A 57,671-nucleotide genomic window follows, 5' to 3' on the forward strand; every position below is an offset into this window, starting at 1 on the left:
AAAAATATCAAGAAAGGCTAGGGTATATTCATTTTCATAAAAAACCTTAGATGCCATTTCCTTATTAATAATTTTACAAAAAATACAATCCATATTTTAACTCCTCGTTTCTTAAATATTTTATAAAAAAAATAAACCTAATGGCGGTTTATTTTTAATTTTATTCGTCTTTATCATCTTCACTTTTAATATATGTTCCAATTTTATCTCATAGACCAGCATAGTAAACATCATCTTTGTCCAAATATTTTGAATATATGATTGTTTTAGCTAAATCACTTGAATTAGAATCTTTTGAAATTCCAAACATAATTTGATTTAATAAAGCTTCTTGTTTTATCTTGTCTTTTGCTAATTCGGCAACATCTTTTGAATGTAATGTTGAATTATTTTTACTATTTCATCTATCCTTATAAATAGATTCGTTTCCTATAGTATTACTAAATTTTATAGCACTTTCTTCGTTTTCACCTTTACCAGTAATTTTATAAGTTGATTCTTCACTATTAGATGCTCCTAATAATTCAATCATATAAATTGGCAATACAATTACTAAATCTGCATAATTATTATTTTCAGTATCAATAGTTAAGAAGTTTTCTGAACTTGATTTAATAATACCAGGACCATTATTTCATGACTTAACTTTTGCTTCATAACCTTTTCCTGTTATTGGACTTTCTCCAAGCGCAGTATCTCCATCATAAATAGTTAAACCTTGATAACCTTGTAATCCAAAGTATGAGTCATAAGCAGTTCTATTATCATTAACAGGTTTAATTGTAGCATCATCAAACATCTTTACAATTTCTTTAATTTCTTTTCCTTCTTTTAAAGCACCACTACTGATATTTAAAAGATCAGTTTTATCATTAATTATTTTATTTATTTCATCTATTGCTTGAGCTTTAGTAACATCAAATTTTAAAGTTCAAACCATTTTAATATTTGATTTTCAATATTCATTAATTGAAGTTTCATTCAATGTTTGTGTTTTTGAAAACATTGCTGAAGAAGGGTTAATGAAAGGTGCTTTTTCTTCTTCAATTGTTTTAATATTAAACATTGTTGATTTTAAATAGGCATTTGTTAGAAGATTATCGTTCATGTCTTCTAACAATTTAGATTCAAAATAATCTTGAAATCTTAAATATAATGCAGATTTTGCACTTATATTTACAAAATCATCTTTATTTTTTACTCAAAACATTGATGATCCATTCTTTTGATACTCATTTGTTAAGTCTTTAATAGTAGGCAGTTTACTTTTACCTGCAATAGTACCATGACTTCCTTGTTCATTTGAGAATTTTCAAATGCTATCTTGTGCATCACCAGTAGGTTTAGAATCAGAAATATAAATATATGGATTAGAACTATTAACTTCTACTTGTTCACCATCCATAGAATTTACTTTTGTTTCATCATTTTGAATGTTTAAATTATAATTATTTCTTATTGCTCAGTAATCAAGTCTTGTTGTGCCAATTGATTTTGTATAATCTTCAAAAAGTTTATTTTCAGCAATTGTTCTAGATTCAAGACTGTATTTAGTTTTAAATGATTCTTCAATTCCTTTATCTTTATCAGAAGTGTAAAACTCTTTAAAATCTAAATTTTTAAACATAGTATTTGTTGAATCAAAACTATATTGTAATGATAATAATTCATTTATCATGTTAACAATTACAGATTCAATTTCAGCATCTGTAAATAATGAACCAAAATCAATGTTTGCAAGGTCTTTATTACCAGATATTTGTACTAATAATTTTTTAGCTAATTCTTTATTTAATTTTGGTTTAGTTATTCTTGTACTTGTACAAGCTACAACAAGAGAAGGGGTAGATACAGTTAATGAAACTGCACTAAGTATTCCTAATAATTTTTTCATTGTTTACTACCTCCTTTTTTGAAAGAAAGATATGATGTTTCAATATTTTTAATGATTGAATTATAATCAAAGACCACTGATTTTAAATTATTATCTAAAATCATATCACCTGTAGTTTCAGAACTAGTTTTTGGTTTTCAGAACATTTCAATAGTTTTTGAAACAATATCTTCTTTATATGCACTGTTATCTAAAAGTAATTTTGGATAACCACTTGCATCAGTTTTTGTTTTTATTTCATCAGTTCATTTTTCACTAGCTTCAATAAATAAAATAGCTGGATTAATTGCTGTTAAACTTTGTTTTGAATTAACTGCAGCATAGAATCAAGATTGAGTTTTTGCAATAACTTCTTCTTCTTGACTCTTTTCTTCACTTATATTGAAAGTAATATAATTATTTATAAAATCTTCTTGACTAAATGATGAGTCTTCTTGTTTTGATTTTGAAATAGTTTTAAAATAATCAAATACTGATGTCATTCAATATGATGCAGAACCATCTGTTGAAGATGAAACTTGTGCTCAAGTTTTAACTTCTGACATAATATCAAAACTAGTTGCAGAACCTGTAACTCCTTTTAACATTGAAGAGTTTGTTAGATAATGTAAGTATGGATTAACTACTGTTTTATTTAACTTAGCATAAGTATCACTTCTGCTTGTTTGTAAAACAGCTACTTTTTCAGTATCTTGTAAAGCATTATATTTTTTAAACTCATTTAATTCTGCTAATGTTTCTTTATTAATTTTATTTTCTATAATTCCTTCTTGACGCATTCCTACTTTTTCAGCTGATTCTGACTCTTTTAAGAATTCATATCCATCAATTTGAACTATATGCAATCCAGTTGAATCCACATAATAGACTCTTCCTTGATTTTCATTAAAAACATAAAATTTGTTATTAGCTTTATTTTCTCTTGAAATATCTTTAATTAATGTAGCAAGTCCTTGGTCAACACTAGGTGCAGTAGTAATTGCTTTACCATTGTTACCTTCAAAAATAAAGTCATATACAACTGCTCGCATGTCTTGAGAAAAATCTGATGAATTGCTTAAAGTCATAAGTTTATCATATTTTTTTACAGTTGCTTTTGGATGTTTGTCTGTTTTACCTTCAACCATTCATCTTCTTCAAGTATTAATTGAATCATCTGTTGAAATTTGAGCTAGTAATTCGTTAGTGTTTTTTTGATCATTTCCATCTAATGATTCAAAATCTGATACTGTAACTCCATTATCAAATGATCCATTTTCAGAAAATGGAACTACAACTTCGCTTATAGCAAGAGGAGCTTGAGTATTATAGAAACGATCTAAGAAAAATTTCTGTGAATTACTTAAAAAACCTGCTCTTGAGTTATTTGAATCACTTATTGTGAATTTATTTAAATTAACTGGAGTATCATTCAATATTTTAGATATATCAATATCACTTACTTCTTTAGCAGCAGCCACTATATCAGCATCACTTGACTCATTAGTCAATTTAGTTTCTTCTCATTTGTTTGTATCATTTTGTGTTGAATTTTTAATTTGAGCTATTTGATCTAAATCAGCTCTTAAATAACTTGCAATTGTTGCTTCGTTATCTTTATTGTCATTAATTACTTTTTTAAGTGCATTATATTTTTTAATAATATCATTTGAACTTATTCAAGTAACTCCTGTTTGATCAGTGTTAATTAAAACATCTAATAACGTTTTTGAAGCATTATTATTTGTATCTGTTAACAGAAGATCTGCTTTATATTTGTTTTCTAGGAAGTTTTTATCCATTGATTTGACATCATCTTGATAAACGCTGTATTTATCTACAAGCATTTTATTTCATTCTTTTTCTCATTTTTTACCGTTTTTCTTTTTATATACATCTTTTTCATTAACTATTTGTCTATCAACAATTGAAATAAGATTTGTTCATCTTTCTTTTAAAGTGTTTTTTAAATCATAGTTTGTATATAAGTTATCTTCATCTATTGTAAATTCATTTTCTTCTGAATCTATATTAGCTAGAATAGATAAATTAATCATTTTCAATAAGTCTAAAGTTAGTTTTTCTCTATTCTTTGGACCATTTGATGAATTAATTAATTTTCATAGAATATCAGTAGATGTAATTTTTGCTTTTCCATCTATTGATTGTAAAAATTGAATAAGAACTGAGTTTCCGTCTTCTTTAATGTCATAGTCAGTACCACAAGCAACAGCCATTGTTGCTGTTGTTGCTGTTAAGCTAACACTTCCTAACAGTGTTAATAATTTTTTCACACCATTCACTCCTTGGTTTGTATCAAAATAATTATAATGAAAAATAACATAAAATAACATTAAATTGCAATTAAAAATAAAATATTTGTCTTTTTTGCTCTTTTAAACTTAGTTTAACATTTACTATAATAATAACTATAATAATAGAGCAAGGAGCTTAGAAATGCATAAATTAGAAATTAAAGATCTATATGTAAATATAGAGTGCAAAGAAATATTAAAGGGAATTAGTTTAACAGTTAAATCAGGAGAAATTCATGCTTTAATGGGGCCAAATGGTAATGGTAAATCGACTTTATTAATGGCAATTATGGGTCATCCAAAGTATGAAATCATTTCAGGAGATATCTTAGTTGATGGTGAATCAATATTAGAGATGAATGTTAATGAACGAAGTAAAGCTGGTTTATTTTTGGCAATGCAAAACCCACAAACAATTCCAGGAGTTTCAAACTTAGAGTTTTTAAAATATATAGTAAACGCTCACAGTGATGAAAAGAAAAAATTACAAGAAATCTTTAAAGATATTAAACAAGGAGCAAAAGAGTTAGACTTTGATTTAAATATGTTAAAGAGATTCGTTAATGATGGTTTTAGTGGTGGAGAGAAAAAGAAAAATGAAATTTTACAATTAAAAATGTTGAATCCAATTTTTAGTTTAATTGATGAAATTGATTCAGGATTAGATGTTGATGCTTTGGAAGTTGTTTCAAAAAACTTAAATCAAGTAGATTTATCAAGAAATGCAATGGTAATTGTTTCTCACTATGATAGATTCTTCAAAAAGGTTAAACCAACTCATGCTCACGTTATTATTGAGGGAAAAATAATAACAAGTGGGGGAAAAGAAATTATTGAAAGAATTAATGCAGAAGGTTATACATGAGTAAAGGAATTATCTAAATAATGACTAATTTAAAATTAAATGAATCATATATAGATTTTAGAAACAAATTACCTAAAACTTTTAACTTTGAAGATAATGAAAGCAAAATTATACTATTAGAGAATAAATTTGGAACAATTGATTTAAACATCAAAGAAAATGTTGAAATAAATATTATTGTGTTATTTTTACCTTCAACTGAAGTTAGTCAAAAAGACTTTAATATAAATTTTAATTTAAATAAAAATTCTTCATTAAATTTAAAAATATCAAATATTGCAAATTATGATTGTAACGATAATTTTACTATTAACTTAAATGAAGAAAATACGGCAGTGGAATTTTATAATGCCACAATAATAAATAAAAGTTTTAAAAAAAACTCAGTTATAAATTCAGTACATAAAGCTAGAAACTCGTATTCAAATATTAGAACTTATGAAGTACTAAAAGATACATCAAAAGGTTTTATTAGATGTATTAGTGATATTAAAAAGGGTTCAAATCAATCAGAAGCACATCAGGAATTAAGATTATTGGTTTTAGATAAAATGGCAAAAGCAGATTCGGATCCAGTTTTATTAATTGATGAAAATGATATTGTAGCAAGTCATGCTAATGCAATTGGTATGCTTGACCCTGATCAAGTATTTTACTTACTTTCAAGAGGTTTAAATGAAACTCAGGCACAAGAATTAATTATAAATGGTTATTTTGAGCCAATATTTCAAGAAATTGAAGATGAAAAGCTACTAAAATACTTAAAAGAACAACTAAAGGGAATGATTTAATGAATTTTAAAGATAACTTTTCATATTTTAAAAACAATAGTAAGGAAATTTATTTTGATTCAGCTGCAACAGCAATTAAATTTGATAAAGTTATAAAAGCTCAAAGTGACTATGATTTAAAGATTGGAGCTAATACGCACAATAATCTATTTGATAATGCTTATAAAGCAAATCAAATGGTTAGTGAAACTAGGTCTAAAATAGCAAAGTTTATTGGTATTGATGATAAAAATGAAATTATTTTTACAAGTGGAACAACGCACTCATTAAATCAACTAGTTTTTGGTATGAGAAATTATCTTAAAAAAAATGATGAGATTTTATTAACTAAGTTGGAGCATTCATCTAATTTATTGCCTTGAATGGTATTATCACAAGAAGAAAGTTTGAAAATTGATTATTTAGATTTGGATGAAAAGTTTTTAATTGACATCTCAAAACTTAAAAATAAAATAACTACTAAAACTAAAATTATTTCTTTTGCAATGAATTCAAATACAACTGCGGGTTTAAATGATGTTGTTGCCATAGTTAAAGAAATTAGAAAACTTAATAAAAAAATTATAATCATTTTAGATTTAGCACAATCAATCAAACAAAATAAAATTAATATTAAACAATTAGATGTTGATTGCGTTGCTTTTTCAACACATAAGATTTATGGTCCTTTTGGATTAGGTATCTTATGGGCGAGAAAAGAAATTTTAGAGTTTTTAAAACCAATTTTTTATGGTGGGGGTAATAATGTAAGTATTAGTACAAATACTTACAAATTAGCACCAATTCCTGATAAATTTGAAGCAGGAACTCTTAACTTGTCAGCTATTTATGCTTTTAATGTCTGTTTAGATATATTAGAAGAGTTAAAACTTGAAAAAATGATTGCTTATGAAGAAGAATTAAAAAAATATTTTAGAGCTAAAGTTAAAGATATTGATCGTAAGAAATTTGAATTCTATAATCTAGAAAATGATCAACCAATTGTGCTATTTAATATGAAAAATGTAAACTCACAAGACTTTGGATCCTTTTTAAATAAAAAATATAATATCTCTGTAAGAGTTGGAAAACATTGCTCAAGATTGGCAAATGAACTTTTTAAAGTAAGTTCAACTATTAGAGCTAGTTTTTCAATTTATAATAGTAAAGAAGATATTGATAAATTTATTGAAGCATTAAAAGATTGTGATAATTGAATTAATGAGATTTTATAAAGGAGTGATTATGTAATGTTTGATAAAAATGATAAGATTCAATTAAGGCAAATAATTATGGAGCACTATACGCAACCAGATTTTAAAGGTCTTATTGAAAATGAAAAATCAATTATTAAATTTCAAGATTCACCAACTTGTGCAGATGAAATTAATGTTCAATTACTAATAGAAGGTGAAAAAATTGTAGATGCAAGATTTGATGGTAATGCTTGTGCAATATCAACTGCTTCAACTGACATATTATGTTCAAAATTAATAAATTTGACTCGTCAAGAAGCTCAAAAACAGCTTTTTAATTACTTTAATATGATAGCTGGCAATGATTATGATGAAGAAATATTAGATGAATTAATTGCTTTTTGAGAAATTAATAAGCAAGGAAATAGAATTAATTGTGCTCTTTTAGGAGCTGATGGTTTAAAGTGAATTGTAAATAAGGAGGTGTAGGATATGAAAAAATTAAAACAAGAAGAAGAAATTAAACAAATATCTGATTATAAGTATGGGTTTAATGAAGGTGAAGTTTCAACATATAAAGTTCAAAAAGGTTTAAATGAAAATGTTGTAAGAGAAATATCAAAACATAAAAATGAACCACAATGAATGCTTGATTATAGATTAGAAAGCTTAAAGGTTTTTGAGAAAAAAACTCAACCAACTTTTGGTCCAGATTTAAATTGAATTGATTTTAATGATTATTATTATTATACTGAAGGAGCAGGAAAAACGGCAAGGTCTTGAGATGATATTCCAGATAACATCAAAAGAACTTTTGATCGTCTTGGAATTCCAGAAGCAGAGAAAAACTTTTTAGCAGGAATTAATGCACAATGAGATGCACGTCCAGTTTATGAAAAAATGAATGAAGAATTGGTAAAGCAAGGAATTCTTTTTACTGACTGTGATACAGCTTTAAGAAAATATCCTGAAATCTTTAAAAAGTATTTTGGTAAATTAGTTAAAAATGATGATAATAAATATGCTTCTTTAAATGCAGCTGTTTGATCAGGGGGGACTTTTATTTATATCCCAAAAGGAGTTAAATTAGAAAAACCTTTACAAGCTTATTTCAGAATTAATTATCAATCTTCAGGACAATTTGAAAGAACTTTGATTATTGTAGAAGATGATGCAGAGTTACATTACATTGAAGGATGTACTGCGCCAGTTTATTCAGAAAATAATTTACATGCTGCTATTGTTGAAATATTTGTTGGAAAAAGATCAAGTGTAAGATATACAACAGTACAAAACTGAAGTGACAATGTTTTAAATTTGGTTACCAAAAGAAGCATTGTTGAAGAAGACGGAAGAATGGAATGAATTGATGGAAATATTGGTTCAAAAGTTAATATGAAATATCCATCATGTATTTTAAAAGGTGACAGAGCACAAGGAGATACTATTTCGATTGCTGTTGCTAAAAAAGGAGTATATCAAGATGCAGGAAGTAAAATGATTCATTTAGGTAAAGAAACTAAATCAAAAATAATATCAAAATCAATTACTTTCCAGGGAGGAACTGCAAATTATAGAGGACTTGCATATATTGGTCCAGAAGCTATAAATTCAAAGGCAAGAGTTGAATGTGATACATTAATTTTAGATAATCAATCACACTCAGATACAATTCCTCAAAATAAAGTTCATAATAATCAATCTCAAATTGAACATGAAGCAACTGTTTCAAAAGTTAGTGAAGAGCAATTATTCTATTTAATGAGTAGAGGACTTGATGAGCAACAAGCTTTAGAAATAATTGTTATGGGGTTTTTAGAACCTTTTACAAAAGAATTACCTCTAGAATATGCAGTTGAACTAAATCAACTTATAAAAATGGATATGGAAGGTTCTGTAGGTTAAAAACACTTAGTGAGGAGATAACTCTATGCTTAAAAAAGATAAGATTAAAAAATGGTTTAACTATTTTTTTTATGTATGGTGTACATTAGCTTTAGCATTAGCACTTTTATTGGATCTTATTTGTGGAACACTATATGATCCAAAGAAAAGTGATTTTAATGTTGCTATTATAGAACAAACAATTTATTTTTCAGTTTGAGTTGCAGTTATAACTTCAATTTTTGGTTTGATAAATTGAATTCATTTACATAATAAAAGCATGGCAAGATGAATGGTTGGCAAAAATATTCATACTTCAATTACAACATTAAATGTCTTAATTTTTATATTATTTAATGTTACATTTATAGCTCAAAAAGGAGACATAATTGGTTTTGATACTTGATATGGAAAAACTAAATCAATAATTGAGCACTTTATGACTCCAATTATGGTATTAACTTTTTATTTTATTTATCAAAATGAAAAAGTGGAAGATAAAATATTTATTAAAAAATATTGTTGATTTAATTTAATTTTTATAACTATTTATTCCTTTTATATTATTTTAAGAATGATTATGCTATTAAAATTAGAGATTGAAACAACTGAAACATTGCCATTAATTCCATATCCGCAAATTGATCCAACAATTGTGGGTTATCCTATATTTATAACTGGTACATTATGTGGTATTTTTGGAACTGTTTTTATCTCAGTCTTTTTTAATAAGATGTCAAATCTTAATTATTCAGCAATCCAAAAGAATTTGCTGGCAAATGAAGCAAAGAAAAAGATTAGTTAAAAAAATGTTGGTTTAACCAACGTTTTTTTTGACTTTAAATATATCACTTATTCAAATAATCTTATGTATTTAGTGCTTTTTTTGTTACTTTTTTATTAGTACATTTATAGCAAAATAGGGCAGTTAATTCAATTTTGAAACTCATTTTTCCAGTTTTAAAAGAAAAATTATTTATTTCAGGAATTGTTTTGTCTACTGTTTCAAATCATTCCATATATTTTTTTGAGTTACATTTTTTCTTACAATTTGTACATAAAATTGAATTTACTTCATAACGCTTTAAAACAGCCCTTATTTCTGCTAGATATCATTCAAAATCATTTTTTGAATATTCATCTGAGAAGTATTTATTAAAGGCATCTAATAATGCTCTCTCAGCTGCATCAAATTTTTGCTTCTTATCATTATATTTCTTTACTAAAAAAGGTATCAATAGAGAAGCTGTAAATACAGTTATTGTTGAAATTGCAGTTAAAATAGTATTTATTATTTCTGTTTCATATGTTAAAAAAATCATTAAATTAGTCTCCTAGTTTCAATTTACATTACAAGTTCTACACCATCAATATCATAGGGAAATTCTTCAATTAAAACTCCCTCAACACCTTCTTTAAAAGTTAATTCAGTAAGTCCACATCCAACACAATTACCCTTAAGGCGGATATAAACAAGTCTATCTTTTATAGCAACAAATTCCATATCTCCACCATCTTGTGTAATATACATTCTTAATTGCTCAAGTGTAGCCTTTACTTTCTCTTCTAAATTATTTTTTTCCAAAAAATCACCTACTTTTAAAAATTTTTTTTTAAATAATTATTTCTATTACAATTTAAGTTTATAATTATTTTGTAAGGAGAGCAAGAGTATGTTGAATAAAGGACAAAAAGTAGAAGCAAAGATTACAGCAATTGTTAACTACGGTGCTTTTTGTGAAATTAACGATGACAATGAATTAGTTAAAGGACTAATTCATATTTCTGAAATATCGGATTTTTTTGTTAAAAATATTGACGAATTCTTAATGATAAATGAATCATATGAAGTTGAAGTTATTGAGTATTTAGAAGACAAAAAACAAGTTAAATTGAGTTACAAAGCAAATAGACCGCATTTATTAAAGTCATCAGAAACCAAAATACCAGAAACAAAAAGTGGTTTTGATAATTTAAAAAATAGCGTAGAATCAAAGTAGTCATAAGGAGAGTATTAGCAATATGATAAAAGTAAGTTTTAAAGACTCAAAAATTAAAAGTGAAATTAATAAATTTAGGGAAGCAAAAATTAAAGAAGTACATGATATGATTGAAAATAAAACTGGTATAGGTAGTGATTTTTTAGGGTGAAATAACTGACCAGTGGAGTTTGATAAAGATGAATTAAAAAAAATGAAAAAAGTAGCACAAGAGCTTAGAAATAAAATTGACATTCTTCTAGTTGTAGGAATTGGGGGAAGTTATTTAGGAGCGCGTGCAGCCGATGAAATGATCAGAGGTTTATACACAAAAGATAAAGTAGAATTAATCTATATAGGAAATACTATATCATCTACATATACTCAACAGGTAGTTGACTATATTAAAGATAAAGAATTTGGTATTGTAAATATATCAAAATCAGGAACTACAACAGAACCTGGAATAGCATTTAGAGTATTTGAAAAACTTTTAGTTGATCTAAAAGGAAAGCAAATTGCAAAAGAAAGAATTGTTGCAGTAACTGATAAAGCCAAGGGAGCTTTAAAAGAACTTGCAACAGCTGAAGGCTATGAAAAGTTTACAATTCCAGATGATATCGGTGGAAGGTTTTCAGTATTTACACCAGTAGGAATTTTTCCTTTATTAGTAGCGGGAGTTAATGTTGATGAAATCTTTAAGGGAGCTAAAAAAGCTATGGAAGATACAAAAAACATTAATAATGATGCTTATAAGTATGCAATAGCAAGATATATTTTGCATATTGAAAAAGGTTATAAAGCCGAAACTTTAGTAGGTTATGAACTTCAAATGCAAACATTTACAGAATGATGAAAACAATTATTTGGAGAATCAGAAGGTAAAGATGGCAAAGGTTTATTTCCTACAAGTTGTATTTTTTCAACTGATTTACATTCATTAGGACAATTTATTCAAGAGGGTACAAAAAACATATTATTTGAAACAATAATAGATGTTAAGAAACCTAATTTTGATTTAAAAGTTCCAAAAAATAGTGACGATTTAGATGGTTTAAACTATTTAACAACTAAATCATTTCATGAAATTAATAAGATAGCACTTGAAGGTGTTATTGATGCCCATGCAAATACTGGAGAAGTTCCAAATATTGTATTAGAATTTGATAAGATGGATGCCGAAATGTTTGGCTATGCAGCTTATTGATTTATGAAAGCATGTGCAATGAGCGGATATTTATTAGGTATTAATCCTTTTAATCAACCAGGAGTTGAAGTCTATAAAGCAAATATGTTTAAATTGCTAAAAAAACCAGGATTTTAAAAAAATAAAAAAATGATAGGGCTACTATCATTTTTTTAAACTAAAATTACTTTATATAGGAGTGAAAAAAATGCTAACAAAAGAAAATTTAATTTATTTAAAAGAGAAACAAATAATCTTGGATAAATATATAATCGATACAAAAAAAATAGTTGTAAATGAGAAAATAATTAAAAAGAAAATAATTGCATTTCTTGTTGAGGTGTCAGAATTTATTAATGAATATAGAGCCTTTAAATATTGATCAAACAAGCCAGCAAGCGAAAGAACAATAATATTAGAAGAATTAATTGATTGTGTACATTTTATTATAAGTTTAGGAATTGATATAAATTTTGACTTTTTAAAATTTAATAATAAAATTATAAAGGCTAGTGATGTTGATTTATGAAGTATTAATGTTTATAGAAAAGCTTTAATATTTGAAGAAAAATTTAATAGTGAATCTTATAGTGAACTATTAGATGAGTTCTTATCAGTTATGTACATTTTACAGATTACAACTGATGAAATTATTAATATTTATAACAAAAAAAATCAAATAAATTTTAATAGACAAGATACTGGTTATTAGTTTTAAAGAAAAAAGAAGAGGGATTAATAATGTCAAATAAAGATCTTAAAAATATATATAATTACCAGCCTTTAGACCCACATGACCCAAAAATGCCTTCTTTAACAAAAACTGAATCAGTTAATGATAATTATGAAACTATTAATATTGAAGAGAAAGATATAGTTAGTAAAGATCGAACACAAGAACTTATTTTTGAATCAGAAAGACCAAAAAAAGTAAAAGTGGAAAGTGAAGCTATCATTGAAGGGTTAGAAGATAATAAGAAAAGTGCTTCAAACATTATTTCAAAACTAAAAAGACAAAATGAAATTACTAAAACAACTGAATTAGATGAAGAATTAGTTACTCATGATTTTGTCTTTCCTGACCCCAAATCAGATTTAAATATTCTTAATTCTTTTGCACATAAAAGAATGACATCTTATAACCAATTAAATGAAACAAAAGCAAGAATAAAAATGTCTCGTGGTGAAGTTAGATTGAAATTAACTGAAAATGAAATACAGTTAATATTAAATAAATTTAAAGCTAAAGTTATTAAAGTTACTTCAAAAGAAGTTGTTTTAAAAAACAGTAAATATGGGTTTGAAATTTATCGAAATTCTTCTGATAAACGTTATTGAGTAGCTGCAACAAATTTTGAAGAAATATGAGATCCAAAATCAAATAATTATATGAATGTTTGAACTGGAAATGCTTTTACTGGTTATGGGTTTCATGACTTCAATGAAACCTTGAAGCAAACCGATACTATGATGACAAAGGGAAAAACTGGTTGAATAATGTGAAGAGATCATGTAATTGATTGAAATAAAGACACTAATCGTTTTTATTCTGGTAGTGAACCAAAAAAATTTACTTATGATGAATATAAAAAAATCGTTAAGTGATATAAAGAAAATAAAATTTGAATTTTAGTAAAACAAGAAAAAGTTAAAGATATTGAAGATTTAATGGAAGAGAATAAAGATAAAAGAAGAAAGGGCGAAGCAATTGCTCCAATTGCAACAATTCAAGCCAAATTATTACAACCACCACGTAGAGCCTCATTAGTTTATGGTTATCCAGTTGATAATCCAAGTTATAAAGGAAAGGACTATGTAAAACCAGAAAATAAATTATATCAAATTGGTTTTGCTTTTAGTGAATAAAAAATGAAGATAACATCTGTAAATAATTCTTTAATTGAAGAAGTCTTATCTTATAAAGAAACTAAAGTTCAAAAAGAACAAAAAAAATACATCATTGAAGGAATCAAAATGGTTGATTTGGCTATTCAAAAAGAGGTAGTTGAATTAATCTTAGTTGAAAGCAAACTATTTGATAAATATAAAAATTTTAAAAACATTGTAGAAATTTCAGATAATGTTTCAAAAAAATTAAGTGATCTAAAAACTAGTCAAGGAATTTATGCAATTTGTCGTATTGAAAAAAAACAAGAGCTTGATGGTAATTATCTTATTATTGATGGTATACAAGATCCAGGAAATTTAGGAACTCTAATTAGAAGTGCTTTTGCTTTTGACTTTAAAAACATTATCTGTTCAAATGATTGTGTTAGTTTTTATCACCCTAAAGTCTTAAGAGCAACTCAATCAAATCACTTTGATTTAAATCTTTTAAATGAAGATTTAAATAATTATATAGATAATTTAAAGCAAAAGAATATAATAGTTTTAGGAACTTTATTAAAGCAAAAAAGTGACTTACTAGAAAATATGAAGAATAAAAGAGTAGCTTTAATTCTTGGCAATGAAGGCCAGGGAATCTCAAAAGAGATTTCCCAAAAGATTGATAAGAATATAATAATTAAAACTAATAAAGAACTTGAAAGTTTAAATGTAGGTGTTGCAGGTTCAATATTAATGAATATTATTTATTCACTTTAGAAAAGGAAAGATATTTAAATGAGACAATATAATGCATTAATTAATAATAAGTTAATTGATAATGGACAATGACTAGAAGTAATGAATCCTGCAACTTTAAAAGTCGCAGGTAAAGTAAGTGCGTTGAATGCTGAAGATATAAATGAAGCATTTTCAGCTGCAAGAAAATCACAAAAAAATTGAGAAGAGACGAAATTATTAGAAAGAATAAGTGTTTTAAAGAAATTTAGAGACCTAATTGACCAAAACAAGCAAGAAATTTCTAAAATAATATCTGAAGAAATTGCAAAAAACTTAAAAGAATCATTAGCAGAAGTTGTTAGAACAATTGAAATTATTGATTATACTTTTGAAGAGGCAAAAAGAATAGAGCCTTCAGCTTTTACAGGTGAAGGTATGGGTGCTCAAAATAAACTTGGAATATTTTCAAGGGTTGCGAAGGGAGTAGTTTTAGCTATTTCACCTTTTAATTATCCTTTCAATTTAGCACTTGCTAAAATAATTCCAGCTTTAGTAATGGGAAATACTGTTGTTTTTAAACCAGCAACAGCAGGAAGTTTAGTAGGAACATTCTTATCTAAATTAGTCATTGAAGCTAATCTACCAAAAGGTATCTTTAATATTGTTACAGGGCGAGGGAGAGAAATTGGAGATATCATAACTTCAAATCCTGAAATTGATATGATTTCTTTTACTGGAAGTGTTGGCGTAGGAAATCAAATTAGAAAAAATGGTAGTACAACTGATTTAGTTTTAGAATTAGGTGGCAAAGATCCAGCCTTAGTTTTAGATGATTTACAACTTGATAAATATTGTGAAGAAATAATTAATGGAGCTTTTGGTTACTCTGGTCAAAGATGTACTGCAGTAAAAAGAGTTTTAGTAAGTAATAAAATTGCAGATAAGTTAGTTCCGCTATTAAAAACTAAATTAGAATCACTAAGTGTTGGTATGCCAAAAGACAATGCATTTATTACACCTGTAATTGATGAAAAATCAGCAGATTTTATTCAAACACTAATTGATGATGCAAAACAAAAAGGGGCAAAAATAATTACAGGAGATAAAAGAAATAAAAATCTTATGTGACCGACATTAATAGATAAAGTTTCATTGGATATGAAAGTTGCTTGAGAAGAACCTTTTGGACCAATTCTACCAATTATAAGAATAGATTCAATTGAAGAAATGATTGAAGTTTCAAATAATTCACAATTTGGTTTACAAGCAAGTATCTTTTGTCAAGATATTTCAAAAGCTATTAGTACTGCAAAAAAAATAAAAACAGGAACAGTTAACATTAATTCAAGACCTCAAAGAGGACCAGATAGTTTTCCTTTTTTAGGAATTAAAGACTCTGGTGAAGGGGTTCAAGGAATTAGAGAATCATTGTTGAGTATGACAAGATATATGGGATTAGTTATTAACTATTAATATTTAATTAAAGAAAAGAACATTTGCTGTTCTTTTTTTATTTCTAATGTTATGAGTAGAAATAAAAAAAGACCTCAAAAATTGCTGATGGAATTATTGTGAAATATTTTAATAACTGATATTTAGTTTTTTAGAAAATATTTACAAAATAACTTTTAATATTTTTATTTTTTTAATACTTGTCTTTACAATTTAATGGTGCTAAAATAAAGGTATATTTTAGGGCTATATAAGATAGGGGTATCTATTATGAAAAGTATATTTTTAAGCTTGTTTATTTGGTTAACAGCTTTACTAACAAGTTTTTTGGGCATTTTTTTAATGCAATGAACAAATTTTGTAACGTTTGCATTTGAAGCAGAATTTGCAATTTTTAATACAATACAAATTTTGGGATTATTATCAATAGGAGCATTCCTTGCAATTGGAATAGTTAACTTTATTACAAAGCCAAATAAAATAACACCAATTATATATGCAATTTCAGCAGTTATTTTAAGTGTAGTTAATGTTGCTTATTTATCAGTTTTAATGTCAAAAATAGCTACACCAATTACTATAATAAATAGTGACGTACAAATTACAAGTGTTGTTTCAAATGCAATCTTGCTTACAATAGCTGCATTTTGTGCACTGAGCTCTATAATAACTATGTTTATGTTCAAATTACAAATAGTTAATAAAGCAAAACCAAACCAAACAGTAAATTCAAGTTATTCTCAGGTTTCTTCACCTGCAAATAGAGCAGAAACTATAATTTCAAAAGAAAGTCCATCAGCAATTAAAGAATTTAATTCTGAATTTACTTCTACACCAAATGAAAAAACTTATAATATGTCAGATAAATTGGCACGTTTGAAAGAAGATATTAGCAATAATAATTTTAGACATACTTTAACTGAAACTCCTTTAGAAGAAGTAAATAATCAACCTATTAAAAGAGAAGAACAAATAAATGTTCAAAAGGAAGAATCAGTTGACAATATTTATCCAATGGAAAGAGAAGAAATTCCATTTGAAAATAGTCAACCTAAATTAGTTGAAAATGAGCAATTTGTAGAACAAATTCAAGACCCAAATGACTCATTTAATAAGCTATTAAAGCGACCAAATCAAAAAATAGCACCAGTTAATAATCTACCTAAGGTTGAGGATTTACCACCAATTGGTGAACCTAAGGACCCTTATAAACAAACAATTGTTCCTAGAAGATCTGCAAAAAGAGAAAAAGAATTTAATAATCCTATTGGAAATGTGGCAAAACCATTATATGTTGATAGAAATGTTAGAAGAAAACCAAAATTGGATGAAAATTACCAAGGGAAAGTATTCTTAGGAGACTCAGATAAAATATGAGAGGCTATGAAAAATCAAGAACGTAGATTACCTCAAAAGGTATCTAAAACAGCTCCTTTAAGCACTAAGTGAAATACAACAAGTGTTCCAAAAAAAAGCAAATCAAAGAGTATGGAAGTAGATCTTGATAAGATTTTAGACCCAGTTAATGAACAAAATAGTGTTGATTTAAGACCCACAATTGATTGAGATGAGTAAAATAAAAAAGTTAAAACTTTTTTATTTTTTTTATGCTTTTTAAAATTTAATATGTTATTATCTTTCTTGTCAATGAGAGTGCCTATTTTAAAGGGTTTATTGAGAAATTCTGAGATTTTATTCATAAAAATATTTTATTGAAATAAAAATAATTAATTTTGAAATAATTTTTAAAAAGTATTGCTTATTGGTTTCAAATCATATATATTCTTATATGTCGTTGGTTTTTAAAAACTGACGTGAAACGATCTTTGAAAACTAGATAGAACAACAACAACCAATTAATTTGTACAATTTATACAAGTTCAATTATTTGAGAATAAAGATATAGTCATGAATCAAAATTTTCACATTAATTAAATTTAATGAGAGTTTGATCCTGGCTCAGGATGAACGCTGGCGGCATGCCTAATACATGCAAGTCGAACGGGGTGCTTGCACCCAGTGGCGAACGGGTGAGTAACACGTATCTAATCTACCTTTTAGTGGGGGATAACAGTTGGAAACGACTGCTAATACCGCATACGACATCATTATCGCATGAGAAGATGTTAAAAGGCCCGTCTGGGTCGCTAGAAGATGAGGATGCGGCGTATTAGCTAGTAGGTGGGGTAAAGGCCCACCTAGGCGATGATACGTAGCCGAACTGAGAGGTTGATCGGCCACATTGGGACTGAGATACGGCCCAGACTCCTACGGGAGGCAGCAGTAGGGAATTTTTCACAATGGACGAAAGTCTGATGAAGCAATGCCGCGTGAGTGATGACGGTCTTCGGATTGTAAAGCTCTGTTGTAAGGGAAGAACAGCTAGAAGAGGAAATGCTTTTAGTTTGACGGTACCTTACCAGAAAGCCACGGCTAACTATGTGCCAGCAGCCGCGGTAATACATAGGTGGCAAGCGTTATCCGGATTTATTGGGCGTATAGGGTGCGTAGGAGGTTAGTTAAGTTTGAGGTTAAAGCCCGGAGCTCAACTCCGGTTCGCCTTGAAAACTGGCTAACTAGAATGCAGGAGAGGTAGATGGAATTTCATGTGTAGCGGTGGAATGCGTAGATATATGAAGGAACACCAGTGGCGAAGGCGGTCTACTGGCCTGTGATTGACTCTGAGGCACGAAAGCGTGGGGAGCAAATAGGATTAGATACCCTAGTAGTCCACGCCGTAAACGTTGAGTACTAAGTGTCGGCTTTAAGTCGGTGCTGCAGCTAACGCATTAAGTACTCCGCCTGAGTAGTATGCTCGCAAGAGTGAAACTCAAAGGAATTGACGGGGACCCGCACAAGTGGTGGAGCATGTGGTTTAATTCGAAGCAACGCGAAGAACCTTACCAGGGCTTGACATCCAGTGCAAAGCTACAGAGATGTAGTGGAGGCTAACATTGAGACAGGTGGTGCATGGTTGTCGTCAGCTCGTGCCGTGAGGTGTTGGGTTAAGTCCCGCAACGAGCGCAACCCCTATTATTAGTTACTAACATTAAGTTGAGGACTCTAATGAGACTGCTAGTGTAAGCTAGAGGAAGGTGGGGATGACGTCAAATCATCATGCCCCTTATGTCCTGGGCTACACACGTGCTACAATGGCTGATACAAAGAGTCGCAATCCTGCGAGGGGGAGCTAATCTCAAAAAGTCAGTCTCAGTTCGGATTGAAGTCTGCAACTCGACTTCATGAAGCCGGAATCACTAGTAATCGCGAATCAGCAATGTCGCGGTGAATACGTTCTCGGGTCTTGTACACACCGCCCGTCACACCATGAGAGTTGGTAATACCAGAAGCACGTATCCTAACCGTAAGGAGGGAGCGTACCAAGGTAGGATTAGCGATTAGGGTGAAGTCGTAACAAGGTATCCGTACGGGAACGTGCGGATGGATCACCTCCTTTCTATGGAGTATTCGTAGATTAAGAAAAAATAAGCTGAGTGAAACGATAAAACAGCTTTTGATTATATCTCGTTCTATCTAGTTTTCAGAGATTGTTTTTTAGGGTCATTTAGGCCCGGAAGCAATTTCTGAAAAGAAAATCGTTCTTTGAAAACTGAATATTAGATGAAAATAGACATTTTATTTTTCTTACGTTTATATACAATATAAAACGTATTTAGTAACTTAATTTAGATTAATACTAAGAAAACTAAAATTTCATTAATTTTATAGATTATCTATATATGCAATAGGTTTTTCTTTAGAAAGTATAGTAAGGGCGTATGGTGAATGCCTTGGAAAATGGAGCCGATGAAGGACGTGACTACCTGCGAAAAGCGCCGGGGAGCTGGAAGTAAGCTTTGATCCGACGATGTCCGAATGGGGAAACCCAGCACGATTAATCTCGTGTTATCCATAACTGAATACATAGGTTATGTGAAGGGAACCTTGGGAACTGAAACATCTTAGTACCAAGAGGAAAAGAAAACGAATGTGATTCTGTCAGTAGCGGCGAGCGAAAGCGGAACAGGCCAAACCGGTCTACGGGCCGGGGTTGTAGGACTCTTGTTAGAGTTACAAAGTTAGTGTATAGCAGAAGCTGTTGGGAAGCAGCACCGCAGAGGGTGATAGTCCCGTATGCGAAATGCACTAACCTCGAGAGAGTATCCTGAGTACGGCGGGGCACGAGAAACCCTGTCGGAATCTACCCAGACCACTGGGTAAGCCTAAATACTACCATTTTACCGATAGTGAACCAGTACCGTGAGGGAAAGGTGAAAAGTACCCCGTGAGGGGAGTGAAATAGTACCTGAAACCATATGCTTACAAGAAGTCAGAGCCCGTTAATGGGTGATGGCGTGCTTTTTGTAGAAAGAGCCGGCGAGTTACGATATCGTGCAAGGTTAAGTGGAATACACGGAGCCGTAGTGAAAGCGAGCCTTAATAGGGCGTTTAGTACGATGTCGTAGACACGAAACCAGGTGATCTAGCCATGAGCAGGTTGAAGTTAGGGTAAAACCTAATGGAGGACCGAACCAACGTTCGTTGAAAAGACCGTGGATGACTTGTGGCTAGGGGTGAAATTCCAATCGAACCTGGAGATAGCTAGTTCTCCCCGATATAGCTTTAAGGCTAGCGTCGAGGTAAAGGATTATGGAGGTAGAGCTCTGAATGTGTGATGGCCCCACCTAGGGGTACTGATCACAATTAAACTTCGAATGCCATAATTTCATACTCGGCAGTCAGAACATGGGTGATAAGGTCCATGCTCGTGAGGGAAACAGCCCAGATCAACAACTAAGGTCCCTAAATTTACGCTAAGTGTGTAAGGATGTGGAAGTGCACAGACAGCTAGGATGTTGGCTTAGAAGCAGCCATCATTTAAAGAGTGCGTAACAGCTCACTAGTCGAGTGCTTCTGCGCCGAAAATGTACCGGGGCTTAAGCGTAGTACCGAAGTTTTGGATTTGCAGCAATGCAAGTGGTAGGGGAGCGTTCTAATTGCTATGAAGTTCGACCGTGAGGACGGGTGGAGCGATTAGAAGTGATTATGCCGGCATGAGTAACGTTTGGGAGTGAGAATCTCCCATGCCGTTTGACCAAGGTTTCCTGGGCAAGGTTCGTCCACCCAGGGTTAGTCAGGACCTAAGGCGAGGCCGAAAGGCGTAGTCGATGGACAACAGGTTGATATTCCTGTACCACCTAATAAAGTGATGGAGTGACGGAGAAGGATAGTGGATGCCGGCTGTTGGTTATGCCGGTCTAAGCACAAAGAGGTGTACGTTGGCAAATCCGCGTACTATAACCTTGAAGTGTTATGGGGAGTGAACGCTTCGGCAAGTAGCGAAGTCCATGACTCCACGCTTCCAAGAAAAGCTTCTAGCGTTAATTTATTAGGTGCCTGTACCTAGAACGAACACACGTGGTCAAGGAGAGAATCCTAAGGCAAGCGAGATAACTATAGCTAAGGAACTCTGCAAAATCACCCCGTAAGTTAGCGAGAAGGGGTGCTCACTTTACGTGAGCCGCAGTGAAGAGGAAGGGGCAACTGTTTAGCAAAAACACAGCTCTCTGCAAAGTCGTAAGACGAAGTATAGGGGGTGACGCCTGCCCAGTGCCGGAAGGTTAAGAGGAGATGTTAGCTTCGGTGAAGCATTGAATTGAAGCCCCGGTGAACGGCGGCCGTAACTATAACGGTCCTAAGGTAGCGAAATTCCTTGTCAGGTAAGTTCTGACCCGCACGAAAGGCGTAATGATCCCTTCGCTGTCTCGGCTATAGACTCGGTGAAATTTTAGTACCAGTGAAGATGCTGGTTACCCGCAACTAGACGGAAAGACCCCGTGGAGCTTTACTATAACTTAATATTGAATTTTGGTGTAACATGTAGAGGATAGGTGGGAGACTTTGAAGCGGTCACGCTAGTGATCGTGGAGTCATCCTTGGAATACCACCCTTGTTACATTGAGGTTCTAACCTAGACCCGTTATCCGGGCCAGGGACAGTGTTTGGTGGGTAGTTTGACTGGGGCGGTCGCCTCCTAAAATGTAACGGAGGCGCTCAAAGGTACCCTCAGTACGGTTGGAAATCGTACGAAGAGCGCAAAGGTATAAGGGTGCTTAACTGCGAGACTTACAAGTCGAACAGATGCGAAAGCAGGACTTAGTGATCCGGCGGTCCCGTGTGGAAGGGCCGTCGCTCAACGGATAAAAGTTACCCCGGGGATAACAGGCTGATCTCCCCCAAGAGTTCACATCGACGGGGAGGTTTGGCACCTCGATGTCGGCTCATCGCATCCTGGAGCTGTAGTCGGTTCCAAGGGTTGGGCTGTTCGCCCATTAAAGCGGTACGCGAGCTGGGTTCAGAACGTCGTGAGACAGTTTGGTCCCTATCTGTTGTGGGCGTAGGAAAATTGAGAAGAGCTGTTCCTAGTACGAGAGGACCGGAATGGACGCACCCCTGGTGCTCCTGTTGTCACGCCAGTGGCACAGCAGGGTAGCTATGTGCGGAAAGGATAATCGCTGAAGGCATCTAAGCGAGAAGCCTCCTTCAAGATGAGTTTTCCCATTCTTCGGAAGTAAGATCCCATGTAGACCACATGGTTGATAGGTTGGGTGTGTAAGCACGGTGACGTGTTTAGCTTACCAATACTAATAGATCGAGGACTTTCAAAGAAAAACCTAACAAAATTGCTTGTATAGATATATAAAATCATCTAGTATTCAGTTTTGAGAGTACGATTTAGTTTTTGAAAAAAAACTTTGTCTCTCAGACACAATAAAACTTAAGATCTGGTGGTCATAGCGCTGAGGTCACACCTGTTCCCATGTCGAACACAGAAGTTAAGATCAGCAACGCCGACGATAGTATAATGCAAAAATAGGACGCTGCCAGTTTAAAGTTTAAAACCCACTCAAAAGAGTGGGTTTTTTTTGTAAAATATAGTTAAAAGAGGTAGTTATGATAGTTGAACAAATTTCTAAAAGATTTAAAAAGAAAATTATGCAAACAACTTTAGAAGAAATTAATTTTAAGTGAGAATTTGAGGACTTTTTTCAGATTTTAAATATTAATAATTTCCTAACAATGATGCAACATCAGTTGAAAGTTACTTATAACTTTCAACAAGAAGAAGATATCAAACAAAAAATAATGAGTATTAGAGAATTTCTTGCAAAAATGGTTGAAGAAATTGAAGATTTTAAAATAAACTTAAATCAAATAACAATATTGGACAATCTTATCCATATGATTTATATGGAAATTAAAAATATTATTAATGATGGTTTAATTAAATATCTCTTTTATGAAAAAATTCATTGTTCTATTGAATATAATCAAAAAGTCTATGATACAGATGATTACTTTAAATTAAAAATTTTGGAGTTTATGGAAAATACTGATAATCATTTTGAAATTTTTACTATATCATTCAAAAATAGAGTAAATAAGGATAATTTTTCTTTTTAATTATATTATTTTTTGCAAATAATTATTAAAAATAGGAATATCTTAAACAAAATTTCATCAAATAATAATTTAATTAATTAATTTAGTATAATTAAATTGCTTTAAATTTAGAAAAGGTGTATTTATGTTAAAAAAAATAGATGAAATATTAAATAGTTTTAATAAGCAATTTAATAAAATTAAAACAAAAGAAGAATTGGAAATTTTGAAGAAGGAATTTGCAGGTAAAGAATCTCCATTAACAGATATTCTTAAGAAGTTGAAATCAGCTTCACCTGAGGAAAAAAAAGAAGCAGGAATGAAAGCTAACGAAATTAAGATTTTAATTTTTGATAAATTAAATAATCTAAGTGAAAAATTTGAAAATGAAATATTAAAAAAAACATTACAGAATGAAAAAATAGATTTATCCTTATCTGGAGTTAATTTAAAAATTGGAACGAAACATCCACTTAATTTAGTTATAGATGAGGTATCTTCAATTTTTACTGAGCTAGGTTATGAAATGATTGATGGAACTGAGTTTGAAACAGATGAATATTGTTTTCAAAAACTAAATATGCCTATTGGTCATCCAGCAAGAGATATGCAAGATACATTTTATATAGATAAACATACTGTTTTAAGAACACATGCAACTAACATGACAGCTAGAATGCTTACACAAGCATCTAAAATAGGAAATATTAATATGGCAGCTGTAAGTTATGGTAATGTTTATCGTCGTGACGATGATGATGCTACACATTCACATCAGTTTATGCAAATGGACGTATTTGCAATTGGAGAAAAAATTAGTTTTGCAAATTTAAAATGAGTTCTAGAATATATGTGTAAACGTTTATTTTCTGAAGATACCATAATTAGAATGCGACCAAGTTTTTTTCCTTTTACCGAGCCTTCTGCTGAAGTAGATGTTAGATGTATTAATTGCAGTGGTAAAGGTTGTGCAATTTGTAAATATACTGGCTTTATTGAAATTTTGGGCTCAGGGATGTTAGCACCAGAAGTATTAGAATCAAATGGATTAGATCCAGAAAAAGTTACTGGGTTAGCTTTTGGAGTAGGGATTGAAAGATTAGCAATGTTAAAATATGGTTTAAAAAACATAAGAGATTTATATGAAAATGATATTAGATTTTTAGATCAATTTAAATTTTTTGGAGATTAGAAAGTGAGATTAATATGTATTTAACAAGAAAATGATTAGAAAAGTTAATTGATTTAAAAGGTGTTAAAAATGAACAAATAACAGTTGCATTAAACTCACTTGGATTTGAAGTAGATTCATTTAAAGATTATTCAACTTTAAATGACAAACTAAAAATAGCACATTTAGGAAATGTAGCGCCTATTGATGGAACCCATTTAAATTTTTGTTTTGTAGATAAGGGCGAGGATTTAGTCTCTCCAATTGTTTGTGGGGCAAGTAATGTTAAAGAAGGCCAATATGTTATTTTAGCTGAAGCTGGTAAAAAACTTGCAAATGGAATTACATTAACAAATAAAGAAATTAAGGGTAAAATGTCTGAAGGAATGCTGTGCGCATTACCGGAGATAGGTTTAAACCCTAAGAGTCTTTCAGATAAGGAAAAAGATTGAATTTATCCAATTGTTACAAGAGAAGACACTTATTCAATGATAGGTAGTGAAAATGCATTAGATGAAATAGGTTTTTTAGATGCTGTATGAGAAGTTGATTTAACTCTTAATCGAAGTGATGCCCTTGGTGCAATGCAATTAGCTAAGGAAATAGCTAATTATTTTGATAAGAAATTAGAAGATATATCAAAGGAGTATAAGTTAAAAATAAATAGTTTAAAAGCACCTGTATCAATAAAAATTCATAAAGAAGTAGATAAATTTGTGAGAAGTGCTGTAGTACAAACAGTAAAAGTAAAAGATGTTATTAGTATTGGAGATAAAGAATATAAAATTTATTCTAATCAAGACTTGTGACTTAAATTTAATGATTCAAAAACTACTCATAATTTTTGATTAGATTTAGCAAATGCCATTGCTATTGAAACAGGTCAACCAGTGATGTTTTTGGATCCAAAAAAATTGAATTCACAATTAGAAATTAAAAATAATAAGAATAGCGAGCACGAAGTTAATTTACAGTTATCATGTGATAACAAATTTATTTCAACTCTTGGAGTAGAAACTAATTTAGATTTTTTACCAAATGTTGATTCAAAAGAAATTTTAGTAGTCTATTTATCTTTAGACCCAATTTTTATGAGAAAGCAACAAAAGGAATTTAATACTTCAACTGTTGATTTGCAAAGATATATGAAACCTGTAAGTTCTAAGTTATATACATTGGCTCAAAATAGGGTAATGTATTGATTAGATCAATATAATATTTATGAATCAAATAGCCAATTTGAAATTATAAAAGAATCAAATGAAAAACAAACTCAGGTTAGTGTTAAATTAGAATATATTCATAAGTTAATGGGTATTAAATTATCTGTAAAAGAAATTAAAGCCTTATTTAGAGTTTTAGATTTTGAAGTAATTGATAATAAAGATGAAATATTATTTATAATTGATCAGTTTAGAACAGATATTGTTCATAAAGCAGATATTGTTGAAGAAATTACAAGAATTTATGGTTATAATAATGTAACTTCAATTGCTCCTAAAATTCTTTCAGATAATAAATCTAAAAAATTAGATCTACGTTTACAAAAGCAAAGCGAAAACTATTTATTGGGTTTAGGGTTTACAAATATTAAGACTTATTCATTATTATCTAATGAAGAAGTACAAAAATGAAATTTATTTAATATTGAAAATCCAATAAATCTAATGAGCCCTTTAAGTAAACTTAGAGAGACATTTAGATTAAGTTTATCAAGATCAATTATAGAAACTGCAGCATTTAACTATTCAAAAGGTAATAAAAATGTCAAATTATATGAATTTGGTGATATTTACAATATGAACAATTTAAGACAAAGGCACTTATCTGTTCTTATTAGTGGAGACATTTTAAATCAAAAAGGTTATGACATTTCAATAAAAGCAAGTTATGCATATATTAAAGGGATTTGTGACTCAATTATAGAAGCTTATAATATTGATTTAAATGATGTATCATTTGACTTAAATGAAGATATTATTAATGAGATTCATCCTTACATTAATGCCAAAATTAGTTTAAAAGGCAAAATACTAGGTTTTATTTATAAACTAAACCCTAGATTTGAACAATCTCAAAAACTGGATGCAACTTTTATTTTAGAATTGAATATTAGTGAAATACAAAATACTAAAAACTCTATAATTAGAGCTCAAGAAATATCAAAATTTCAAAAAACTACAAGAGATGTTTCAATTATATTAAAGGCATCAGATAAATACTCAGAAGTTATTAATAAAATTATTAAAAAAGTTAATTATTTAGTAAAAATTGAACTGATTGATATCTATCAAGATAATAAAATGAAAGAAAATAACTCTAAATCGGTTTCAATTTCGTTTGAATTTAATAGTGCCTCAAATCAATTAACAGATCAAGAAGTTCAAAATGAATGGAATAAGGTGCTAAATAATCTTTCAAAACTTAAAATAGAGGTAAGATAATGCTTAAAAAGGATATTGAACTAAAGGGAATTGTAAATTTAGATAATGATTTTGAAATTAGCAAAGAATTAAAATTAAGTCACGACTTAATAAAATCAATTGATAAAGTTCATATTAAGGGGATTTTAAACTATCAAGATGCAATGAAATCTGTAATAGTTTATGCCAAAATCACAGCGTCATTGACAGCAATTGATGCAAGGGATGGAACAATAATTAATTTGGAGGATCAAATTTACGATTGAAGTGAAGAGTATTACTTTGAAGATATCAATGATGATCAACATAATATTGTTTTTGGTGATAAATTTAATATATTAGAATATGCAATAGAGCAAATTGTTTTAAATATTCCTATGAATTTAAGTAATAATTATGATAAAATTTCATTTGTCGGTAAAGATTACATACTTATGTCTGAAGATGAATACCAACAAGAACAAGAAAATCAAGTAGATTCAAGATGAGATAAACTAAAAGAATTTAACTTTGAAAAATAAAACAACGGAGGTGTCAACATGGCTGTACCATTTAGAAAGACCAGTAAAGCTGCTAAAAACAAAAGAAGAAGTCACTTGGCTTTAGTTAGCTCAGCAATTATTTCATGTCCAAACTGTGGAAGTATGATTAAACCACATAGAGTTTGTCGTGAATGTGGTTTTTACAAAAATAAAGAAGTTAAAAAAGTTGATTAATAAATAGGGTGCTTTATAAGCACTTTTTTTTGTATTTTTTTGTATTTCTGTAAAAAAAATAAAAAAGGTATCGATTAATGTATGTATGGAGGAACTTTTATGTTAAATAATATTAATGAAATTTCTAAGAATATAATACCTTTATCGGCTTTAAATTCCTTAAATGAAAATGGTTATCACTTTTTTATCAATGAAGTTGATGAAAAGACTTTTTATGAAATTGTAGAAAAATCAGACCCTTTAACTTCAGTGAATTTATTAAGAAGCTTTTATATGTATTATAGAATATACTTAAATAAATACTTTATAAAACCTTTAAAACTAAGCAATAGTCCGTCTTTAAATGAAGTTTTAACAAACGAAATAAACTTAAAACAAAAACTTGATCGAATTATTAAGTCTTTGGAAAGAAAAATAACTCATTAAATGTGCTTTTATGAATATACTTTGTCAAGTATACAAAATGTTTTTTTATAAAGTAATTGCATTTAATGCAATTACTTTTATTTTGTTTCAATTATTAAAGTATTCATAAGATGGAGGGTTAGAAGTTTTAACTCGTATTCTTTCATAATTATAGAAGTGAATATATTTACTAATAGAGCTTTCCAATTTTTCAAAAGAGTTTACTTTTAACTCTTTTTTTCATTCCTCTTTTAATGAAGAAAAAAATGTTTCACACATTGCATTATCTATTGAATTTCCAGGTCTTGATAAAGAAATAATTATATTATTCTTTTTTGAATAGTTTTTTGCAAAAAATGATGTATATTGAGAACCATTATCAGAGTGAATTATAAGCGATTTACTTATGTCATTTCTATATTTTGTTGAATTAATAAGAGTATCTCTATAAATTTTTATATCATTTATTTTAGACAATTTATAACCAACTATAAATCCTGTCTTAACATCCTTTAAAATACTAAGATAAGCAAATTTATTATTTAATGGTAAATAAGTAATGTCAGTCACTCAGCATTCATTCTTCTCATAAATTTCTCATTTTCTATTAACAATATTGGGTCCATGAGTAATACTTTTCTTTTCCTTAGGTTTTCTAATCATCTTTTTAACTCTAATTACTGAATACATCTTATATATTCTCATTATTCTTGCTACTTTATTTTGACTAATCTTTATTCCCTTATTTTTTAAACATATTGTTATTCTTGGACTACCATAAATACCTTTATATTTAAAAAAGTGAAACTTTATTTCTTTTGCAATATTAATGTCTATTTTTATAATATAATCCTTTTTACCATTGCTAACTCACCTATAGTAACTTGATCTAGTAATTTTTAAAAGCTTACATAAATCCGAAATACGATATTTGTATTTAAATTCTTCTATGATTTTATAAATATAATTTATTTTTTCTTTTGATTTTCCATCATTTCATTGAACTTTTTTATAACTTCATTTTCCATTTCTAATCATTTAATTTTCTTTTTAAGAATTGCTAGTTCCTTATCTTTTGGGTCTAAAGAATTTGGTCTAACACTAGAATGCTTGTTGTGCTTTCCTGTTTTTGAAATTAAACATTCAGCTCCATATATTTTATAATTTATGCAAAGGTTTCTTGCTGTTGAATAAGATACACCATATTCAATTGAAAGCTCTCTAAAAGTTCTATTTTCATTATAGTGTCTATTTACTAACTCTTGCTTTTGTTTGATACTTAAAATATTTGATTTATTACCTGTAACATTTGACATATAAAAAATTCTCCTTGTATACATTCTATGTTTTTTTTAACATTATGTATACTTAGAGAATTATATTCAAAATGTGCTTTTATAAGCATTTTTTTATTATCAAAAAGTGGGTAAAAAACTTAAAAAATAGTTGATTATGTAAGAAAGTGGTATATAATTGTTTATGTGTGGGAGAAAGTGGGTGACTTTGTGTTATTTGGGACATTTGAACATAATTTAGATGATAAATTTAGATTAACAATTCCTTCAAAATTACGAAACAAATTGGGTGAATTAGTTTATGTAACAAGAAGTATTGATGGTTTATGTTTAGAAATAAGAACTCCAGAGAACTTTAAAGAATGATATAACGAGTTAAAGTCACAAAGTGCACTTTCCTCATCTACACGTACTGTTGTTAGAACCATTTTTTCAAATACAGATGAAATTTCAATTGATGGATCAGGAAGAATTAAACTACCTTCAAATTTATTAGAAGAAGTAGGAATTTCTAAAACTGTGCAAATCACCGGGGCTGGTGAATGAGTTGAAATTTGAGATAAAAATAAACATCAAGTATATGATAAAGATGCAAAAAATAAGCTTGTAGAAGCTGCAGAAAAATTGGGCGGAGTAAATTAAAATGGCACATGAACATACATCTGTTTTGCTTAATGAATCAATAGATTTATTAAATATAAAAGGCAACGGAATATATGTTGACTGTACTCTTGGGCGAGCAGGTCATAGTGTTGAAATTTTAAAAAAAATTGATAACGGACATTTATATGCAATTGACCAAGATCAAGAAGCAATTGCTATAAGTAGAAAAAAACTTGAAGATATTTCAAGTAATTTTACTATTTTAGAAGGTAATTTTGCAAATATAAAAGTTCTACTTTCATTAAATAATATTAAAAAAGTGGATGGCATCTTATATGATTTAGGAGTTTCAAGTCCACAATTTGATAAAGCAGATAGGGGATTTAGTTATCGTTTTGATTCTGAATTAGATATGAGAATGGATCAAAAAAATAATAAAATCAATGCAAAAGAAGTTATAAATACATTTAATGAAAAACAATTGGCAGATATTTTTTATCAATATGGAGATGAAAAATTTTCATGAGAAATTGCTAAAAAAATAATTGCAAAAAGACAAATAAAAAGTATTTCTACGACTTTTGAGTTAGTAGATATTATCAAAGAATGTTTACCACAAAAAATTTTAAAGCAAAAAAAACACCCAGCAAAGAAAGTATTTCAGGCTTTAAGAATATATGTAAACAATGAACTTGAAGTTTTAAAAAGGTCTTTAAGTAACTCACTTGACCTATTAAATATTGGGGGAGTTATTGTAGTTATATCTTTTCATTCATTAGAAGAAAAGATAATTAAGGATATTTTTAAATCTAAAACTACATCAAAAGAAGATAAATTTTTAAGTAAATTACCTATTTTAGTTGAAAATAAAAAAGATTATGAATTGGTAGTTAAAAGACCTGTAGTAGCAGGTGAAGAAGAACTTGAAAAAAATAGAAGAGCTCATAGTGCAAAACTATGAGCTATTAGAAAGGTTGGTGGTTAAATGCAAAATGAAACTTATGCAGTTATTGAAATAACTAAAAAGTATATAAAATTTGCTGTTGGAAAATATAAAAAAAGTATTGGTTTAAAAGTTGTCTTTAAAGAAAGAGAAAAATCTAAAAGTAACTGATTAACTGATAAAAATGATATTGTGGATACAAATATTGTTGCTCATCGATTAATAAAAATGATTAATCGATATGAATCAATTTTTAAAGAAAAAATTAGAAGAGCAGCAATTGTCTATCCAACAGCAACACTTCAAATAAAAGATGCTAATCCAAGTATTTTTATTGACAGTGCTGACAAAATTGTTAGAGAAGAACATATAAAAAATTTATATAAAGATGCAAAAAGAGTTGTTTATGAAGATAACTTAATTGTTACAAATATAAAACCGTATGCTTTTAAATTAAATGGTATGCAAAGTTTTGCAAAACCACCAATAAACTCTAAGGCAAATATGGTAGCAATGAGTGCTAAGGTATATACTGCTGAAAAACATGTTGTTGATTCTTTTGAAGGTGTATTAAAAATACTAAAAATTGAGAGATTATCAGCAACAAGTCAATTATTCTCATTGGCAAAACAATGCAGTGAAGGATTGAATTTTAGAGAAACATTTGCTCTAATTAACTGAGATTGAGAAAGTATAGATATTGGTTATTTTTCACGAGAGACACTTGTAAAAAAAGATGTAATTAAATTTGGTTTAAAAGATATTATTGAAAATTTAGCTAAAAAAATGAGTGCTAAATTTGATATAGCTAATAAATATATATTTAAACTATTAGATTTTTCATCTAATACATTAGATAACACTGTAATGTATAGAAAATATATAGCATCTGAAAAAAGATCTTATGAACTAAAAGCAATTGATATTAAATATATGTTATTGGAAGAAATAAATGGTGTAATTGATAAGGCAGATATCTTAATTTCAAGAGAAATGGGAAGCATAAAAAACTTTAAAATTTATCACACCGGAAAAAGCACTGAGATTGCAGGTTTTGAAAAGCTATTGTTAAGAAGTACTTACAAAAATATTTCAGAAATATATTATTCATTAATTACTGGAGCAAGTGAAATTTGAACTAATTCATTATGCGGAATGATGAGACAATCTCATCTAACAAATAAAAATCTAAGAGAAGTAAAAACAAGTACAGAAACTTATGAGAATCCAAATATGTTAGCTTTAGCTCAAATGCAACATGCACAACAAATTTTGGGTCAAAAAGCATTTGACCAACAGTTACGTGCTCAGCAAGCTCAAATGCAAGCACAACAAGCACAAAAAGCACAGTTAGCATTTACTCAACAGTTACGTGCTCAACAGTTACGAACAGAACAATTGCGTTCACAACATGGAGAATTCATTCCACCTTTGATGAATGCGCAATTAATTCAACAAAATAATCAAATTCCACAAAATTTTGTGGGACAACAAAATAATGAAAACTATTTAAAAAATGGTATTATAAATACGCAAAGAAATAAATATTAAAAGTGAGGGAAATAACATGTCTACAAAATTAGATTTAAATCAAAATGCCAAAATTAAGGTAATTGGAGTTGGTGGTGGTGGCTGTAACGCTGTTAACAGGATGGTTGACGATAATGTTCAAGGAGTTGAATTTATTGTTGCAAATACTGATGCACAAGTTTTAGCTGCAAGTTCTGCTACAACAAAAATTGTTTTAGGGCAAGAAGTATCAAAAGGCCTGGGAGCTGGAGCAAATCCAGAAATAGGTAAACAAGCAGCTATAGAATCAGAAGAAGAAATTAGAAAATCATTAAAAGGATCAGATTTAATTTTTGTTGCTGCTGGAATGGGTGGAGGAACAGGAACAGGAGCTGCTCCAGAAATAGCTAGAATTGCTATGGAAACTGGAGCATTAGTAATTGCAATTGTTACTAAACCATTCAGATTTGAAGGAAGATTAAGAAATTCTTATGCTGTTCAAGGATTAAATGAATTAAGAAAATTTGTTGATTCAATTATTATAATTTCAAATGATAGATTGTTAGAAATTATTGGTGGAATTCCAGTAAAAGATTCATTTAGAGAAGCTGACAACATTTTAAAACAAGGAGTACAAACAATTACTGATTTAATTGCAGTTCCTGCAGTAATTAACCTAGATTTTGCTGATGTTAGAACTGTAATGAAAGGTAAAGGTAATGCCTTATTTGGAATTGGAATAGGTTCTGGAGAAGATAAAGCAATTGAAGCTGCAAATAAAGCTATAACTTCTTCATTATTAGAAACTTCAATTCGCGGTGCAAAGGATGCTATTATTAACGTTACTGGTGGAAAAACTGTTTCTTTAAATGATGCATATGATGCTGTTGATATTGTTCAACAAGCAAGTGGAGAAGACGTAAATATTATTTTTGGTATAGCAATTAATGAACATTTAGATGATGATCTAATAGTTACAGTTATTGCTACTGGATTTGATGACGATTATAAAGCTCCAAATATTTCTAATAAGAAACCTTCATTATCAAATGAACAATATTCTTCTATGCAACAAGAATTATATTCAAATTATGAACCAGAACCTCAGCCTGTAGAGACTGCTTATGATCAAAGAACTTCATTTATGACAAATCATGATAAAAGACCTGATTTTGTGAAACAAACTGAAGAAGAAAGAAGAATAGCACAAGAAAGAGCTGGACAGTGAAATCAAAATAATAATTACGAAAATCGTGATGAAAGAGTTGCTCAAAAAATTGAAGAAACTGGCGATGAAGAAGATGGAGATTTCCCAACATTTTTAAGAAAAAAATGATAATTTAATTAAAATTTTCTAATAAATTTAAAATCAATTAATTTTAATAAACTCACTTTTAAATTATTTTTTTAAGAAATTTAAATATAATTAAAATCTAAATAATTACTTACTAATAGATATTTAAATATCTATTTTTTTTAATTTAATAGTCCATACAGTTGCATTTTTGATGGCACTTTGCTACTATGTAAATAGGCGATGAAGGAGATCAAAAAATGCATCAATTATTGACTTATAAAAAATTCAATAAACCAACTGCCTTTTTTGCGTTTTCTACATTGTCATTTAAAAATATGTTTTTTAAAGACAATGCGAATCTAATTATTAAAATGGCTATGTATAATATTACAAAACAAAACATGGCAGAGTGATCGTAAAGGTTTATAGAATTAAACAGATTTTAAATGATATTGTTAGATAAAAATTCAATTTTATTAAGAGCATTTAATATTTAAAAGAGTGATTTTATTTTATAAACAGTTAGGATGAGGATTAAATCTAAACTATTTATTTAATAAAACACTCTTTTTTTTATGAAATATAAAAAAAATTACACTCAAAGTGTAATAGCCAATATTATTGAAGTTATAGACAATACCAAGCAGATTAAAAGGATTATTTTAGAAAGTCTTCTTAAAAATCCTTCATCTTCTGATAAAGTAGTTTGATATCTTCTTGTAATATCATTATAGTATTTTGCAACTTTTCTATTTTTTATTCAATTAGTAATTAAAAAAGCTAAAAGACTAATTAATGCAAAAGCGGTTATTACTCATTCTGATTTCTCTGTACTTTTTAGTGCAAAAATACCAAGAATGAAACTTAACCCGATTAAAGCAGAACTTATAATTAATACTATAAGATAGTCATATCATCTAAGTTTCTTAGAATCAATGTATCTGGTTTGAGTACCAATTGGTTCCTTAGAAATTTCACTAATTTTATCTTGTACTTGTTGTTTGTGAGCAATTTTTTCTTGCTCGCGTAAATCTTTTAGTTTTTTAAAATTACTTGTTTTATTTTTATCTCTCATATTTAACACCTTTATAAAGATTATATAGGTTTTAAATAGTAAAAATTTAGAAAGGATAATATAAATTTATGGAAAAAAAAGCAAATGGCTCTGAAAAAGTCAACTCCTCGATTCTTGAATTACTCGATGAGATTAGTTTAACTGAGGAAGTAAAGTTAACAAAAACAAGCCATAAAGAGAAAATTATAAATGGATTTAGACGTTCAAATTCTACATTTAGTGAATTCATGCAAAGAAATCCATTATTCACATATTCTCTTAAAAGAATTTTATATGCTTTCATTACATTGTATGTAGCAGTAGCTGTTGTATTTGTAATGTTAAGACTTGTTACAACTGATGGTGTTTATTTATCAGATGTAAACCTTGATAAACTGGGACCAGATTTTCAATATGGAACACCAGGTTATGAAAAATTATTAAATAATAGAATGAAATTATTTGGAGTTGCTGGACCAATGTTAAATCAAATGTTTATTTATTTGAGAAACATAACTCCGTTTATTCCAAAAACAATCATAATTAATCCAATTGTTCAAGATAATGGAGATATTGCAGGAACTCCAACAGTAATGTGATTTTATTTAGGTGTATTTATGAATAAAGCTAGTGGGGGACAAGTTTTATCACTAGTTCAAGATGCATTTAAAAGATCAATTCCAACTTCTTTTAAAATAGGAAGTATAGCAGTTATATTATCTTACTTAATTGGAGTACCTTTAGGTATTCTTGCTGCCAAAAATAAAGAAAAAACAGCAGATAATGCAATTAATGGTTCGAGTTTATTAATTAGTGCTATTCCAGCATTAGTAGTAATTTCACTTTTATATAAAATGTCGATTTATGTCTTTGGAGCGAATGGAACTTATGAAGGTTCATCGTTTGGAACAAAAATATGGCCAATAATTGGAATAATGTTACTGATTATGCCAATGATTATTGTAAACACAAGGCGATTCGTTTTAGATGAAATGACAGCAGATTATGCAAAATTTGCACTTTCAAAAGGATTAAGTGAAAAATATGTATTTTATGTTCACATCTTTAGAAATGCAGGAATTAGATTAATCAAAACATTACCAGAAGTATTTGTATTAACATTGTTTGGTTCAAGTATTTTGGTTGAAAGACACTGGTCAATTGATGGTATGAGTAAATTTATTTTAAATGGTGTAGCTAATAAAGATACATTCGTTGTTTTAGGATATATTTTCGTATCAGCATCAGCTGGAGTATTTTCGAGTTTAATTGGAGATTTATTACTTGCGACATTAGATCCAAGAATTAAATTAACAAAATAGAGAGGAATTTTTTATGGAACAAAAACAATATACTATTGAAGAAATGAAATCTATAGATAATTCTCTCTTCAAAGTAATCGGTGCTAAGCACGAAGAATCAGAAAGAATCACAAATAAACCTTACAGTTACTGAAAATCAGTATTTGCAAGAGTTTTTAAATCAAAAACTTTTATTATATCATTATTTTTATTAGTAGCAATTATTTTACTGGCTTTTTCAATTGGAATAGGAAAAGACCCAGTTCCAACTGAAAGACCAGGAATTGATATTGAAGCGCCAAGCTGACAGCATGTATTTGGATTAGGAAAATTTGGTGAAGATTTATGAACTAAAATGTGAATTGGTACACGTACAACATTAATATTTACATTCTTTGTTGCATCAATTCAAATCTTATTAGGAATTTTATTAGGATCAATTTGAGGATTCTTTTCAAAATTAGATTTAGTATTTATTGAAGTCACTAGATTTTTAACACTAATACCATCATTAATTTTATGACTAATTGTTATCTTCTTATTTGGAGGAACTACAACAATTCCAGTTTTAATATTTGGTATTTCAATAACTAGTTGAATTGCTTTGGCTTCAGTTATTAGAGTACAAATTATGCTTGTAAGAAATGCTGAATATAATATAGCTTCAAGAGTTTTAGGAACACCTAGTTCAAAAATTATTAGAAAAAATGTAATGCCAAAAATTTTACCAATAGTTATTCAAACATCAACATTTGCAATTCCATCAGCAATTGCCATCGATTCATTGTTGGCATATTATAACTTTGGATTTGTAACAAATACATTAGATCAAGCATCTTTAGGGTCAATTCTAAATGAATTATTATCTGGTTCAGATTGGGAAGTGTTTCCTCACTTATTAATTATTCCAGTAGCTTTTGTTGGGGGAATATCATTATTATTCTTCTTAGCTGGAAAAGTATTTGCCGATTCATTAGATCCTAAAACACATAGATAGGAAAAAAATTATGAATAAAGAAAATAGAATTATATCTGTTCGTGACATGGAAGTTAAATTTCAAGTTAGAGGTAATTTTTTAACTGCTATCAGAACTGTTGATTTAGATGTTTATGACCAAGAAATTTTGGCAATTGTTGGTGAATCTGGAAGTGGTAAATCAGTTATTACAAAAACTTTTACAGGAATGTTAGAAGCTAATGGATGAGTAAGTAATGGTTCAATTGTTTATCGACCAACTCAAGGATCAATTGATGATCAAGGAGCATATTTTAAAGAGCCAATTGATATTGTTAACTTACAAAGTCCTTTAATATCAAAAGATGTAATTAAAAATGTTACAAAAATAAATAATGAAAAAATTAAAGAATTGTTTAAAGAAATTAAACATTTATACAAATTAAATCCTAAATATAGAGAAAATTTAGAAAAACAAGAATTAAAAAAACTAAGATTAGAAAATAAAATTGAATCAGAACAAAATGAATTAGTCTTATTAAGAACTAAACAAGAATTACAAGATTTAACAGAGGATTTAAATTCTCGCTTGTTAGAAGATAATGAAATTTTACTAATCAAGCAAAATAATATCACTAAACAAAATGAACTGTTAGAAACTTTAAAAACTCAGTTAAATGTAGTTCAAGAAAATATTGGTTTTAGTGGAAATAATAGAACAGCTAATAAAATAATAAAATTAGAATTAAAAATTAAAGCTGCAGAAGAAACATTAAAAATTATTAATGATAATTTAGTAAGAGATGAGTTAATAAATTCAAAACTTGAATCTATTTTAAAATTAGAAATTGATATTAATAAGGTAAAACCACTTAATATGAAAAGTAGACATCAAGTCTCAAAAATAGCTTCAATGATAGAAAGTTTTATTGAAAATAATACTGAATGAGATGAAGTAGAAAAACAATTTATTTTAAACTACTTCCACTCAAAAGATCATTTAAAAAGATTTGAAAATGAATTAAGAGATATTTGTTTATCAATTATTGAAACAAAAACTTTGGATAAAGATCATTTTCATAATATTTTAGTTGACTGAAAAAGAATTAAAAATTCTGATTTAGTTAATAAAGTAAAAGCATTGAAAGAGATTAGACAATTAAGAGGAAAAACAATTTCTACAATTTTTCAAGATCCAATGACTTCATTAAACCCATTATTACCAGTAGGTTTTCAAATTACTGAGGTTTTAAGAAAACAAGTTGGTTTAAGTAGAAGGGATGCAAAAGCTGAGGCTATAGAACTTTTACGAAAAGTAGGAATTCCAAATCCAGAAAAACGTTTTAAAGATATTCCAGGTAGATATTCTGGTGGAATGCGTCAAAGAGTTGTTATAGCAATTGCTCTTGCATCAAGACCAAAAATATTAATTTGTGATGAACCAACAACTGCACTTGATGTAACAATTCAAGCTCAGATATTAGATTTAATTAAAGAATTACAACAAGAATATAAATTCTCAGTTGTATTCATTACTCATGACTTAGGAGTAGTTGCTAAAATTGCCGATAGAGTTGCTGTTATGTATGCTGGACAAATTGTGGAAGTTGGAACAACAAAAGAAATTTTTGAAGATTCAAAACATCCATATACTTGAGCATTATTATCTTCATTACCTCAATTAGGTAAAAAGGGAGATGATTTATTCTCAATTGAAGGAACTCCACCATCATTATTCAATGAAATAGTTGGAGATGCATTTGCTCCAAGGAATAAATTTGCATTAGAACTTGATTATATTAAGCAACCTCCAATGTTTAAAGTTAGTGAAACTCACTTTGCAAAAACTTGATTATTAGATCCACGTTCTCCAAAAGTTAAAAAACCAAATGTCTTAAACAACTTACGCAAAACAATAAAAGAATCAGAAAAGGTAGGCTAAAACTATGTCAACAAATAAAGAAGTACTTTTGAATATTAGGGATTTAGTAATTGAATTCCGTGTTAAAGGTAAAAAATTTAGAGCTGTTAAAGAAACTAGTTTTGATATCTATAAAGGTGAAATATTTGGTTTAGTAGGAGAATCAGGAAGTGGTAAAACCACAATTGGTAGAGCTATTGTTGGAGTGCAACCATTAAAAGATGGTGCAATCTATATGGAAGATAATATTGTTGCTGGTAGCCCAACAAGGTTATATAAATTAAATAAAGAAATTTCTAAAAAACTTGAAAATATGTCATATAAAATGGATATTACAACAAGAGAAATTCAAGCTAGAATTGATGGATTGAAAGGATTGTATGAAAACTATACTAATAATCCAAGAGTGCTAACTCAAGAAGATCTTGAATTACAAACTAAAACCTCTAAGTTAGCTTATTTAAAAGCAATTATTTTAGAGAATTTAAAATATATAAATTCAATTATTAAAAATGAAGATAGAATGATTAAGTTTGTTGATAATTTACACTCTTATATTCCAGAAATTTCAAAAGAACTTGAAAGATCTGTTTTATCAAAGTTAAAAGAAACTAAAGAAGCTATTATATCAATTAAAGAAAATGCTGATGAAATTTATTTAAAGGTTCAAGAAATTTCTGATTATAGAGATGAAATTGATAACGTTCCACCAGAAAAATTAGAATCAGTATTTAAAAAATTAATAAGTTTATGAAAGGTTATTACTGATAATCATAAAGAATTTTTATCAAAACTTTCATGAGCTAAATCATTACAATTTCAATTACATGCGCTCTCATCTCCAATGAGAAAAAGAGAAGAGTTTATTAATTATTATAATAAATTGATTTATGTGAATAGAAATGAATTCTTTGAAGAGTGTAAAAAACAATTTGAAATTATGAAGGCAAATGGTGTACCTTCAAATGATAAGGAATATAAGAAATTAGAATACTTTATTACAGATTTTTGATCTCGTAAAAACTTAAATGTAGCTGCATGTAAAGAAATTTTAAATTCACTTTCAGAACAGAAAGTAATAACACCTAAAATAAATTCATTAGTTTCAAAATTAAAAAATACTGATTTTGAAAATGAATTAAAAAATTTAGCTACAGATGAATCAAGAATAACTGATGTTAAATTAAAAGAATTGAAAAAAGAATTTAGTTATATTACAAAAATAATTGAAAAAAATATAATTAAGGATAGAGAACTTATCGAAAACTTTTATGCTTGAAAAGGAATTGAAAATTCTTACACACCAGAAGAAATTGAATCATTTGTTGAATTAACAGATTTTCTAGATTTACCTTCAATTGATGAAATAATTAAAGATTCTTATTTCTTTGAAAGTCAATCAAAAAAGCAAAGAAGAATTAATAGAAAAAACATTCAAATGATTTTTCAAGATCCAAGCTCTTCATTAAATGATAGAATGGCTATTGAAGAAATTATTGCTGAAGGAATGGAAAACTTTCCTGAACTTTACAAAGGTGAAGAGGCAAAGGAATTATATGTAACAGAATATAATGAACAAAATCCAAATGAAAAAATTACTTTAGATCAAGCAACTCCAGCTTTAGTTAAAAAACATATTATCTTAAAACTTGTTAATTCAGTAGGATTATTACCTGAACATTTATCAAGATATCCTCATGAATTTTCAGGGGGGCAAAGACAACGTGTTGGAATTGCAAGAAGTTTAGCAATGCAACCAAAAATTATTGTTGCAGATGAGCCAATCTCAGCTCTTGACGTTTCAATAAGAGCTCAAGTATTAAATTTATTTAAAAAATTCCAAGAAGAATTGGGAATAACATATGTATTTGTGGCTCATGACTTATCTGTTGTTCGCCATATTGCTGATAGAATTGCTGTTATTTATCATGGGCAGATAATTGAAATTGCACCAGCAGAGGAATTATTTAAAAATCCTCTTCATCCTTATACAAGGGCTTTACTTTCTGCAATTCCAATACCAGAACCTGAACTTGCAAAAAGTACTAAACTGGTTGTTTATGATCCAGAAAAAGAACACAGTGACTACATATTTGACTTACCATATTTTAAAGAGATTACAAAAGACCATTTTGTATGAGCAAATAAAAGAGAAATTAAAGAAATTAAAAAATTAGTAAAAAAATAGAACAACGAAAGGAAGAATAAAATGTCAATATTATTTAAAAAAACATTAGGGCTTTTAGGTTTAGGCTTAACAACAACATTGGTTTCATCTTCTGTTGTTTCTTGTGCAACTTCTTTAAAATATTTAATGGACAGAACTGTAAGCACAGATGTATTCAAATCAATTTATACATCAAATGTAACAAGTTGAAATACTGCATATTCAATGCAAGCAGAAGATTCAAGAATTTGAGCTAACTCATTTGATACATTTTTATCAACAGATCAATATGGAAGAATCTATGGTTCACTTGTTGAAAGTGAATATGGAGAAGAGCAAAATCAATCAGATGCACATTATTCTTATGTAGGTGATATGAAAAAGGAAGGTCAACAATGGACTTATAAAACAAGACCTATGACTTGAGTTAACTATCAAGGAAAAATAGTTGATGAAAATGGTAAAGTATCTTCTGATCAAACTAAAACTGGAGAGGGAAAAGCTTCAGTTATTGAAGGAGTTAGACAAGCAGCTTGATTTGCTTTAAATCCAAAAAATGGTTCAGATGTTGCTTCATTGTGAACATCATTTATTAAAGGAGCTGCTGAAATTCAAAAGGGAATTACAAATGCTCAAAGAGAATATGATAATAGTAAAAAAACTCCTGAAGATACTGCAAAATTAAATGCAGCCATAAAAGTTGAAAGAGATAAAATATGAAGTAATGATCCTGAGAAATTTGGAATTACTTTAAGCATTGACAATGAAGAATTGCTTACTTTTGACTTAACTAAAAAGGCACCATATTTTGAAAGTTTATTAACATATTCAGTGTTCTCACCAATTTTTACAGCAGAAAAGGGAGATGTTAAAGATTTTAAAGAAGCAATGTATAATGCTTCTTACTATCCAACTCAAGCTAATCCAAATGGAAAAATTATTTTACAAAAAAATGAACACTATGTATTAAAAGAAAGTACTAATATTAAAACTTTAGAATATAACTATGTTGATGATGCATCTGCTACTAAAGAAAGAATTTTATTTGAATCAGGTTCAACAACAGGATTTGAATTAAAATCAGATGATTTAAAAGGTTGAAATAATTATATTGGTCAAGGTAAAGAGTCATATGAAAATCCTAAATTTGAAGGTGCATATCCAGTCTCTTCTCCAGATGCTTCTGGTTCATTTCTATTAGTATACAACTACTATAATTCAGAAATTGATGATAATTCATTAAAACCTGAGGAAAGAGAAAAAGCACTAGATGCTTCAAAATTGCTTCAATCAATTGATGCAAGAACATTTATATCAACAGCTTTAGACAGAACTGACTTTGTTAGGTTTTTTTCAAAAACAATTGATGAAGTTGGAGAACCATCACAAATGTTAAGAAATACATATACAGGTTATGGTGTTGCAAGTAATGGTGCAAAAGATTATACACAATATGTATCTGATAGTTATGATGAACTAATTAGTGAAAATGGTGCAACTGTAACTTCTACTGATGCTGATTGAAGTTTAAAAGATGGTAAAGATTCTTACTTCAATAAATCAGAAGAGTTAGCAGGAAAAACTAATGAAGAATTAATTAAAAATATAAATGAATATATTACTTTGAACAATATTAAAAAAAGAAAAGTAAAAGGAAAATCAGAGGACAAAGTTATTTTAAAACTTATATTAAGTCCATCAAATAACAACTCATTAAATCCATATTTAAATATGATGTTTAAAAAATTTAATGAAATTAAAAATAATCCAATCTTTGTACAAACTAAAGTTCTTTCATCAACAGATGAATATAGAACAAATGGTTCAAGAGGGGCAACTGATTTATTTATAAGTGGTTGATCACCTGACTATAAAGACCCATCAAGCTTTTTAGAAACAATGACACTATGAGGACCTTATGGTGCTTATACTGGAACTTCAAGATTATTTAAATCAAAAGCAGCAGCAAGTGAAGATAATGCAAATGATGATTCAGAATATAATATAACAACTGAAAAACTTTATGCAAGATCTTTAGAAAAGCCAAATGAAGAAAATAGTGCTACAAAGGCATTATTAAAATCATATGAAACATATTCAAATAGTTTTGAATCTACAGATTTAAATGTTGCTGAAACTGAACAAAGATTTAAAGAATTTGCTGAAACAGAAACACAATTATTATATAAAGATTTTTTAACATTAACTTTATATACAAAGGGAATGCCAACTGTTTGAACAGTTAATCATCTAGCACCCTATACAAAATCATATGAAGCATTTGGTACAGGTCAATTTAAGTATTATAATGCTAAAATTAACTCAAAACTTTTATCAAAAGAAGATTGACAAGCTGCTTATCAACAATATTTAAATGATAAAATAGCTATTGCAGACAATTGAACTTTAAAAAGACAAGGTGCTCATTGAAAAGAGCAAAGTAAATAATTAATAAAAGTTTTAAAAAATCTACAAATTTGTAGATTTTTTTTATACTATTTAGTAAGTGAGGAAAAATTATGAATAATATACTAATTGAAAAAGTTATAAGTTTAATAAATAATCGTAATCGTCAAAATCATGATTTATATAAAAATAACGGTTATTTAAACTTATTGAGTTTATATCAACAGGCCATTTTTGAACAAACACATGATCAGGAAATTTTAAATCTTGATATTAAGGAATTTAAAAAAGTCGAGTTCAAATCTTTTGACTCAAAAAATATTGTTGGGATATATCATTTAAATAAGAAAAAAACTAAAAAATGAATTATTGCTTGTCATGGTTTTTCGTCTTCAAAAGAATCATCTGCAATTGCAAGTTACTATTTTAATAAGCTTGGCTATAATATTTTTGCATTTGATTTTAGAAATCATGGTGAATCTGATGATGCACTTATTACAATGGGTATTAATGAGGAAAAAGATTTATTAAGTGCTTTAAATTTTGTTAAAAAAAATTTTTCAACAAAAGAAATATCTTTAATTGGTTTTTCAATGGGAGCTCATACAGTTAATAGAGTTGCAATTTCAAACAATATTAAAAAATATAATATTAAATTTGCTGTTGCTGACTCTCCATATTTTGAAACAGCAAAAGTTTTGGAAAGAGTGATAAATACAATTGGTGGAGCACTTATTGGTAATTTTTTAGATAAAATTTTACAAGGGGTTTATAAAGTATATAATGATAAATATAAAATAAATATTGAAGCAGACACCATATCATATAAAATTCCATTGTGTAAAACTTCTTTTCCAATACTCTATTTACATTCTAAAAAAGATAAGGTAGCAGATTATCAAGACAGTGAAAAATTTTATAATCTAAGAAAAATTTTAAAAATAAAAGATGCTTTACATATTTTTTTAACAGGAGAACATATAAGAACTCAAGTTTTACATACTGAAATGTATTGGAAGCTTGTTGAAAATTTTGTAAATAAAAAATAGAAGGGATAAAAAGATGAAAAATAGTGAAGTAACTGTTTCTTTGGAAAATGTTTCAAAAATATTTAATAAAAAAAATTGAGTTATTAAAAAAATTAATTTGAAAATCAATAAAGGTGAAGGATTAGCAATTATTGGACCCAATCAATCTGGAAAAAGTGTTTTGGGTAGATTAATAGCTAGTCAAATAAAACAATCTGGGGGAATTATTCAATATAATTTTAATAATGAAAATGTTATGGCAAATATTGGATTTCAGTTTAGACAAACAACTTGACCTGAAGGTTTTCTTGTAAAAGAAGTTTTTAATTTATATAAGCATATTAATGATATACAAGATAAAGAATGAATAGATGATCTTGTAGAAGTATTTGGTATTGATTTGAGATGAGAAAAAACATTGACATCATGTAATACCTCTTGATTACAATTATTTTCGATTGCTTTAGCTATTATTAATAGACCAAGATTAGTTGTTCTAGATGAAGTTTCGTCTTCAATTGGTCTAGATTTTAAAATTAAGATTTTAAAATTCTTAAAAGAATATAAGGAAAAATATGAAGCCTCATTTGTTGTTATTTCACCAGATGATTCAACTTTTGAATTGCTTTGTGAAAGGGTAATCGTTTTAGATAATGGTTTCATAATTTCTGATGATCATATTACAGATTGAAAGAAAAATTTAACTTTCGAAAAGTACTCACTAAATATAATGGATGCTATTAGTCAACAAGAAATTAAGGTTAAACCAGATCCATTATTCAAACCTATTTTAAAAAAATTTGAAGAAAATAGAAAATTATTTAAGGAACAATATGATTATTTTTTAGAGAAAAATATAGGCAATGAGCATGAATCAAATATAGTTTATATCAGAAATATTAACTATCATTTAAACGAGTTGGAAAGTGTTTTAGTTAGTTTATTATCAACAGCTATTAATAGAAGAAATATTGAAGAAGTTTTATTACATACAAAAATGGCTATTAAGATATTTAAAAGAACTAGAAAAAAAGTTACTAAGTTAGATATAAAAGTAAAGTATAAAAAATCTGCATTAGCTTTTTTTAAGAAAACAGAAAAATTCTTTAATTTTCTAGAAGAAGATCTTTATAATAGTTTTAAATCAAATAAGTATATTGTTTACGCAACTGAACTTACAGCTCAATTATCAAAAAAAGAATTGGAACAACTTTCTTCATTAAAGAAAAAATATATTCAAGAAGAAATTAAATCAATGAAATTAGAGAGTAAATGAGTAAAAAAACAACAAAGACTAGAAAAGAAACAAAAAATAAAGAGGGGGTAAAATATGAATAAGAGTAATTGAAATGCTTTTAAAATAATTTTTGCAATGCAATTATCAAATTATAAAAAGGACTTATTTGTAGTTTTTTCAGGTTGAATAATTACAACAATTACTCTTGTTGTATGATTGGCTTTTAAAAATGCAGGAACAGGAACAGGCAATAAGGATTTAGTAGTTGATAATTTCATTGTTGCAAGTGCTATTGGTATTAGTGTTATTAGAAACTGTTTATTTAATCTTGTAAAAACTATTTATGATTTTAAATCCTCTATGTTTCTTGAACGTCTCTTTTCTACTAAAGTTTCAAAGACATTTGTATTCTCCATTATTATTTTATTTAGTCAAATAGTTAATATCTTAGTGGCAATATTTATGTTTGCAATTAGCATGTTATTTCCAGATCAAAGACAAGAAATAGTTAATGTTAATTGACCAGTTCTATTTTTAGGTTTCTTTCTTCTAGCAATTTCGTCAAATCTAATTGCTTTAATAATAGTTTTTCATGCAAAAAGTTATGAATGAGCATCTGTAATAGCTAATCTTTTCTACTTTTTACCAATGTTTTTACTAGGATTAGGAATACCTTGAACTTTATTAGAGCAAAATAAACCGATTATAATAATAGGTTTCTTTCTTCCTCAAAGATATTTTTTAAATATTATGGCCTCTGGTTGAGCAGATGATATTGGTATGAAAACAAATCAGTTTGGTTACAATGGTAACTTTTGAATTCCTTATCTAGTCTCATTGATTATATTAATATTATTGACAATTTGATTGGTCTTATTGTTGAAAAAGACATTCGGATATAAAAAGAAATTACTTAAAAAGTATCCAACTAATTTAAAACATATCTCAATTATTTATAGTATTAAAAAAGCTAATTCAATTGAAGAATTAAATCAAATTATTGAAGTTAAAAATTTAATAATAGAAGCGAAAAAAAGAGAAAATAAAGTAAAGGAAAAAAATAGGAATGATGACTCAAAAAAAATATAAAAAAGTAAATAATAATTTTAAGAGTTTTAAAGACCTTTATATTTTATCTTTAAAGACTTTTGTTTATTCTCCATTAAATATGTTTCTTGGAGTTTTTCTTGTTATTTTTACTTTATTTATATGATTACTTTTTAAAGGTAATAACCCATTCTTGTTCTCCTCAGCTATTGGAGCATTAATTGTAAGAAATGGCATACATACTTTTCATAGAGCACTTTCAAATAACAAGAATACAGGGTTTGACCAAAGAATTAATAATACAGGATTAAATGGTTTTATAAAACCAGGAGCAAATATATTAGCAAATTTTACAATTAACTTCTGTATTATAGTTTTATTAATGTGTTTAACATTAATATTTTTTAAAGATCAAAGAACGTTATTCTCTTCAGTTAATTGAGCTATGTTTATTACAGGAACCATTAGTTTATGATTGCTTTGTGTTTTAATTAGTTACGCAATATTTATGTTTGTAAAATCAACAGTAGTTGGCTCAATTTATGTTTCTTTAATTTATATATTCTCTTATAATTTGTTAGGATGTGCTTTTCCTTATGAAGTTGTTGCAAAAATAACTTGGCTAAATTTTATTTTATATTTTTTACCTCAAAGATATATGCTTAATGTTATGCAAGCAGGGTGAGTAAATGCAAAAGATTTAGTATATGAAGGTTTAGGAGAAGAACAACTATATAAAGTAGATTTTAGGTTGGGAGGAAATTTAGCTATTCCTTTTATTATTACTTATAGTTTAATTTTAATCTTATCTTTTTGTTTAATAACATTTATAATATTAAAAGTGAAGCAAAAAAAAGTTGATGTTTATGGAACAAGTGTTGTTTTAAAATTATCAACTGATTATATTAAAGAAATTAAAAAATGCTCTAGTATAATACAATTAAACCAGTTAAGAGATCAACATATTAAAGAATTAAAAAATAATTCTATTCATGTTAAAAAATTCTCTCTAACAAAAATAAAAAAAAGAGGTAATTAAGGGATGAAAATAATTGATTCAAAAGACAAAAAGCTAAACTCAACAGAAAGCTCAATATTAAATTTGGTTAATAATGATCCAGAATTTTTTTGTAGTAACTCAATACAAGAGGTTTCAAGAAAGAGTAACGTAAGTCCATCAACTATGACAAGAGTATGTCAGAAACTAGGATTTAAATCATTTAAAGCAATACAGATGTTTGTTTATGAAAAGTCAAGAATGCAAGGAAGTTATTATAAATTAGGAGAAGACAATACAATTGAAGAAATTATTCATAATGTAAGAGGTGCAGCAATTTATACAATTAATGAAACTTTAAACAGTATTGATAATGAAGAAATTGATTTGGTCTCTAAAAAAATTTACTCTTCAAAAAGAGTAATGATTTTTGGAATAGAACAACAACAAATAAGTGCAAGTTCTTTTGTATTAAATTTATCAAGAATTAATATAATGGCACAAGCTGTTTCAAATATTCACAATTATGTTCAAAGAGCAATCTTTTTTGATGAAAATGATTTTGTAATTTTTATTACAAGAACAGGATGAACAAAAGAAATTATTGAATCAATCAAGTGAACATGTAATAAAAATATTCCAATTTTAGTTTTAACTTCTGATAAAGAAATAACATTTAAACAATTGGAAAAAGATATAGATGTTAATAAAATCCACATAATAGAAACACAAACAATTAGCAATGATAAAATAAAATATCCTTCAATTTCATCTGTTCCAGGAGAGATGATTATTTTTGACTTAATTATTAATATAATTGTTAGCAAAAATGAAGAATATCGTGAGAAATTCAAAAAAACAGCAGAGATATCATTAAATTGAAATTTTGAGGGAAAATTATAATGGAAAATTCAGAATTATTGTTAAAAATCAAGTTACTAGAAAAAGAACTAGAAAGCTATAAAAACAAGGAAGAATATACAAAAATTGGATTGCAAAGAACCAAAAATGTTTATGAAATTGCAAGAAAAAATTCAGAGATAATAATATCTAAATCAATTAATTTAGCATATGAGTTTAAAAAAGAAATAGAGTTAACATTGCAAAAGATTAATAAAAATCCATTGGAATTTAGTCAATATTTACAAGACTTTTTAGCTAAACATGAATATTTTATTAATAATAAAGATCAAAAAATTGATCAGTATTTAGAAGAAATTATTAATAAACTAAATAAAAAATAGTAAGTAATAGAAAAAAGAGTTTACTAATTTTTATTGTATAATCATAAAAAGGAGAGTTCTTTATGAAAAAGTTATTAGCTTTATTGGCTTCTGGTTCATTTCTTGTTTCAACTACATCAACAACTGTTGTAGCTTGTTCTTTTAGTTTGAAAGATATAGAATCTTTCCAATATAATTTTAATCTGGGTGAAATGTCAGAAGTAAATCAAAAGGAAGTTATTAAAAGAATTGCTAAAATTAATAATATAACTGTTAATAGCAAAAAAGATATTGAAAGAATTGCAAATTTTCAATTTGATGTTAATTCAATTAGAGAAGAATCATATACAATTATAAACTCCAATTTTAACTTAAAATCTGAAAATGAAAATGAAGAAGAACTGAAAAACTATGTTGCAACTATTAGAGTATCAGAATACTCTTGAATTGCAAAAGGAAAAGCAACAATTCATTTTCAAGCAACAGATAAAACTGTCAAAAAAGCTCAAAACCCTATAGAACAAGCAGAATCTTCATTAATGGGTTATTGATGAAATTGAGGAAATGAAATTCCAGAAATAGGTAGTTTAAATTGAAGACAGCCAAAATTAGCATCAGTGATTGAGTCTGAAAAAAATCCCTATGATATTATAAATATCTCTTCATTATATACAAAAGAAAAAGAAGGAGATATTAATAGTTTAAATATTAATGATTTTATTACAGAACCTGAAGGTGCTGATTCTGGAGTATATGATGTTGATAATTCTAAGTATTTAATAGATAGAAAACAAAAACAAATTGATGGCACTTGAGAAGATGACACTAAAATTATTACAAATTGAGGTGGGGCTACTGCAGATAGAATGATTTGAAAGTGAAAGCAAAAGGATAAACTTAGAGATAGAATGTATTTTTTACTAGATAGTTATGGCTTAGATGGAATGAGTTTGGCTATTGCAGGAAAGACTCTTTACAATAGAGAAAGTCAAGCAACTATTTCTCAAGTAATAAAAGAAATCATGATTATTTATTGATTAAATGATAAAGATTTTTATTTATCATTGTCAACTAAAATTCAATGATTATTTAAAGATGGAGTTTCTACAAACAAACCAACTTCAATTCCTTTCATTGAAGATTTAGCTGGTTGATATGAATGTATTGATTTACTAATGTATAATGTATATAGAGATGTTAATTTTGTAACTGCAAAAGAAGATATTTCAATTAGTTACAAAGGTAATACAACAGTAATTAAAAAAGGGGAAAAAATAAAATCCACATATGGAAATGGAAAAGAAGAAGATCCTGCTTATTTCTATGGAACACTTAAAAATTTAATTGATAAGAAATGAAATGAGCAAGCAGAAGTTTATTATTTAGGTGATAAACCTGTAAAAATTGGAGTTGCAAGTACATATTCTTCATCTGCAAGTGGGTTTAGTATGAAAAATGATGATGAACCAGAAAATGGAGAAAGTAATTTAGCTGCTGCATTAACTAAATTACATGAAGATAAAAATGAATGAGGGAATTCAATAACAAATAATTTATTAGGGCTTGGATTCTTTGGGATAAATATTGATCAAATTTTGTCTAATCCAAATCCAAAGTTACCTATAAAAGAAGAATTATTTGAAAATCAAGGTGAAAGTGCCAGCAACGGACCTACAAATCCAAAAAACTGAAATAATGGATTAAACTTAAAAAATTTTATAGAATATAGTGAAAAATATAGAAATAGTAAGACAAGATTTTAATAAGTTCTTTTGACAGAGAGTTAACATTTGCTGAGAGTTAATATAGAATTATTAAAATTATCACTTATGAAGATTAGAAGAGGAAAAGTATTTTACTTAGTAGAACTTCTCGCAAGAAAAGCGTTAACATTTCAATTGAGATAAATAAATATCTATTTTTAGTATTTATTTAAATTAGGATGGTACCGCGTTAAAACGCTCCTATTATAGGAGCGTTTTTATTTTGAAAGGAAAAAATTATGGAAAAAAATTATAAAGATACATTACTTATTAATCAAACAAGTTTTGATATGAAAGCAGATTTAAAAGTTAAAGAACCAAATATTCAAGAAAAATGGGATAGTCAAAAAATTTATAAGAAAAAAATTGAAGCTAATAAACAAAAGCCTAGTTTTGTTTTACATGATGGTCCTCCATATGCTAATGGAAATATTCACGTTGGACATGCTTTAAATAAAATATTAAAAGATATTATAGTAAGATGAAAAAATCAATCTGGCTATTGTTCACCTTATATTATGGGTTGAGATACACATGGTCTTCCAATTGAAACTGCAGTTACAAAAACTGGAGTTGATAGAAAAAGTTTAAAACCTGTAGAATTTAGAAATTTTTGTAAGCAATACGCTTTAACTCAAGTAAAAAACCAATCTGAACAGTTTAGTAGATTAGGAATTTTTACAGACTATGAAAAAAAATATATTACATTAACTGATGATTTTGAGTTAAGTGAACTTAGCCTATTTGCAAAAATGGTTGAAAAGAAATTAATATATAGAGATTTAAAACCAATCTATTGATCTCCTTCAAGTGAGTCTGCATTAGCAGAGGCTGAAATTGAATATGCTGAAGTAAAATCACCAACAATATTTGTAGCTTGCAAAATAATAGATAATGAAAAATTTAAAGATGCAAATTTTGTTATATGAACAACTACTCCTTGAACAATTCCTTCAAATCAATTAATTGCAGTTGGAGAAGAGTTGGAGTATGTATTAGTTAAACCAGAAAATGATCAAAGAAAATTTATTATAGCGAAAGATTTAATTAATTCAGTATCAGAACAAATTGGATGAGAGAATGTAAAAGTTTTAGATACTTTTATGGGTTCACAATTAATTAAAATTAATTATCAACATCCATGATATGAAAATAAAACAGGATTCATAGTTTTAGGTCATCATGTTACAAGCGAAGCTGGAACAGGATTGGTTCATATTGCTGGAGGTTTTGGAGAAGATGACTTTGAAATTGTTAGCAAAAATAATATTAAAGCTTTTGCTCCAATTGATAATCAAGGTAAATTTGATGTAACAATAAATGATTCAAGATTAGAAGGAATTTTTTATGAGGATGCAAATAAAATAATTGGTACAACTTTACAAGAAAAAAATCTATTATTAAAACTTAAGTTTGTAAAACACTCATATCCTCATGATTGAAGAACTAAAAAACCAGTAATTTATCGTGCAACACATCAATGATTTGTAAGTTTAGAAAGTGTAAAAAAAGATATTGATAAAGTTATTGTTAAAGATGTACAAACAAATCCAGAGTGGTCAAAAGAAAGATTAAGAAACATTATTAAAGATAGAAATGATTGAACAATTTCTCGTCAAAGACTTTGAGGAGTACCAATAATTGCATTTTTTGATAAAAATAAACAACCTCAATTAAATAAAGAAATTGTTGATTATGCAATAAATGTTATTGCCCAAAAGGGCACTAATGCTTGATTTGATTTACCCGCAGATACTTTTTTACCTGAAAAATTTAAAGGTTTAGGTTGAGAAAAAGAAACTGATATTTTAGACGTTTGATTTGATTCAGGAAGTTCTAATTTAGCAATGGAACAAAATTTTGGTTTAAAAAGACCTTTTGATATTTATTTAGAGGGAAATGATCAATATCGAGGTTGATTTAACTCTTCAATGATTAACTCTGTTATTTATGATGGTAAACCTGCTTATAAGCAATTAATTACTCATGGGATGACAAATGATGAAAAAGGTAAAAAAATGTCAAAATCAATTGGTAATACAATTGACCCCTTAGAAATAGCCAATGATTTAGGAGCGGATATCTTAAGACTTTGAGTATTCTCAACAGATTTTACAGATGACCAAAGAATTGGAAAAGACATTTTAAAGCAAATATCTGAATCATATAGAAAAATTAGAAATACAATTAGATTTATTTTATCTAATTTAGTTGATTTTGACCCTAAAAAGGATTATCAAAAAGAATTGGAAGAAGTTGATAAATTTGCTCTAAATAATTTAACTGTTACAAAAAACAAGTTCTTTAATGCAATGGAAAATTACGCTTTTAATAGTGGTTTCAAATTAATTAATAACTATGTTACTAATGATTTATCTTCTTTTTATTTAGATTTTATTAAAGATATTATTTATGTAGAAGCTGTTAACTCAAAAAGAAGAAGGCAAGTTCAAACTGTAATTTATGAGCAACTTTGAGCATTACTTGATATGTTGAAACCAGTCTTAATTCATACAGTTGAAGAGGCATATCAAAGTATTGAAAAAATTCAAAAGGAAGAATCAATTCACTTATTAGATTTAAAAGAACAAAAATTTTTACAAGAAAAAGACTTTATTTCTAAATGAAATAAAGTTTTAGAATTACGTGATGTTGTTAATGAAGCATTAGAAAAAGCAAGAAGTGAAAAAATAATTAAAAAAGGTTTTGAAGCAGTTATTAATTTGGAAATTACTAAGGAATTTAGTTTCTTTAAAGAAATTAAAGATTTAAATCAAATTTTAATAGTTAATTCAATAAATTTTTTACAGTTAAAAGACAAAATTAACTCTAAGCTAGCAAATGTTAGTGTAGAATTAAAACAAGGGTTAAAATGTCAAAGATGCTGAGCAATTTTTGATGAATTAAAAGAAGATATTTGTCAAAGATGTTTTAACGTAATAAATTAAGGTGAGATGAAATGAAGGATTTTCTATTTAATATTAAGTCAGGGCTAAAAAATCATAATTATATTTTTAAATTTAAATTAATTTGATGTATACCTTTAATAGCAATTTTAATAGGATTTGATTGAATTAGTAAAGCTATTGTTGTTTATACAATGAAATATGAAGGCAATACTGCAACATTTATTCCAGAATTTATTAGTTTTGAGTATTTAATAAATCCTGGTGCAGCATACGGAATGAATGCTGATAATAAGGGATTGGCTATTACAATCGCAACACTTGTTACATTACTTTTAATTACTGTCTTTATTTTTTTAAAAAATAAATATTGACTAATACCAATTAATTTAATGGTAGCTGGAAGTGTCGCTAATTTATTAGGTAGAGCTTGAGCTCCACTTTCAACAAATGGAATAAGTGGTGGGGTTGTTGACTTTTTAAAATTTGAATTTTGAGACTTAAATTTTATATTTAATTTGGCTGATGCTTGAGTATCAATTGCAGTAGCTATAATCTTTATAATTTTTATAGTATATATAGTTTTAGAAATTGCTGAATTTAATATGAAGAAAAAAAGTCCTGAAAAGTATGAATTTTATTGTGATATTAAACACAGAAAAATGCTTTTATTTGAAAGTTACTGATCTAAAATAAATACTAAAAATCAAGAAAAATTATCATATAAGGATTACTTATCAAAAAATAAACAATTACAAAAAGAATGAAAAGAATATAAAATCAAGGAGTAGATTATGAATCAATTGGAAATTAAATTAGAGCACGATGCAGGAAGATTAGATAAGTTTTTAACTGAATATTTAAAAGAAGAATATGATTTTTCAAGAAGTTACGTTCAAAAATTAATTGAAGCAAAAGATGTTCTTGTAAATGACCAAGACGTAAGCGTTAAGCATAATCTATTAGCAGCTGATATTATTAAAATGAATATTAAAGAACCAACAGAAATGGAAGCAAAACCAGAAGATATTGATTTTGAAATAGTTTATCAAGATAAGGATTTATTAATAGTAAATAAACCTAATGGTATTGTTGTTCATCCAGCTGCAGGTAACCCAACTGGAACATTAGTAAATGGCTTATTATATAAAATAAAAGACTTGTCTTCAATTGGGGGAGTATTAAGACCTGGAATTGTCCATCGATTAGATAAAATGACAACTGGTTTACTAATTGTTGCTAAGAATGATAAAACGCATAGAAGTCTTACAAAAATGTTAGCAAATAATGAAATTCACAAAGAATATATTGCTTTAGTTCATGGTGTAGTTGAACCTAATGCAGGTAAAATAAATGCTCCAATTGGTCGTCATAAGGGTGATCGTAAAAAAATGACTACAACAGATATTAACTCAAAACATGCAGTTACTAACTTTACTGTTTTAGAACGTTATAAAAATGCTTCAAAAATAAGTTGTGTAATTGAAACTGGAAGAACACATCAAATTAGGGTTCATTTAGCATATATTAAGCATCCCGTAGTTGGAGATCCTTTATATGCTTTCAAAGAAGATATGAAAGAAGAATTTGGTCAATATTTACATGCCTATAGATTGGCATTTAATCACCCAATAACTAATGAAAAAATAGATTTAATAAGTGATTTACCAAAAGAATTTAATGATAAAATCAATATGTTTAAAGAATAGGTGAGTATTATATGATAAATTTTAATGAATTGAAATTGAATTTAGTTCACTATTTTGTTAAAGTTGAAAAATATAGAGCTTTGGAAAAGTACAGTAATGATTATGTATCTTATTTAATTAACCCTAAGGCTAAATTCAAAGTAATTAGAGTAACCTTAGGTTCTCCAGTTACAATTGATAAAAACTTAAATGAAATAAAAGCAACTTTAAAATCACAAAAAAGAGAAAAGTTAGAAGTTTTAAATATTGCTTTAAGTGACTCTGATATAGATATTGAATTAGAAGGGACAACTTTTAGTGTTTCTAATTTAGAAAATACTAAAATAAAATTAAAACCTTATTTTTCTAAAATAGATTCAATTAAAGAGGAAGAGAAGGAAGCAAAAGAGGATTACATTTCAGATGAAGAAATGGTAGAAATCTTAAAAGATCCAACAAAGTCTTCTAATATTAAGTTTAAAAAAGCAATTCAAAGAATGAATAGGAATAGTCCTATTTCAATACTTCTAATTGTTGTATTTATGATTATGCCTTCAATTACAGCTGTATTTAGTATGTTATGATTTCCTCAAATAAATGGTCTTACAATTGACTTATTTTTTGGAGCGACAAATAGAAACTTAACTATTGTAGGTCAACAATGATGAAGAATTTTCACATATGGATTTACATCAAATTCAAATGGACTTTTAATGGCAATCATTCAAATATTTTTAGCTGGAACAACTATTAAATTAGCAAGATATACAGAGGGATTGGTAGGTTCAATAAAGTTTGCAATTGCAATATTTATTACTTATCCACTTGTAGGTTTTTTTGTTAGTGCAACTGTTCCAACTCAACAAGCTGTGTTTTCAGGTGGTTTAGGATTTATGGCAAGTGTATTAGGTGTTTTAGCAGTTACTACATGAGATAAAAAAAGAGAACCGATTCAATTATTTTCAAAAAATAGAATGGTATTTCCAATTCTATGCTTAGTTATTTATCCATTATTTTTAACTCAATCTCACTTATATATAATGATTATTGCATCAGCTGCAATTTCTTCAAGTATTTATTTATTATTAACTTATAAAAAAGATACTTTAGATAAATTAATTATATTGCCAATTACTATTCTAACTATTTCATTTTTACTACCACTTACATTTTCTTTAATTAGTTATTATTCACCAGCTCATGATCCATATAGTGTAATGACTTTACAACTATATGTTATTAAAGGCTGAATGCCATATACTAAAGGAAATTCAATTATTCTAAGAAATGGTTGAGATTGATATCTTGACTCTAGTGGAAATATTTCAAAATGAGGTTAAAAATATGAAAAAAAGAAAAGACTATATTGATTGAGATACTTATTTTTTAGCAATGGTGCAATTAAATGCAATGAGAAGTAAGGACCCAACTACACAAGTGGGATGTGTTATAGTTAACGAATTAAAGCAAGTTGTTTCAACTGGTTATAATGGATTACCAAGAGGTCTTAATGATGATAATTATCCATGAGCAAGGGATGGGAAATTAGAAGAAACTAAATATCCTTATATAGTTCATGCTGAATTAAATGCAATTTTATCTTCAAAAGAATCTGTTAGAGGATGTGAAATATATATTAGTTTATTTCCTTGTAATGAATGTACAAAAAGCATTATTCAAGCAGGTATTAAAAAAATTACTTATTCTTGTGATAAATATGAGGATAAAATGGAAAATAAAATTGCTAAAAAAATGTTAAAGGAAGCCAAAGTTGAATGTACTTATAAAAAGGAAGTAAAAATATTTTTAATTTAAAAAAATAATTTGATAATTGTTTTTTTTTTTTTTTTATTGCTTTATAATTATATTGTGTTAGTTTACTAACACTCTGTATTTCGTGTATTATTTATTAATACCATAACAGTAAACACTCATTGCGTCCATCAATGAGTAACAAAAAAACCCATCATAATAGGGTTTTTTACTTTTTACTGTTAAAATGCATTTTAGTAAACTTTTCGACTTCGTCTTTCATTTCAACTTTATATTTATTAACAAATTCTTTTACTGTATTACTAGCTCCTAAAG

Annotated in this window: 50 protein-coding genes and 3 rRNA genes (2 of these 53 cut by a window edge); 44 read left to right on the plus strand and 9 right to left on the minus strand. The window is 27.9% G+C overall.

Annotated elements, in window-relative coordinates:
• The 3 genes from AACL04_RS00260 to AACL04_RS00270 form a co-directional block, all read right to left on the minus strand.
• A protein-coding gene (locus tag AACL04_RS00260) for an HIT family protein (protein WP_339030343.1) crosses the window boundary here: on the minus strand, positions 1 to 93 show its beginning. The gene continues 312 nt to the left of window position 1, outside the view; 93 of the gene's 405 nt are visible here — the first part of the coding sequence; the start codon lies at positions 91 to 93; its stop codon lies beyond the left edge, outside the window.
• 67 nt (positions 94 to 160) lie between these two features.
• Entirely contained in the window at positions 161 to 1,894 is a 1,734-nt protein-coding gene (locus AACL04_RS00265) for a lipoprotein (protein WP_339030345.1), read from the minus strand.
• Positions 1,879 to 4,167 (minus strand): lipoprotein, encoded by a 2,289-nt coding sequence (locus AACL04_RS00270; RefSeq protein WP_339030346.1) that lies wholly within the window; start codon positions 4,165 to 4,167, stop codon positions 1,879 to 1,881. The genes AACL04_RS00265 and AACL04_RS00270 overlap by 16 nt, the downstream gene beginning before the upstream one ends.
• A 163-nt stretch (positions 4,168 to 4,330) precedes the next feature.
• Here AACL04_RS00270 and sufC point away from each other — a divergent pair, with 163 nt between their 5' ends.
• The 6 genes from sufC to AACL04_RS00300 are packed head-to-tail and all read left to right on the plus strand — an operon-like array spanning position 4,331 to position 9,708.
• Positions 4,331 to 5,074 carry a Fe-S cluster assembly ATPase SufC gene (sufC, locus tag AACL04_RS00275; protein ID WP_339030348.1) on the plus strand — a complete coding sequence of 248 codons (744 nt, stop codon included), beginning with the start codon at positions 4,331 to 4,333 and terminating at the stop codon, positions 5,072 to 5,074.
• Positions 5,074 to 5,844 (plus strand): SufD family Fe-S cluster assembly protein, encoded by a 771-nt coding sequence (locus tag AACL04_RS00280; RefSeq protein WP_339030350.1) that lies wholly within the window; start codon positions 5,074 to 5,076, stop codon positions 5,842 to 5,844. Before sufC ends, AACL04_RS00280 begins: the two co-directional genes overlap by 1 nt.
• Positions 5,844 to 7,058, plus strand: a complete 1,215-nt coding sequence (locus tag AACL04_RS00285; protein ID WP_339030352.1) for an aminotransferase class V-fold PLP-dependent enzyme — start codon at positions 5,844 to 5,846, stop codon at positions 7,056 to 7,058. The genes AACL04_RS00280 and AACL04_RS00285 overlap by 1 nt, the downstream gene beginning before the upstream one ends.
• 15 nt (positions 7,059 to 7,073) lie before the next feature.
• Positions 7,074 to 7,508 (plus strand): Fe-S cluster assembly sulfur transfer protein SufU, encoded by a 435-nt coding sequence (gene sufU, locus AACL04_RS00290; protein WP_339030354.1) that lies wholly within the window; start codon positions 7,074 to 7,076, stop codon positions 7,506 to 7,508.
• Positions 7,509 to 7,511: 3 nt separating this feature from the next.
• Positions 7,512 to 8,924, plus strand: a complete 1,413-nt coding sequence (gene sufB, locus AACL04_RS00295) for a Fe-S cluster assembly protein SufB (RefSeq protein WP_339030355.1) — start codon at positions 7,512 to 7,514, stop codon at positions 8,922 to 8,924.
• A 25-nt stretch (positions 8,925 to 8,949) separates the two neighbouring features.
• Positions 8,950 to 9,708 (plus strand): hypothetical protein, encoded by a 759-nt coding sequence (locus tag AACL04_RS00300; RefSeq protein ID WP_339030356.1) that lies wholly within the window; start codon positions 8,950 to 8,952, stop codon positions 9,706 to 9,708.
• 61 nt (positions 9,709 to 9,769) lie between these two features.
• On the opposite strand, the gene AACL04_RS00305 is transcribed toward AACL04_RS00300, so the two are convergent.
• Both AACL04_RS00305 and AACL04_RS00310 read right to left on the minus strand, forming a co-directional pair.
• Complete coding sequence (locus AACL04_RS00305; RefSeq protein WP_339030357.1) at positions 9,770 to 10,225, minus strand: hypothetical protein; 456 nt, start codon at positions 10,223 to 10,225, stop codon at positions 9,770 to 9,772.
• Between the two features lie 23 nt (positions 10,226 to 10,248).
• Positions 10,249 to 10,488, minus strand: a complete 240-nt coding sequence (locus AACL04_RS00310; protein ID WP_053946452.1) for a NifU family protein — start codon at positions 10,486 to 10,488, stop codon at positions 10,249 to 10,251.
• A gap of 88 nt (positions 10,489 to 10,576) precedes the next feature.
• On the opposite strand from AACL04_RS00310, the gene AACL04_RS00315 reads away from it, so the two are divergent.
• From AACL04_RS00315 to AACL04_RS00390, 16 genes are all read left to right on the plus strand, one after another.
• Positions 10,577 to 10,903: a S1 RNA-binding domain-containing protein gene (locus tag AACL04_RS00315; protein WP_339030360.1), complete on the plus strand. Its 327-nt coding sequence runs from the start codon at positions 10,577 to 10,579 to the stop codon at positions 10,901 to 10,903.
• Positions 10,904 to 10,925: 22 nt separating this feature from the next.
• Positions 10,926 to 12,206 carry a glucose-6-phosphate isomerase gene (locus tag AACL04_RS00320; protein WP_339030362.1) on the plus strand — a complete coding sequence of 427 codons (1,281 nt, stop codon included), beginning with the start codon at positions 10,926 to 10,928 and terminating at the stop codon, positions 12,204 to 12,206.
• 70 nt (positions 12,207 to 12,276) lie between these two features.
• On the plus strand, positions 12,277 to 12,780 hold the full coding sequence (locus AACL04_RS00325) for a dUTP diphosphatase (RefSeq protein ID WP_339030364.1): 504 nt from the start codon (positions 12,277 to 12,279) through the stop codon (positions 12,778 to 12,780).
• 29 nt (positions 12,781 to 12,809) lie between these two features.
• Complete coding sequence (locus tag AACL04_RS00330) at positions 12,810 to 13,934, plus strand: hypothetical protein (RefSeq protein WP_339030365.1); 1,125 nt, start codon at positions 12,810 to 12,812, stop codon at positions 13,932 to 13,934.
• Between the two features lie 3 nt (positions 13,935 to 13,937).
• Positions 13,938 to 14,672: an RNA methyltransferase gene (locus AACL04_RS00335; protein ID WP_339030367.1), complete on the plus strand. Its 735-nt coding sequence runs from the start codon at positions 13,938 to 13,940 to the stop codon at positions 14,670 to 14,672.
• A gap of 18 nt (positions 14,673 to 14,690) precedes the next feature.
• Complete coding sequence (locus tag AACL04_RS00340; RefSeq protein ID WP_339030369.1) at positions 14,691 to 16,106, plus strand: NADP-dependent glyceraldehyde-3-phosphate dehydrogenase; 1,416 nt, start codon at positions 14,691 to 14,693, stop codon at positions 16,104 to 16,106.
• A 249-nt stretch (positions 16,107 to 16,355) separates the two neighbouring features.
• A complete protein-coding gene (locus AACL04_RS00345) occupies positions 16,356 to 17,660 on the plus strand; it encodes a hypothetical protein (protein WP_339030371.1) in 1,305 nt (434 codons plus the stop codon).
• Between the two features lie 361 nt (positions 17,661 to 18,021).
• Positions 18,022 to 19,542: ribosomal RNA gene (locus AACL04_RS00350) — 16S ribosomal RNA — on the plus strand.
• 300 nt (positions 19,543 to 19,842) lie between these two features.
• A 23S ribosomal RNA gene (locus tag AACL04_RS00355) occupies positions 19,843 to 22,754 on the plus strand.
• 115 nt (positions 22,755 to 22,869) lie between these two features.
• A 5S ribosomal RNA gene (rrf, locus tag AACL04_RS00360) occupies positions 22,870 to 22,975 on the plus strand.
• Together the 16S, 23S and 5S rRNA genes form the textbook arrangement of a ribosomal RNA operon.
• A 64-nt stretch (positions 22,976 to 23,039) precedes the next feature.
• On the plus strand, positions 23,040 to 23,549 hold the full coding sequence (locus AACL04_RS00365) for a hypothetical protein (protein ID WP_339030373.1): 510 nt from the start codon (positions 23,040 to 23,042) through the stop codon (positions 23,547 to 23,549).
• A 124-nt stretch (positions 23,550 to 23,673) separates the two neighbouring features.
• The gene (pheS, locus tag AACL04_RS00370; RefSeq protein WP_339030375.1) at positions 23,674 to 24,720 is read left to right on the plus strand and encodes a phenylalanine--tRNA ligase subunit alpha; all 1,047 of its coding nucleotides are present in this window, start codon (positions 23,674 to 23,676) and stop codon (positions 24,718 to 24,720) included.
• Positions 24,721 to 24,734: 14 nt separating this feature from the next.
• Positions 24,735 to 27,143, plus strand: a complete 2,409-nt coding sequence (gene pheT / locus AACL04_RS00375; protein WP_339030377.1) for a phenylalanine--tRNA ligase subunit beta — start codon at positions 24,735 to 24,737, stop codon at positions 27,141 to 27,143.
• Positions 27,143 to 27,643 (plus strand): YceD family protein, encoded by a 501-nt coding sequence (locus tag AACL04_RS00380; RefSeq protein ID WP_339030379.1) that lies wholly within the window; start codon positions 27,143 to 27,145, stop codon positions 27,641 to 27,643. The genes pheT and AACL04_RS00380 overlap by 1 nt, the downstream gene beginning before the upstream one ends.
• 18 nt (positions 27,644 to 27,661) lie before the next feature.
• Positions 27,662 to 27,838, plus strand: coding sequence for a 50S ribosomal protein L32 (rpmF, locus tag AACL04_RS00385; protein WP_053946439.1), 177 nt, complete (start codon positions 27,662 to 27,664; stop codon positions 27,836 to 27,838).
• A gap of 99 nt (positions 27,839 to 27,937) precedes the next feature.
• Entirely contained in the window at positions 27,938 to 28,264 is a 327-nt protein-coding gene (locus tag AACL04_RS00390; RefSeq protein ID WP_339030382.1) for a hypothetical protein, read from the plus strand.
• 45 nt (positions 28,265 to 28,309) lie between these two features.
• On the opposite strand, the gene AACL04_RS00395 is transcribed toward AACL04_RS00390, so the two are convergent.
• Both AACL04_RS00395 and AACL04_RS00400 read right to left on the minus strand, forming a co-directional pair.
• Positions 28,310 to 29,281, minus strand: a complete 972-nt coding sequence (locus tag AACL04_RS00395) for an IS3 family transposase (protein ID WP_339029629.1) — start codon at positions 29,279 to 29,281, stop codon at positions 28,310 to 28,312.
• On the minus strand, positions 29,212 to 29,559 hold the full coding sequence (locus AACL04_RS00400; protein ID WP_339029627.1) for a hypothetical protein: 348 nt from the start codon (positions 29,557 to 29,559) through the stop codon (positions 29,212 to 29,214). The genes AACL04_RS00395 and AACL04_RS00400 overlap by 70 nt, the downstream gene beginning before the upstream one ends.
• Before the next feature lie 177 nt (positions 29,560 to 29,736).
• Here AACL04_RS00400 and mraZ point away from each other — a divergent pair, with 177 nt between their 5' ends.
• The 5 genes from mraZ to AACL04_RS00425 all read left to right on the plus strand — a co-directional run bounded on the left by mraZ (position 29,737) and on the right by AACL04_RS00425 (position 34,309).
• On the plus strand, positions 29,737 to 30,180 hold the full coding sequence (gene mraZ, locus AACL04_RS00405; protein ID WP_339030384.1) for a division/cell wall cluster transcriptional repressor MraZ: 444 nt from the start codon (positions 29,737 to 29,739) through the stop codon (positions 30,178 to 30,180).
• A 1-nt stretch (position 30,181) separates the two neighbouring features.
• Entirely contained in the window at positions 30,182 to 31,126 is a 945-nt protein-coding gene (gene rsmH / locus AACL04_RS00410; protein ID WP_339030386.1) for a 16S rRNA (cytosine(1402)-N(4))-methyltransferase RsmH, read from the plus strand.
• Positions 31,127 to 32,635, plus strand: a complete 1,509-nt coding sequence (locus tag AACL04_RS00415) for a hypothetical protein (protein WP_339030388.1) — start codon at positions 31,127 to 31,129, stop codon at positions 32,633 to 32,635.
• A 16-nt stretch (positions 32,636 to 32,651) separates the two neighbouring features.
• The gene (gene ftsZ, locus AACL04_RS00420; RefSeq protein WP_339030390.1) at positions 32,652 to 33,932 is read left to right on the plus strand and encodes a cell division protein FtsZ; all 1,281 of its coding nucleotides are present in this window, start codon (positions 32,652 to 32,654) and stop codon (positions 33,930 to 33,932) included.
• 215 nt (positions 33,933 to 34,147) lie between these two features.
• Positions 34,148 to 34,309: a hypothetical protein gene (locus AACL04_RS00425; RefSeq protein ID WP_339030392.1), complete on the plus strand. Its 162-nt coding sequence runs from the start codon at positions 34,148 to 34,150 to the stop codon at positions 34,307 to 34,309.
• Positions 34,310 to 34,482: 173 nt separating this feature from the next.
• On the opposite strand, the gene AACL04_RS00430 is transcribed toward AACL04_RS00425, so the two are convergent.
• A complete protein-coding gene (locus AACL04_RS00430) occupies positions 34,483 to 34,965 on the minus strand; it encodes a hypothetical protein (protein ID WP_339030394.1) in 483 nt (160 codons plus the stop codon).
• Between the two features lie 68 nt (positions 34,966 to 35,033).
• Between AACL04_RS00430 and oppB the strand changes: the two genes are divergently transcribed.
• From oppB to AACL04_RS00515, 17 genes are all read left to right on the plus strand, one after another.
• Positions 35,034 to 36,266 carry an oligopeptide ABC transporter permease OppB gene (oppB, locus tag AACL04_RS00435; protein WP_339030396.1) on the plus strand — a complete coding sequence of 411 codons (1,233 nt, stop codon included), beginning with the start codon at positions 35,034 to 35,036 and terminating at the stop codon, positions 36,264 to 36,266.
• A 13-nt stretch (positions 36,267 to 36,279) separates the two neighbouring features.
• Complete coding sequence (oppC, locus tag AACL04_RS00440; RefSeq protein WP_339030398.1) at positions 36,280 to 37,242, plus strand: oligopeptide ABC transporter permease OppC; 963 nt, start codon at positions 36,280 to 36,282, stop codon at positions 37,240 to 37,242.
• Positions 37,243 to 37,252: 10 nt separating this feature from the next.
• On the plus strand, positions 37,253 to 39,142 hold the full coding sequence (gene oppD / locus AACL04_RS00445; protein WP_339030400.1) for an oligopeptide ABC transporter ATP-binding protein OppD: 1,890 nt from the start codon (positions 37,253 to 37,255) through the stop codon (positions 39,140 to 39,142).
• A gap of 4 nt (positions 39,143 to 39,146) precedes the next feature.
• A complete protein-coding gene (gene oppF, locus AACL04_RS00450) occupies positions 39,147 to 41,309 on the plus strand; it encodes an oligopeptide ABC transporter ATP-binding protein OppF (RefSeq protein WP_339030402.1) in 2,163 nt (720 codons plus the stop codon).
• Positions 41,310 to 41,330: 21 nt separating this feature from the next.
• The gene (locus AACL04_RS00455) at positions 41,331 to 43,736 is read left to right on the plus strand and encodes an ABC transporter substrate-binding protein (RefSeq protein WP_339030404.1); all 2,406 of its coding nucleotides are present in this window, start codon (positions 41,331 to 41,333) and stop codon (positions 43,734 to 43,736) included.
• 71 nt (positions 43,737 to 43,807) lie between these two features.
• Positions 43,808 to 44,743 carry an alpha/beta hydrolase gene (locus tag AACL04_RS00460; protein WP_339030406.1) on the plus strand — a complete coding sequence of 312 codons (936 nt, stop codon included), beginning with the start codon at positions 43,808 to 43,810 and terminating at the stop codon, positions 44,741 to 44,743.
• Positions 44,744 to 44,756: 13 nt separating this feature from the next.
• The gene (locus AACL04_RS00465) at positions 44,757 to 46,049 is read left to right on the plus strand and encodes an ATP-binding cassette domain-containing protein (RefSeq protein WP_339030408.1); all 1,293 of its coding nucleotides are present in this window, start codon (positions 44,757 to 44,759) and stop codon (positions 46,047 to 46,049) included.
• 3 nt (positions 46,050 to 46,052) lie between these two features.
• Positions 46,053 to 47,048 carry a hypothetical protein gene (locus AACL04_RS00470; protein WP_339030409.1) on the plus strand — a complete coding sequence of 332 codons (996 nt, stop codon included), beginning with the start codon at positions 46,053 to 46,055 and terminating at the stop codon, positions 47,046 to 47,048.
• Positions 47,026 to 48,045, plus strand: coding sequence for a hypothetical protein (locus tag AACL04_RS00475; RefSeq protein ID WP_339030411.1), 1,020 nt, complete (start codon positions 47,026 to 47,028; stop codon positions 48,043 to 48,045). Before AACL04_RS00470 ends, AACL04_RS00475 begins: the two co-directional genes overlap by 23 nt.
• Before the next feature lie 3 nt (positions 48,046 to 48,048).
• On the plus strand, positions 48,049 to 48,906 hold the full coding sequence (locus tag AACL04_RS00480) for a MurR/RpiR family transcriptional regulator (RefSeq protein ID WP_339030413.1): 858 nt from the start codon (positions 48,049 to 48,051) through the stop codon (positions 48,904 to 48,906).
• The gene (locus tag AACL04_RS00485) at positions 48,906 to 49,247 is read left to right on the plus strand and encodes a hypothetical protein (protein WP_339030415.1); all 342 of its coding nucleotides are present in this window, start codon (positions 48,906 to 48,908) and stop codon (positions 49,245 to 49,247) included. Before AACL04_RS00480 ends, AACL04_RS00485 begins: the two co-directional genes overlap by 1 nt.
• A 62-nt stretch (positions 49,248 to 49,309) precedes the next feature.
• Positions 49,310 to 50,989: a hypothetical protein gene (locus AACL04_RS00490; protein ID WP_339030417.1), complete on the plus strand. Its 1,680-nt coding sequence runs from the start codon at positions 49,310 to 49,312 to the stop codon at positions 50,987 to 50,989.
• Between the two features lie 239 nt (positions 50,990 to 51,228).
• Positions 51,229 to 53,937 (plus strand): isoleucine--tRNA ligase, encoded by a 2,709-nt coding sequence (gene ileS, locus AACL04_RS00495; RefSeq protein ID WP_339030419.1) that lies wholly within the window; start codon positions 51,229 to 51,231, stop codon positions 53,935 to 53,937.
• A gap of 11 nt (positions 53,938 to 53,948) precedes the next feature.
• The gene (locus tag AACL04_RS00500) at positions 53,949 to 54,686 is read left to right on the plus strand and encodes a signal peptidase II (protein ID WP_339030420.1); all 738 of its coding nucleotides are present in this window, start codon (positions 53,949 to 53,951) and stop codon (positions 54,684 to 54,686) included.
• 3 nt (positions 54,687 to 54,689) lie between these two features.
• Positions 54,690 to 55,604, plus strand: a complete 915-nt coding sequence (locus tag AACL04_RS00505) for an RluA family pseudouridine synthase (RefSeq protein WP_339030421.1) — start codon at positions 54,690 to 54,692, stop codon at positions 55,602 to 55,604.
• 11 nt (positions 55,605 to 55,615) lie between these two features.
• Entirely contained in the window at positions 55,616 to 56,923 is a 1,308-nt protein-coding gene (locus AACL04_RS00510) for a hypothetical protein (protein WP_339030423.1), read from the plus strand.
• A gap of 4 nt (positions 56,924 to 56,927) precedes the next feature.
• Positions 56,928 to 57,398 carry a dCMP deaminase family protein gene (locus AACL04_RS00515; RefSeq protein ID WP_339030425.1) on the plus strand — a complete coding sequence of 157 codons (471 nt, stop codon included), beginning with the start codon at positions 56,928 to 56,930 and terminating at the stop codon, positions 57,396 to 57,398.
• Positions 57,399 to 57,564: 166 nt separating this feature from the next.
• Here the strand turns inward: AACL04_RS00515 and rnhC are convergent, their stop codons facing one another.
• Positions 57,565 to 57,671 carry the 3' end of a ribonuclease HIII gene (rnhC, locus tag AACL04_RS00520; RefSeq protein WP_339030427.1) on the minus strand. 772 nt of this gene lie beyond the right edge of the window, so 107 of the gene's 879 nt are visible here — the last part of the coding sequence; the start codon falls outside the window, past its right edge — the gene reads right to left on this strand; the stop codon is at positions 57,565 to 57,567.

The sequence above is a fragment of the Spiroplasma endosymbiont of Cantharis nigra genome, assembly GCF_964019925.1.
Lineage (GTDB): Bacteria > Bacillota_I > Bacilli_A > Mycoplasmatales > Mycoplasmataceae > Spiroplasma_A.